Origin of the sequence: Rhizobium sp. GR12 (genome assembly GCF_036596185.1) — a bacterium.
Lineage (GTDB): Bacteria > Pseudomonadota > Alphaproteobacteria > Rhizobiales > Rhizobiaceae > Agrobacterium > Agrobacterium nepotum.
Genome location: NZ_JASXTH010000007.1, coordinates 286,339 through 343,091, shown reverse-complemented (window position 1 = coordinate 343,091; position 56,753 = coordinate 286,339). Strand labels below are relative to the sequence as shown.

The following is a 56,753-nucleotide window of genomic DNA, read 5'->3' as shown; positions in this document are numbered from 1 at the left end:
CGCCTTTTACGACAACAATGTCATCGGCTCGCTCAACCTTCTGTCCGCCGCCATCGATGCCGGGGTTACGGCATTCGTTTTTTCCTCCACCTGCGCCACCTATGGACTGCCGGAACAGGTGCCGATCGACGAGACGCATCGTCAGGCGCCGATCAACCCCTATGGCCGCACCAAATGGGTGGTCGAGCAGGCGCTGAAGGACTACAGCACCTATAAAGGGCTGCGCTCGGTGATGCTGCGTTATTTCAACGCTGCGGGCGCGGATTTCGAAGGCCGGATCGGCGAATGGCACAAGCCGGAAACCCACGCCATCCCGCTCGCCATCGAGGCGGCACTCGGGCGGCGTCAGGGCTTCAAGGTATTCGGCACGGATTACGACACCCGCGACGGCACCTGCGTGCGCGATTACATCCACATTCTCGATCTTGCCGACGCCCACGTGCGGGCGGTGGATTATCTGCTGGCGGGCGGTGAAACCGTTGAACTCAACCTCGGCACCGGCACCGGCACCACTGTGAAAGAATTGCTGGCAGCGATTTCGGAAGTATCAGGCCGCCCCTTCCCCGTCGAATATGCCGGACGCCGCGACGGCGATTCCACCACTCTTGTCGCCAATAACGACAAGGCACGGGAAGTTCTCGGCTGGGAGCCGCGTTATTCCCTGCCGGATATCATAAAATCTGCCTGGGCCTGGCATTCGTCGCGCAACGCCGGGGACTGAGCGAGCGCCGCTCGAAAAAAACACCGGCCGAAGGCCGGTGTCTCTCGCGGGGGTGACAGAGCCAGCCCCGCTCCTCTCTCCCGGTTAAGGGGATCAGGGCTTGGTGGCGGACGTGGTGGTATTGTCCGGAGCAGGCGGCATTGCCGCATTCCTTTCGTTGGTCTTCTGTTCCAGCGTCTTGAATTCGGGAGCTGCCTTCAGCGTTTCCGCCGTTTCCGTCGTCGTCAGCCGGATGGTTCCGTCCTGTGCGTTGCGGGTCATCGTCACCTTGTCCATCGGTACGGCAACATCCTTGGCACCGATGCCGAGGAAACCGCCGACACCAATCACGGCTGCGACCAGACCACCATCTTGTTCCATGATGAGGTTGGTGACATTACCGATGCTCTCGTCGGCTGCGGTATAGACCGACTTGCCGATATAGTCGTTGGCGCTGACCTGGGTTTCACCCTGCTCGGTCAGGTAAGCGCCGCCAGTCGTTGCGGCCGCGCTGTCATTGGCCGAAGGAGCTGCAGGCGTCATAGGGGTGGCCGGAGGCGTTGCAGGCTCGGTCTGCGCACCCGGATTTGCCGGCGCAGGCTGGGTCGTACCCTGGGCGATGGCAAGCGGCGCGAAAGCCGTCGCGCCCATCAGGGCGGTGGTGACGAGTATCGTAAGTTTCTTTGCCATTTCGTACCTTCCTTTCATCGTTTTCACCTGGCCGTGCGGGTGATGAACTTCGTTTCCGCGCTTCAGCCGGTTCGCGAGGAAAACGGGCTGATCGTTGAAATAGTTCCGATTTTTTCAGGTACGCGGACGCGATTGCCGCGGATTACGACAACCGAAGGTAAAAATCAGCATTGCCAAAGGGGGGCGGCGCGGTATTATCCGTGCTGTGCCAATGCCATCTGCCGGAGTTTTTATATGCCTCAATCCGGCGTCAGACTGAAAGACATGTTTTCGGCTTTGCGTCGGCGCAGCGCGAACTTTTTCCCAACGGCCTCTATCGGCACCTATCTCGTGGTAATGGCGACCGTCATCACCTTGCCGCTAATCCTTTTTGTCGGCTATCTGATGCTTCGCCTAGAAGCGGAAAAACGCGACGATCTGCAGCGGGAGACTGTCGAGGATGTTCGGCTCGTCAGCCGCAACGTCGACCGACGCCTGCAGGAAATCACGACGTCCCTCAATCTGCTGTCGCAATTTCCCGAACTGGAAAGCGGCAATCTCGCCGCGTTCCAGAGCCGTGTCGCCGAGAGCCTGAAACGGGAGGGTCTGTACGCCATTCTCGCCACCAAGGACGGCCAGCAACACCTCAATACCCGCGTGCCCTATGGCGAGCCTCTCACCAAGGTGCCTGACGAGGCGGATTTGGCCAAGGCGATAGAATCCCGCCGCATCACCGTCTCGAATATATTTTTCGGCGCCACCAGCAAGGAATGGGTATTCAACGTTACCCTACCGCTCGACCCCGAACTGGGTTCGGCCGGAGATGCTCTGATCCTGACGCAGAACGCCAGCAGCCTGAGCCGGCTCATTCCCACGGAAAACCTGCCGCGCAACTGGACGGTGGCCATCATCGACGGGACAAATCGAGTTGTCGTTTCCAGCGCGCAGGATGAGGCTGAGGCGGGCAAACCGTTTGCCACCCCAGCCATACTTTCGGAAATGCAGGCCTTCAGCGGCAATTTTTTCGATGGCGAGGGTAACCTCTATGCCTATGCCCAATTGCCGGGATGGCAATGGAGGACCGTAATGTGGGGACCGCTGGCGGCAAGCCAGGCGGCGTTGGTCGATACCTGGCGGCAAATGATGATCGGCAGCCTGATGCTGGTGCTGATCGCCATCGGCGGCGCCTACCTTGTCGGCCGGCAATTGCGCAGCTCCATTCGCGACCTCACCCATATGGCCGAGCGCATCGGTGACGGTGAGATCGTGGCGCCCGTAGACACCAAGATCAAGGAGGCCAATCAGGTGGCTATAGCGCTCTCCAACGCGTCCTTCGACCGAAGTCAGTCGGAAGAACGGCTGCAGCTGCTGCTGCACGAACTGGTTCACCGCTCCAAGAACATTCTGACGCTGGTTCAGGCGATGATCCGGCAATTGGGGCGGGAAAACAAGAGCATCCCGGAGTTCCAGAAGGAGGTGGACCACCGCCTGCGCGGTCTTGGAATGTCGATCCGGGCCTTGGCGGAGGTTCAATGGCAAGGCCTGCCGATCCGCAAGCTGATCGAGACCCACCTCGAGGTTTTCGGCACCGTGTCGGAGCGTTGCGTGCTGGCCGGAGACGATTTCATGCTTTCCCCGGAAGCCGCGCAGAATTTCGGACTGGTGGTGCATGAACTGACGACGAATTCCATCAAATATGGCGCGCTGTCGGTTCCCGTAGGAAAAATCGCCCTGAGCTGGAAGCCGCTCGAAAAAGATGGACGCCAGATGCTCTATCTCGTCTGGACCGAGACCGGCGGCCCGCCCGCGATGGAACCAAGCCGCAAGGGCTTCGGCACCACAGTCATCAAAAGGCACGCGGAAGGCGCATTTGGCGGCCAGGTGATAACGGAATATCGCGAAACCGGCTTCGAATGGTCGCTGGAAGCACCGATGCGCTATTTTACGCCCAAGCGGGTGGAGCAGACAGGCACGCACTGAAGGAGAACCCCTTGACCATTCCCCGCGTGAGGGCGAGCGTAAAACCGGCGAAAATGAACGGTAATCTCGCTCCCGCTAAAAAAATACGTTTTTGTGGAACCTAATGCGGGTCAATGCATTTTTACTGAAGGCCAAGCAATTCCCCCGTCCCCGCCTGAAGCTTGGCTGAAAACAAACAGGTTTCACCCCTGAAAACCTGTTATATAAATAGCACGGCTCTTTGATGGGCCGTGCTTTTTTATGGCGTTCTTCGCCCAATGGAAGGCAGGTCTGTTTTAGGCTAAGCCGAACAAAGAGCTTTACTCAAGAATCCACACTGTCGCCGGAGGGAAACCTCAGCCGGTAGACGATCCGCTCCGGCATAAGTTGATATTCGGCGCTTCCCCCCAATGCGGATGGAACCACCTTTTCCAGCACGACGCTTCCGAAACTGCCGCGCCGCGCCTCCGCCGGCTCTTTCGACGGCGTCATCGGCTCCACCCATTCGATGATGTAAAAATCATCATCCTGGCGACATTGCAGCGATATGGGCGGATGATAGGCGAGATTGCCGCTGTGGCTGACCGTGTTGACGACCAGTTCGTGGAACGCCAACCCGATATAAAGCGCCCCGTTCGGATTGAGCAGCAGGTTTTCGCCTTCCATGTGGATGAGGTTCGGATATTCCGGCAGATAGAGATCGAATTGCTGGCGAAGAAGTTCGAATATGCGTGCGCCCCTCCAGTCGGAATCGGTGATGAGATCCTGACTTTGCGCAAGAGCGTGCAACCGACCCCGGAATTTCCGCAGAAAATCATCCTTGGTGAGACTGAAACGGGCCGTCTGGCCGGCAAGGCTCTGGATGATCGCCAGGAGGTTCTTGGAACGATGACTGACTTCGCGCAGCAAGGAACGCAAAAGCTGCTCGCGCCGTCTTTCAGCCGTCACCTCCCGGATGGTGGTTTTCATCACCGTCTGGTTCCACTGGTTGAAGGTGGAATGGATCTGAAACTGGAAGACCCGGTCATTGCCGGCGTTGACTTCCAGCATTCCCCGGCTGCCTGCCGTCTTCATGTCCTTTTTGAGTTCGGCAAGCCGCCCGGAGAGATCGTTGCCGAACAGATTTTCATCGGTCGGGTGCGAATCCGCTGGCAGACGCCAGACATCCGGCAGGTTGGCCACGAATATATAGTCACGGTTCCAGTCCTGCAGCATGACTGTCTCACCGGAATCGAGCAAGGCGAGGACGAGCGAATCGTGAAGCTCGCTCTCGTTCCTCTCCGCGTTATGCCATGCCAGCCGATGCAAATTCGTCTCCTTGCAGAAAGTCGCGGGAGAACCCCACGACTGTAACCGCGAACGTCCGGGTACCGGACTTGTTCCCGGACCGCCTACGGTTTCGGCAAATTTCACGCCGCGACGCGAGAGCTTTCATTGAAAAACAGGGCCTGACTGATAAGCGCTTTCACCATGTCTGGATTGAACGGTTTCGTCACAAGGAACGTCGGCTCGGGCCGCTCGCCGGTCAAAAGACGTTCAGGGAAGGCCGTGATGAAAATCACCGGCAGAGACGTCATCTGAAGGATATCTTTCATGGCATCGAGCCCGGAGCTGCCGTCGGCCAGCTGGATGTCGGCCAGGATCATCTTCGGCTGTGTGCGGTGGAACAGATCGATCGCTTCCGTGTGCGTGCGGGCGATGCCCGTGACGCGGTGACCGAGATCGGTGACCATCTGCTCGATATCCATGGCGATCAGAGGCTCGTCCTCGATGATCATGATATCAGTTGCCACCTGCCGCGCGATTTCCGAGGCGGCCTCGTCGATCAGCCTGCTAACCTGATCTTCAGACACCTTCAGAACCTCTGCTGCTTCCGAAGGCGAGAACTCCTCGACCGTCGTCAGCAGAAAAGCCTGACGCGCGAGCGCCGGCACCGCGGAGAGGTTGGCGGAAGCGCGCTTTTCCCAACCCGAAAGATTCTCGTCGGTCTTTATATTGATCGTGACGGAACTAAAAATCGATACGAACAATTGATAGAGCGAAACCCGATCGCTGCTCGCCTGCGGGAAGATGCTGACATCGGCGATCAGAGCTTCGAGTGTTGCCGCAACATAGGCATCGCCCGTGGATTGTGAGCCGCAAACGGCACGCGCGAACCTGCGCAGATATGGCAGGTGCGGTGCGATGCGTGTAGAAACTGACATGGAATTCTCCCCTTTCATGCGGCCTGCAACGCAAACCCACGATAGCAACGTGCGCATCGCAAAAATAGTTCCGGATTGCCGGAACTATTTTTTTTACCGCGCATTCTTTGCCACGACACAAAAGGAATACCGGACGTTATGAACATATTTCAATCGGACCAAGACTCCCCGGACAATCCGGCCGCACCTCAGGTCCCGCACTCAGGGCGGGCGGTGATTTCCCGCAAGCTCAGGGAGCTTTACGATGCCGTTCAGGAAGAGGGCATCCCTGACAAATTCCTCGATCTTCTCGAGAAACTCGATGAAGCCGAAAACAAAGCCAACACCAAGGCTTCGGAGGAATGATGGCGAAAGAGCCAGAGCAGACAGAATACAATTTCAAACGGGAAATGCTGGCGGCGCTGCCAAACCTGCGGGCATTCGCGATCTCGCTCATCCGCTCGAGGGACCGCGCTGACGACCTTGTGCAGGACACGATCATGAAGGCCTGGGCGAAACAGGACAGTTTCCAGCCCGGCACCAATATGCGCGCCTGGCTGGTGACGATCCTGCGCAACGAGTTCTACAGCCAGATTCGCAAATCCGGCCGCGAGGTGCAGGATACGGACGGGGTTTACACCTCGCGCCTGTCGGTACCGCCCGAGCAACATGGATCGGTCGATCTCCAGGATTTTCGTGCAGCACTGGCGAAACTGCCCGACGACCAGCGCGAAGCAATCCTGCTGATCGGCGCCTCCGGCTTCGCCTACGAAGAAGCAGCCGAGATTTGCGGTTGCCCGGTCGGCACGATCAAGAGCCGCGTCAGCCGCGCAAGGCTACGCCTGCAGGAGCTTCTCGGCATCGAGAACGAAAACGAGTTTGGTCCGGACGCGCAGATGAGCGCCGTGACCGCCGCAGCCACGGCGCGCTGAAACAGCGGAATTCGCAAAGCGATAAACGGGCAGGCTCCTGCCTGCCCGTTTTCTTATCCCGGCTTCGTCAAATTCCGGTCTCCTTAACCGACTGCATCACCACGAATGTCGACGTGTTGGAAACCGATGGCAGGCTGGAGATTTTTTCACCGAGTACCCTTCGGTATTTGCGGATATCGCTGGTGCGCACCTTCAGGAGATAATCGAAGGCGCCGGCGATCATGTGGCATTCCTCCACTTCCTTGATCTTGCGCACCGCCGCGTTGAACTCCTCCAGCGCCTTTTCGCGTGTGTCGGAAAGCTTGACCTCGGCGAAGGCTATATGGTCGACGCCAAGTTTCTGCGGATTGAGCACCGCACGGAAGCCGAGAATATAGCCTTCATCCACCAGCCGCTTCAGCCGCGTCTGGCACGGCGTCTTGGAGAGGCCGACCCTTTTCGAAAGTTGCAGGACCGACATGCGTCCATCTTCACTCAATGCCTCGAGGATCTTGAGATCGAAGTGGTCCAGATCGTCTGTTCTATGACTACTAGCCATGTGATTTCACACCAAATCCGAATAATAAAAGTTCATATGGCCTGTTCTATCTTCAAAATAGGACCATAGCAATTTTTACGGCAATGATATTGTACGCAGCAGAATGACAAGCGGCGAGCGGAGGACGCGCTGCCGCTGACAGTCTGTCTTCAACAGCTTTTTCAGGATTTTCAGAATGGCCGATGGTGCAAGCAAAGCCGATGTAAACCCGCAGCAGGCCATGAACGGCATTTTCCAGAATTTTGCACCGCCCGTGCGCGAACAGAGCCCGCTGCGGAAGGCGATCACCGCCGCCTACCGCCGCCCCGAGGAAGAATGCCTGGCGCCCCTGATCGAGGCGGCGACCGTCACTCCCGAGCAGGCGAGCGCCATTCGCACCACGGCGACCAAGCTGATCGAGGCGTTGCGCGCCAAAACCAAGGGCACAGGCGTCGAAGGGCTGGTGCAGGAATATTCGCTCTCCAGTCACGAGGGCGTGGCTCTGATGTGCCTTGCCGAAGCGCTATTGCGCATTCCCGATACCGCGACCCGCGATGCGCTGATCCGTGACAAGATCGCACGCGGCGACTGGAGATCCCATATCGGCGGCGGGCGCTCGCTGTTCGTCAATGCCGCCACCTGGGGCCTCGTCATCACCGGCAAGCTCACCTCGACAGTCAATGACAGCGGTCTTTCGGCGGCGCTGAGCAAGCTGATCGCACGCGCGGGCGAACCCGTCATCCGTCGCGGCGTCGACATGGCCATGCGCATGATGGGCGAGCAATTCGTCACCGGCGAGACGATCGGCGAAGCGCTCAAGCGTTCGAAACCGCTGGAGGAGCTGGGCTTTCAATATTCCTACGATATGCTCGGCGAAGCCGCGACGACGGCAAAGGATGCGGAGCGCTATTACAGGGATTACGAAAACGCCATCCACGCCATCGGCAAGGCCTCCGCAGGGCGCGGCGTCTATGGCGGCCCGGGCATCTCCATCAAGCTTTCGGCGCTGCATCCGCGTTATGCCCGCGCCCAGGCCGAGCGGGTGATGGCGGAGCTTGTGCCACGCGTCAAATCTTTGATGCTGCTCAGCAAGAAATACGATATCGGCCTCAATATCGACGCCGAGGAAGCCGACCGGCTGGAGCTGTCGCTCGATCTTCTGGAGGAGCTGGCGCTCGACAAGGATCTCGCCGGCTGGGACGGCCTCGGTTTCGTCGTACAGGCCTACGGCCGCCGCTGCCCCTTCGTTCTCGATTACATCATCGATCTCGCCCGCCGCGCCGGCCGCCGCATCATGGTGCGCCTGGTCAAGGGCGCCTATTGGGATGCGGAAATCAAGCGCGCGCAGGTGGACGGGCTGGAAGACTTCCCGGTATTCACCCGGAAGGTGCATACCGACGTCTCCTATATCGCCTGCGCCAACAAGTTGCTCGCCGCGCGTGACGTCGTGTTTCCGCAATTTGCGACCCACAATGCGCAGTCCATGGCGACGATCTACCACCTCGCCGGCCCTGGCTTCAAACTCGGCGACTACGAGTTCCAGTGCCTGCACGGCATGGGCGAACCGCTTTACAGTGAAGTCGTCGGCAAAAAGAAACTCGACCGCCCCTGCCGCTTTTATGCGCCGGTCGGCACCCATGAAACGCTGCTCGCCTATCTCGTCCGCCGCCTGCTGGAAAACGGCGCCAACTCTTCCTTCGTCAACCGCATCGCCGATCCCGCCGTACCGGTGGCTTCCTTGCTGGAAGACCCGGTCGACGTGGTCAAGGCTTACCCTGTTCCCGGCGCCCGGCATGATCGCATTGCCGCGCCCGCAGATCTCTTCGGCCCCGAACGGATAAATTCCGCTGGTCTCGATCTTTCCAGCGAAACGACACTTGCCGTGCTGGACAACATCCTGACGGCGAGTACAGCGACAGAGTGGAAGGCCGCAGCACCACAGGCGGGCGGCAAGACACGCCCGGTTCTCAACCCCGGCGATCATAGTGACATTGTCGGCTACGTGAGCGAACCGACAGAGGCCGATGTTGAAGCGGCGATGCAGCGGGCCGCTGCCTCCAACTGGTCTTCCAAACCGGTAGACGAGCGCGCCGCCTGCCTGGAACGCGCTGCCGACCAGATGCAGGCTGAGATGCCGACCCTGCTCGGCCTTATCATGCGCGAGGCAGGAAAATCCATGCCGAACGGGATTGCCGAGGTGCGCGAAGCGATCGACTTCCTGCGTTATTACGCAGCGGAGGCCCGCAAGACCTTCAAAGACGGCCAGCCACCCCTCGGCCCGGTCGTCTGCATCAGTCCATGGAACTTCCCGCTCGCCATCTTCATCGGTCAGGTAACGGCAGCACTGGTTGCCGGCAATCCGGTGTTGGCAAAACCCGCCGAAGAAACCCCGCTGATCGCCGCTGAAGGCGTGCGCCTGCTGCATGAGGCTGGTATTCCGCAGGACGCCGTGCAGCTTCTTCCGGGCGATGGCAAAACCGGTGCCGCCCTCGTCGGCTCCGCCCTTACGGCGGGCGTGATGTTCACCGGCTCCACGGAAGTAGCGCGGCTCATTCAGGGCCAGCTTGCCGGTCGGGTTCTGGCCAATGGCCAGCCGGTTCCCCTGATTGCCGAGACCGGCGGCCAGAACGCCATGGTCGTCGATTCCTCCGCGCTCGCCGAGCAGGTCGTCGCCGACGTCATCGCCTCCGCCTTCGACAGTGCCGGCCAGCGTTGCTCGGCGCTGCGTATCCTCTGCCTGCAGGAAGATGTGGCGGATCGCACGCTAACGATGCTGAAAGGCGCGCTGCATGAATTGCGGATCGGCCGCACCGACCGTCTCTCCGTCGATGTCGGCCCGGTCATCACCGCCGAAGCCAAAGGCATCATCGAAAAACACGTCGACAGCATGCGCGCGCTCGGTCATCGGATCGAGCAGATTTCGCTTGCGGGCGAAACCGGCAAGGGCACCTTCGTGCCACCGACGATCATCGAGATGAAATCGCTTGCCGATCTGAAGAAAGAGGTCTTCGGGCCCGTCCTGCACGTCATCCGCTTCAAGCGCGACAATCTCGACCGGCTGATCGACGAGATCAACGCCACTGGCTACGGTCTGACCTTCGGCCTGCATACACGTCTTGACGATACGATCCAGCACGTCCTCTCCCGCGTGATGGCCGGCAATCTTTATGTGAACCGCAACATCATCGGCGCCGTGGTCGGCGTTCAGCCCTTCGGCGGGCGTGGACTTTCCGGCACCGGTCCCAAGGCGGGCGGACCGCTCTATCTCGGCCGCGTCACACAAACTGCACCGAAAATCGACCGTGTCGCCAGTCAACAGGATCAGGCGGCCGTCGATCTCGCCCGCTGGCTGGATGAAAACGGCGAGAGCGTCGCGGCTGAAGCAGCACGACAGGCCGCAGCGCTTTCCGGCCTCGGTTTCGAAACCGAACTGGCAGGCCCGGTCGGCGAACGCAACGTCTATGCGCTGCATCCGCGCGGCAAAATTCTGCTGATCCCGGCCACGGAGCAGGGGCTTTACCGGCAGCTTGCGGCAGCACTTGCCACCGGCAACTCGGTCGTCATCGACAATGCATCTGGACTGGAAAAATCGATCTACGGATTACCGGCAACCGTCACTTCGCGCATCGTCTGGGCAGACGATTGGGGAAAGTCTGCACCATTCGCCGGCGCGCTGATCGAGGGTGATGCGGAACGTGTCGTTGCGATCAACAAAAAGATCGCCGCCCTGCCCGGTCCGCTGGTTCTGGTTCAGGCCGCCACCACGGAAGTGCTTTCCCACGACAGCCAGCCCTATAATCTAGACTGGCTGGTGGAAGAGGTCTCCGTCAGTGTCAACACCACGGCTGCCGGCGGCAATGCCAGCCTGATGAGCATCGGCTGATAATAATCCGGCAGGGTCTCGGCCCTGTCGGCCAGCCCTTATCCGCTAATCTCGCTACGCCCGAAGAGCTGGTTCAGGACCTGTTCTTCCAGTCGCGCGAAGTCGGCGGTGCCGTGACGGCGCGGACGCGGCAGCCTCACATCGAGATCGAGCGCGATGCGTCCTTCATCGATGACGACGATGCGGTCGGCAAGCGCCACGGCTTCCGAGACATCATGCGTAACGAGGACGGCGGTGAATTTCTGCTTGCGCCAGATGCGCTCGAGCAGAAGCTGCATTTCGATGCGGGTGAGTGCATCGAGTGCGCCAAGCGGTTCGTCCAGCGCCAGGATTTGCGGATGGGCTACCAAAGCGCGTGCCAGCGCCACGCGCTGCTTCTGGCCGCCGGACAGGACATAGGGCCACTCGCCCGCCCGGTCCTTCAGCCCCACTTCTTCGAGGATGGCAAGCGCCTGCTCGTTCGCCGCTTCGCCTTTGGCGATGCCGGTCAGGCCCACGGACACATTGTTTACGATGCGCTCCCACGGCAGAAGGCGCGGCTCCTGAAACATCATGCGGGTACGGCTCGATGCGTCTTTCGAAACGGTGCCGCTTGTGGGCGCATCGAGACCGGCCAGAATACGCAGGAGCGTACTCTTGCCACAGCCGCTCTTGCCGATGACAGCCAGAAACTCGCCTTCCCGCACATCGAGATCGATCCCGCGCAGCACGGGCTTGTCGCCAAAGGTCTTCACCACATTGCGGAAGCTGAAGGCGACCTTTATGCCGTTCTGCTTCCCGCGCTGTTCAACCTTGGTCTCCGCCCCGGAAGGTGAGGATGACGGGTCATCGGGGCGTCTCAACGTCGTAACATTGCTGGTCGACATGGGTTACCTCAGACTTTCTTGAAGGCTGGATGCCACTGCAGGAAGATGCTTTCGAGAAAACGGGCGAAACTGTCCGCCAACTTGCCGAGAAGCGCATAGATGAGGATCGACAGAACGACGACATCAATCAGCAGGAACTCGCGCGCCTGCATGGCCATGTAGCCGAGGCCGGAAGACGAAGAGATCGTTTCCGCCACGATCAGCGTCAGCCACATGATGCCAAGCGCATAACGCAGGCCGGTGAAAATGGAAGGCAGCGCACCCGGCAGGATCACCCGCCGGAACAGGGTGAAGGGCGACATGCCATAGGTGCGGCCCATCTCTACCAGTTGCGGATCGACCCCCTGAATGCCGAGCAACGTGTTGATGTAGATCGGGAAAAACACCCCGAGCGCCACGAGGAAAAGCTTAGCCTCCTCATCAATGCCGAACCACAGGATGACGAGCGGGATGAGCGCCAGATGCGGAATGTTTCGGATCATCTGCAGCGTGGTGTCGGTGAAGCTACGAGAAAACCGCGACATGCCGTTGGCCAGCCCGAAGATGAAGCCGATCGCGCCGCCAACGGCGAAGCCGGCCAGAGCGCGGGCGGAGCTGACGCCGATATTGGCGATCAGTTCGCCCGAAAGCAAAAGCCGCCAGAAGGCTTCCGCGACAGCGGAGGGGGCAGGAAGCACGTTTCCTGAAATAAGTCCGATGCGGGAAGCTGCCTCCCAACCCGCCAGAATGATGGCAGGAAGCAGCCAGCCCGTGATGCTTCCGGCCTCTATACGCCTTCTGATACTCATGGCGAAGCCTCCGTATCCGGGGATCAGTTGGTAGCGCCCGACCAGACGGCATCCTTGATGCTGATCTGTTTCGGGATCAGGCCGAGGCGATAGAAGCGGTCGGCGGTTTCCTGCTGGCTGGCAATGATCTTGTCATCGATCTTCGAAATGCCGAATTCCGAACGGTTGGCCGCCAGCGTCTGCGCTTCCAGCGGCACACCTGTTACCTCATGCAGTGCTGCGGCAACCTTGTCGCGGTTGGCGGCGGACCATTTGGCCGCCTCACCCAGCGCATCGATCGTGATGTTGATGGTGTCCGCATGGGATTTGGCGTAATCGCGATTGGCGAGGAAATAGGTGCTCACATTAAGGACCTCGCTGGTGCGGGCGAGCGTGACGGGCTTGTAGCGGGTCTCGGCAATCGCGTAGAAGGGATCCCAAACGGCCCAGGCGTCGATCTTGTCGCTAGCAAAGGCTGCGGCGGCATCGGCGGGGCTAAGATACACAACGTCGATATCGCTGAATTTCAGACCGTTTTTCTCGATTGCCGCCACCAGCAGATTGTGGGCGCTGGTGCCCTTGCCGACGCCGACCTTCTTGCCCTTCAGATCGGCAACCGATTTGATGCCGCTTTCAGGTTTGGTGAAGATCGCCTCGCCCTTGCCGTTCGAGGGAAGGGCCGCGACATAAACGATGGCCGAACCGGCCGACTGACCGAAGATTGGCGGCGCATCCCCGGTCCAGCCGACATTGATGGAGCCGACATTCAAGGCCTCCACCAAAGGCGGGCCAGCGGTGAACTCGACCCACGAAACCTTCACGCCCTTGGCCTCAAGCGCCTTTTCGATGACGCCCTGTTGCCTCGCAATCACCGGCAGGCCGGTTTTCTGATAACCGATCTTCAACTCTTCCGCCGCCTGAGCCTGCAACGGCAGAACGGACAATGCGGCGGCAACAAGAATGCTGGCGGAAAGGGCGCGACGGGTGATGACGGGCATTTTATCTCCTTATCACCGGCGCTGTGCCGGTTTGCGATATGGAGCAATGCTAGGGTTTTCGATGAAAACCATAGAGAGAGGATAATTCAATGTGAGCGATATTGCAGGAATAAAATTCCGCGAAGAGACCTCTTTCCCGCAAATCATCGCAAGCGCCCCCTCGCCGGTCCCTTTTAACACGGAAATGCCGGCGCGGAACGGACTGCACCGGCATGATGTGGATCGGCGTCGCGATCAAATAAAACTTGCGAGCGATTTATTCGATATCGAAGGACACGCCCTGCGCCAAAGGCAACGCCTTGGAGTAGTTGATCGTGTTGGTGGCGCGGCGCATATAGGCCTTCCACGCATCCGAGCCGGATTCGCGGCCACCGCCGGTTTCCTTTTCGCCGCCGAAGGCACCGCCGATTTCAGCGCCCGAGGTGCCGATATTGACGTTGGCGATGCCGCAATCCGAGCCTTCCGAAGACAGGAAACGTTCCGATTCCTGAATGTCGCGGGTGAAGACCGATGACGACAGACCGGCAGCGACGGCATTGTGCGCCTCGATCGCCTCATCAAAATCGCTGTACTTCATGACATAGAGGATCGGCGCGAAGGTCTCTTCCAGAACCGGCCCCGCCTGTTTCGGCATTTCGACAAGCGCGGGTTTGACATAATAGGCATCCGGCGCACCGGTATCCACACGCCCGCCGCCGTTCACCACGCCGTCATGCGCTTTCGCCGCGTCGAGCGCCTTCTGCATGCCCTCGAAAGCCGCCTTGTCGACCAACGGCCCGACAAGTGCCGATGTTTCCAGAGGATTGCCGACGGAAACGGAGGCGTAGGCCTTTTTCAGACGCGGCACGAGCTGGTCGTAAACGCTGTCATGCACGAAGAGACGGCGAAGCGTGGTGCAGCGCTGGCCGGCAGTGCCCATGGCGCCGAAAGCGATGGCGCGAAGCGCCATGTCAAGATCGGCAGAGGGGCAGACGATGCCGGCATTGTTGCCGCCAAGCTCCAGAATGGCGCGGGCGAAGCGCTTCGCCAGACGCGGGCCGACATCGCGGCCCATTCGGGTGGAGCCGGTGGCGGAAACCAGAGGAACCTTGGGGTTATCCACCAATGCTTCACCGACGGCGCGGTCACCGATCAGAAGCTGCGACAGTCCTTCCGGCGCGTCGCCAAAACGGGCGACGGCACGTTCGAAGATGCCCTGAACCGCAAGTGCCGTCAGCGGGGTCTTTTCGGAAGGCTTCCAGACCACCGAGTTGCCGCAGACGAGCGCGAGCGCCGCGTTCCACGACCAGACGGCAACGGGGAAGTTGAAGGCAGAGATGACGCCGACAACGCCAAGCGGATGCCAGGTTTCCATCATGCGGTGGCCAAGGCGTTCGGTGGCGATGGTGAGGCCGTAAAGTTGGCGGGAGAGACCGACGGCGAAATCGCAGATATCGATCATCTCCTGCACTTCGCCAAGACCTTCGGACGGGACCTTGCCCGCTTCCAGCGAGACAAGGCGGCCGAGATCGGCCTTGAAGGCGCGCAACTCTTCACCCAAAAGCCGGATCAGTTCGCCACGACGCGGAGCCGGAACGTTGCGCCAGACCTTGAATGCGGCATCGGCCTTGTTGACCACGGCTGCAACACCCTCAACCGAAATAGTCTTGAGGCTCGCGACCTGTTCACCCGTCACCGGGCTGAACGACGCCATGTCACCGCCGGTATAGAGATCGCGGGCAACGCCCATCCTGTCGAGCAGGGCCGCGGCTTCCTTTTTCACGTCAAGCTTCGTGGTCGCATCCATGTCCAATTGTCCTTTTGGCTAAAAGGGGAGGAAAGCCGTTTTGATACGGCGCTTTCAACTCCCGTCGCTCTTCTTTCCCCGAATTTGTCATTCGTTCTACGAAATTGAGGTTTTGCCAACACCGGCAAAACAGCATTTCATTCTTTCCCGTAATCATATATGGGCATAACAACCCTTTTCCAATGAGGAAAGCGGGTAAGTTGATGCGAGAATGGAATGGATCCGCGCAGAAGACTGGTTCCCGATATCGTCACGCTGCAAGCGTTTGAATGCGCGGCACGGCATGGCAATTTTACCCGTGCGGCGGAAGAACTCAACCTCACGCAAAGCGCGATCAGCCGGCAGATCAGCGATCTCGAGGCACAGACCGGAATGCAGCTTTTCGAGCGCATCCGCAGGCGCGTGGTTTTATCGGAAGCAGGCCGCAAATTCCTGCCGGATGTGCGGCGCCTGCTGCAACAGTCCGAACAGTTGATGGTGCGTGCGGTCTCGGCCGGAACATCGCACGCATCGCTTTCCGTCGCCACCCTGCCGACTTTCGGCAGCCGCTGGCTGATGCCGCGCCTGCACCGGTTCATCGACGCCAATCCGGAGATAGCGATCACGATCGGCTCGCGCTCGCACCCCTTCGATTTCGACGAGGAAGGTTTCGACCTTGCCATTCACTATGGTCAGCCGGTCTGGGCGCATGGCACCTGCACCTTTTTATGCAACGAAGTGATCGTGCCGGTCGCCAGCCCCGCGCTGCTTCAGCGCGCGCGTATCGAGCGGCCCACCGATCTTGCCGGGCACCCTTTGCTGCATGTGACGACACGGCCGAAACTGTGGACGGAATGGCTGGAGATGAATGGGGTAACGGCGGAAAACGTCTATAAAGGCAGCCGGTTCGACCAGTTCTCGATGATCATCGAAGCCGCGGCAAGCGGCATCGGTTTTGCCCTGTTACCAAAATATCTGATCGAGGCGGAACTGATCTCCGGCCGCCTCGAAATCGTGTTCGAGATCCCGCTGCAAACCGACAAAAGCTATTACGTCGCCTTGCCGGAGGGACGGCAGGACAATGTGCTTGCCAGCGCCTTTCAGACATGGCTTCTCGATCAGGTCGGCAAACCGGTATAATCCGACGTCACAGACGATTGCGGAAAAACGGGTTCCAGCGCACCGTGCCGAGTCTTACCTTTTCGCGGATCATCGTCAGAATTCCCGATGCGGCAATGACCCCCAGCCCAAGCACCGCCACCGCGTCCGGATATTCGTGGAAGAAGGTCATGCCGATCGCTACTGCCCAGAGGATTTGCGAATAATGCGACGGCGCGATCTGGCTGGCCGGCGCAATCCGGGTTGCGACCAGCAAGGTTATCTGTCCCGTTGCCGTGCAAAGCCCGATGAAGGCGAAGGCGGCGAACTGATGCGGATTGGGCATGACGAAATCGGGGATGGAGGCAATGCCGTTGAAGGTGAGACCGTAGACCAGAAGCACGCCCATGATCGACGTGCGCTTTTCCTTGCCCGCGAGCGAACGGAGCAACACGATGGTCATCGCTGCCAGAAAGGCGACGCCGATGGCGGCGAAATGTCCAAGTTCCAGCGACTTGAAGCCCGGCCGCACGACAAGGAGAACGCCGACGATGCCGGCCAGAACAGCAGCCCAGCGCCATGGCCCGATATCTTCCTTCAAAACAACGGCAGACAGCACGGTCACGAACAGCGGCGACAGAAAGATCAACGCATAGGCTTCGGCGAGCGGAATGGTGGTGAAGGCGTAGATGCCGAGAATGCCGGCAAAGAGACCGGAAATCGCCCGCCCGTGCACGGCGAAGGGGCGGCTCATGCGCCAGAACTCCCGCCACCTTTCCTCGCGCGGTTTACTGAAGAAGATGAAGATGCCGGAAAACAATATGCTGAAGAAGCCGATCTCGAAAACACTGATCTGTGATCCGAGCGACTTGATCGTGGCATCGCCCAGGGAAAAGGTCGCATAGGCGAACAGACCGAGCAGAAAACCCTTTTGCATTGAACTTCCCCGAACATCGACCGCAACGCAAAGCGCACCCCGGCCGCGTAAAGCAACCCGGACGCCCCTTAAGGGACAGACAGTCTGGCAGATTTGATCGTCACCCCTATGGCTAGACCCGGCTACCTATGAGTGCAAGTCGCAAAAACGGTAAAAGTGGACGATCCGACCCCATCGATGCAAATGGCCACAAGGTGCGGCAAATTTGTCCCGCCGCCGCCATCACATCACCGTCATGGAAAGAGGTTAGCCCGTGTTGATCGTGACGCTTGGCGGCAAGCGTGAAGGCGGCTAAACATTGTGGTGTGATTGCACCCGCTGATTTCGCCTGAGCATTGCCGCGCGAACATCGCCTCACGGACCGAAGGGAAAAAAGAATGCGGATAGTGATGATCGGTGCCGGCTATGTCGGCCTTGTTTCCGGTGCGTGTTTTGCCGATTTCGGCCATGACGTGATCTGCGTCGACAAGATGCCGGAAAAGATCGAAGCGCTGAAAAGCGGCCATATTCCGATTTTCGAACCTGGCCTGGACGCCATCGTCGCCAGTAACGCTAGGGCCGGACGGTTGAACTTCACCACCGACCTTTCCTCTGCGGTCGCCAGTGCAGATGTCGTCTTCATTGCGGTCGGCACACCCTCGCGGCGCGGCGATGGCCACGCGGACCTCGGTTATGTTTATGCGGCGGCGAAAGAAATAGCCCATGCGCTTGACGGTTTCACCGTCATCGTCACCAAATCCACCGTTCCCGTCGGCACCGGCGACGAGGTGGAGCGCATCATCCGCGAGGAAAACCCTTCGGCCGATTTCGCCGTGGTCTCCAATCCGGAATTCCTGCGCGAAGGTGCTGCCATCGAGGATTTCAAGCGCCCGGACCGCATCGTCGTCGGCCTTTCGGACGAACGCGCACGGCCGGTGATGACAGAGGTTTACCGTCCGCTCTATCTCAACCAGTCGCCGTTGCTCTTCACCACGAGACGCTCTTCGGAACTCATAAAATATGCCGCCAACGCCTTTCTGGCGATGAAGATCACCTTCATCAACGAAATGGCGGATCTGTGCGAAAAGGTCGGCGCCAATGTTCAGGACATTTCGCGCGGCATCGGCCTCGATGGCCGCATCGGCTCGAAGTTCCTGCATGCCGGCCCCGGCTATGGCGGCTCCTGTTTTCCCAAGGATACGCTGGCGCTCGCCAAGACCGCGCAGGACTATGATGCCCCCGTGCGGCTGATCGAGACCACCATCGCCATCAACGACAACCGCAAGCGCGCCATGGGCCGCAAGGTCATCAACGCGGTGGGCGGCGATGTGCGCGGCAAGAAGATCGCCGTACTTGGCCTGACCTTCAAGCCCAACACCGACGACATGCGCGACAGCCCGGCGATCGCCATCATCCAGACCCTGCAGGATGGTGGTGCGAAGGTGGTCGGCTACGATCCGGAAGGCATGGCGAATGCCCGCCATGTCATGGAGGATGTCGACTATGCCAGCGGCCCCTACGAGGCGGCGGAGGATGCCGACGCCGTGGTGATCGTGACGGAATGGAACCAGTTCCGCGCGCTCGATCTGCCACGCCTGAAAGCCATCATGAAAAACCCCGTGCTGGTGGATCTGCGCAATATCTACCGCGTGGATGAAGTCACCGGGCATGGCTTCATCTATGCGGGGATCGGCCGTCCGCACGAGAGCGGTTCTGACAAAGGCCAGTAACGGTTTCGTCTTCGAAGTTTCATTAGAACGGTTTTCGCGCTTCGGTTCATCCGCAAACGCACCAACGGATTTGGGATATAGTCATCATGCGTTATCTGGTTACCGGCACGGCGGGCTTCATCGGTTTCTACGTCGCGAAGCGGCTGCTAGATGCCGGCCACTTCGTGACCGGTTTCGACGGCATGACGAAATATTACGATGTCAGCCTCAAGGAAAAACGCCACGCCATTCTTTCCCGCTCCAACGGATTCAGGGCCGAAATCGGCATGCTGGAAGATGCGGACGCCCTGAAGCGGGCGGCGGAGGCGGCCGAACCTGAGATCATCATTCACCTCGCAGCACAGGCGGGCGTCCGTTACAGCCTTGAGAACCCCCGCGCCTATATCGATTCCAATCTCATCGGATCGTGGAACATGCTGGAGCTTGCCAAGAACCTGCAGGTCAAACACCTGATGCTGGCATCGACCTCCTCCATCTACGGCGCCAACGAGAAAATACCTTTCGCAGAAAGCGACAAGGCCGACGAGCCGATGACGCTTTATGCGGCCACCAAAAAATCGATGGAACTGATGGCGCACAGCTATGCCCATCTCCATAAATTGCCGACCACGGCCTTCCGCTTCTTCACGGTTTACGGTCCCTGGGGACGGCCGGACATGGCGCCGATCAAATTCGTCGACGCCATCTCGAACGGCAGACCGATCGATATTTACGGCCAGGGCAATATGAGCCGCGACTTCACCTATATCGACGATCTTGTCGAAGGCATCGTCCGGTTGAGCCAGATCATCCCGTCCGAGGAAAACCGGGTGACGCAGGAAGGCGTGACCGATACGCTTTCACACCATGCACCCTTCCGCATCGTCAATATTGGCGGCGGCCAGCCGGTGGAATTGATGCACTTCGTCGAGACGGTCGAAAAGGCGGTCGGCAGGCAGGCGATCCGCAACATGCTGCCGATGCAGCAGGGAGACGTTCCCCGCACCTTCGCCTCACCCGATCTTCTCCGGGCCCTGACCGGCTATGTGCCGCAAACCCCGGTCGAAGAGGGCATCAAGGCCCTCGTCGCCTGGTATCGTGACATGCAGCCGACCGAGCCGCGAGAATAGGTCACAGCGTCGCCAGCAGGCGATTGGAAAGTACGCCGCCGGAGGCGCTCTGCATGGCGATCTTGGTCTCCACGGCCTCGATGATCGTTTCGCTGAAATCGATATCGGTGAAGTCGCGAATATTGGAAAGGCCGCCCGGCGAAAACACGTTGACCTCCAGTATCTTGTCGCCGACGATATCGAGCCCGACCAGAAACATGCCGTCCTCCACGAGCTTCGGCCGCATCATTTCGGCAAGCTCGACGATTTCGTCCGTCACCTTCACGGCCTCGGCGGTGCCATTGGCATGGATGTTGGAGCGCAGATCGCCTGTCGCCGGCCGGCGGCGAAGTGCAGCATATTGGCCGTCACGCATCAGCGGTCTGCCATTCATCATGAAAAAGCGGATGTCGCCATCCTTGGCCGCCGGCAGATAGGCCTGCGCGATCAGATAGCCTTCGAGACTGACCGCCTCGAAAATCTGATTGAGATTGGCCTCCTTGCTCGAACCGATCTTGAAGACGTTCTTGCCGCCTGAGCCCTGCAACGGCTTGACGATGACGCCCTTGGGATGTGCATCGGCAAAAGCGCGAATTTCATCGACATTGCGCGAAATGATCGTTGTCGGGCGGACGATCTCGGGAAAGCTCTGAAAATAGAGTTTGTTCTGCGCCAGCGCTAAGCCCTCGGGATCGTTCAGAACCACAACGCCACGCTGTTCGGCAAGCCGCCCGAACAAAATGCCGGCATGCACCGCCCACGGCCTCGTCGTCTGGTCGAGGGACGGATCGTTGCGCAGCATCAGCGCATCGATTTCCTCCACATCCATGGTTCGCCGCTCCAGCGTCTTGTCCTGGAGTATGGCGTGGAGAGTGTCGCCTTTCTTGATTTTCGTCTTCGGCAGCATGGTCGCATGTATGGTCAGGCTGTCGTCCGAGCGCAAAGTGAAATCGCCAGGCGTCAGATAAACCACCTCATGGCCACGATTGAGCGCCGCCCTGGCCAGCAGGCCGGTTGCGAAATTCGGCCCCTCGGTCTCGATCGAATTGACGAAAAATGCGATGCGCATAAAGCCCCTCCTATAATGTCGCCAGTTCCGCAATGGATAATCCCGCCCGTATTTTTTCCAGCCGCTCGTTGGCCTTGGCGGGCAACAGAAAAGCCGGCCGTACGCCGGGCGGGCGCAAAAGGCCGCGCAAGGCAAGCTCCTGCATGACCGGAAAATGGGCGGCGGCGATCTTGCCCATCCAGAATGGGTCGAGCGCGCCGCCCCGGCGCAGATGCTCCAGCACCTCCGCCAGCCCGCGCAGATAAATCGCGTCCTTCGAAAGACCGCCGCCCCGATAGATGCGTAGCACCATGTTGAAGGCTCCGGCCGCATCGAAACCGTGCTCGCGCGTCATGATGCGGAACGTCTCCACGAACGTCGCCCCGTCCAGCATCGCCGCACAACCAACGACGCGCCCGGCAATCAGGCGCAGGCGCTCGCGCGTCATGCCGCCGGCGAGATGTTCCGCCAGCACCGCCAGCCCCTCCTGCACGCCCTCATAACCTGAAAGGCCGGTACGGAAGAGCCTGAGGCCCTGAAACGAGCCGTTGAAATAGGTCAAAAGATGCACGCCGATTTCATGGGATAGAAGCGCTTCGACACGGCGCTGTTCCATGACGGTGTGGCGGGAAATCAGAAGCTTTTCGCCCGTCACCATCAGGCCGGGCGGCAAGTCGTCCCTGATTTCGACGCGGGCCTTGAAGCCAGGTTCTTCCCCCAGATAGGTATCGACCATCTCGCGCGATTTTTTGGCAACCGCATAACAATCGACCATGGCGATTTCGCCATCACCCTGCCTGCGCGGGCAATCGGCGAGCACACTGAGCGCCAGCGTCAAAAGAGCAGGTTCGACGGCGCCATAAAGGGCGCGTGAAAAATCGGTGAAGGTGCGATGGTGCAGGCTGGCGAGCATCGTCAGTTGCAGATCGATCTCCCGCTGTTTTTCCCGGTAGAGATGATAAAGCACCGGGTCTTCCAGGTGATCGAACACCACGGAATAGAGCTTGCGTTTCTGCTCCTCGACATCGACGCCAAGCGGCCGGTAAAGCAGGCGCGGCGCATATTGAAAGCTGCCGTCGCGAAACTCCACGAAGGCCCGGCGGGCATTGATCGGCGTAACCGACAGAAGAAAATCGAAAGAAGAAACAATGTCGTCGATCGAACGGTCCGCACGCCTGACGGCATCGACAAAGGCCTTGCGGCCGAGCGCCCGGTGACTGGTGACCTTAAGGGCGTCCTTGCCGGAAGCGTATGACGAGAAGGCCTGCAGGCCCGCATCGAAAATATCGGCGATCATCGTCTCGCGCAGGCCGGGATAGTCCGCGCCGGATTCCGGTTGGCGGTAGATCGGCGCAAATCGCACGCTGATGCAGGGAAAATCAAGCCCGGCATTTTGAAATCTGAGGATCGGATCGGCATCCGGTTCAGGCCTGGTAATGCGCGGCGTGCGAAACCGCACTTCGGCATCGCAAACCGCCTTGATGAAAACACGGCGGGCATTCTGCGTTTCGGGCTCACCCGTTGCCGAGACGGAAACCTCGTAGTGCGGCAGGAAAGGTGAATCGTCGGCAAGCAGAATGTCGTGCTCCAGTTCGCCGATATCGAGAACCATGAAGGCGCCGAAACGTTGCCGCATGGCAGCACCTACCGCCTCGATCAGCGGCGCGGCCTCCTGGATGGTCGACGCGATCAGATAGGAGGCATGGGCCGAGGCGATATCGCGGGCGGCAAGGTTCTTCGTGCCGCCGGTCAGATGCAGGCAGAGGAAAGGCAGCGGCCGATCAATATGCAGCCTGCCGTTTTTTCCGACATCGCGGCGGACCGCCTTGCCAGCCTCAAGGCAGGACACGACATCATCCACCAGATCGGCAATCGGCGAGGGCGTGGCGCGGACGGAGGAAAGGTTCATCGTCGCGACCTCAGGCATTCTTCGAGAACCGGCTGAAGTGCGGCGATCGTGGCGCGAATATCCGACACTACCCGGGCATCCGGTTTTCCGGTCCACTCGTCCATGAAGAACTTCTTGAACTCGACCGCGATGGCGCAACCGTTTTCCGCAAAACGCTCGTGAATGAAGCGGGTCTGCTCCCCCTTGCCCTGAAATGCCACATTCTCGCGAACATCGAGACGGCGTCCGCCGATGGTTGCCGACGCCAAATGGCGGCCGACCGCGCTGACGACATCGCTCCAGCGGCCGCGATCCATGGAAAAGGTACCGATATTGATATCGGGGGCTTCCGCCTGCACCGTCGGCGGCTCGGCGGCCCCTTGCCGGCGATGATTGTAGCTATGCACATCCAGCGCTACAAAAGCCCCGTGTCGCCGCTCGATGGTTGAGAGAACGGTTTCCAGCATCGCGTAGTAATCGGCATGAAAATCGAGCGATTGCCGGGTGGCCTCTTCCGGCGGCGTCTGTTTCCAGACCTCCAGCCCCCAGGATTGTTCCGGCTTCAAATAGATCGCCTGATCGGAGGCGCGGTTGAGATCGGCTTCAAAACGTGAATGATGAACGACGATGCGGTTCGTCAATCCGGCGATCATCTCGCCGGTGAAAGGATCTTCTTCTCGCAGCCGTTGTTCGGGTGAAAGAGCCATCCACGAGACGACGGCGGGACGAATGAAATGACCGTCATGGATGGCTGTGCCGATAACCGGCGAATTGCCGAAGTCGATCGACCAGAAACCCTTGTTTCCATTGTTGCCGTGGTATTCGCCGTCACTCTGTCTGGCTGCCATGCTGCCTCCCCTGCATCACGGGTAAAACAGCGCGACTTGCCCGTTTGTTCCGGCAAAAATCGCACACGATGCATTTGGGCCTCGGCAATGACGCGGTCCGAAAAAAGCGGAACCATACCGGAGAACTCACGTTGTTCCGGCAGGAGGGCCGCCGTGTCAAACGGACGCGATGGCGCTGAAGAACAGCGGGATTTTTCCGTTTTCTCCCGTTGGCCAACGAAATGGCAGCCGAGCTTCTTACCCATCCGGCACCCTCCGTCTCCGCTTTCCACGAATAAGGAGCCGCGAAATGGAAAAGACCGAAACGCGCAAACTTGCAGAAGAATATCTGCGGCTCGGCGGCACACGCGAGGTCATGATCGACGACAACAAGACCTTCGTGCGCCAATGGGAGCATGAACCGGCGGAAGCCGAAACATTCTGGCGAACGAACATCGAAACTCTCGACGCGGATCGTCGCAAGGATGTGGAATTTTTTCTGCCCTCCATGAACTCGGACAAGGAAAACTGACCCAGCTAAACAGGAAGGAAACAGATATGACTGCCATCAACGCCGCAAAAATCGTCATTCTTGCAACGGACGGCTATGAGCGTTCCGAATTGCGCGTGCCATACGACCAGCTGAAGGCCAAGGGCGCGAACGTAAAGATCGCCTCTATCAAGGACGGCGAGATAAGAAGTTGGGACAAGAAGGACTGGGGCGACAGCATCGCCGTCGACCTCTCCGCCAGGAACGTCAGGTCGGATGATTTCGACGCATTGGTCCTTCCGGGCGGCCAGATCAATCCGGATGTTCTGCGCCACGACGAGGATGCGATGCGCGTGGTCCGTGATTTCGTCAAATCCGGCAAGGTCGTGGCCGCTATTTGCCACGCCCCCTGGCTTCTGGTGGAAGCGGATGCTCTGCACGGTCGCGACGCCACCTCCTATTGGTCGATCAAGACCGACCTCAAAAATGCCGGCGCCAACTGGAAAGACGAAAAGGTCGTGACAGACCACGGCATCGTCACCTCCCGTAGCCCGGACGATCTCGACGCCTTCGTCGGTAAAATCGTCGAAGAGGTCGAGGAAGGCCGCCACGAACGCCGGGCCGCCTGAGGCTGCACCATTCCTGTGCCGCCGGCGCGCGGCGGCACTTTTCCAGGAGGACCCCATGAAAAGCAGATTGCTGGCAAGTGGCGCGGAACGCACCTTCATTCTCGTCATCGACCCGGAAGAAGAGGCGTTCGAAGCGATCCGTCGCTTTGCCAAGACCGAAAACATCAACGCCGCCTCGCTAACCGCAATCGGCGCCTTTGCGACAGCGACGCTCGCCTTCTTCGATCTCCAGACGCGGGAATACAAGGAAATACCGGTGGCGGAGCAAAGTGAGGTTCTAAGTCTGCTCGGCGATATTACCCTGGATGAGAACGACACGCCAAATCCGCACCTGCATGTTGTCCTCGGCTTTGCCGATGGGTCTACGAAAGGCGGCCATTTTCTGAACGGCGTGGTACGGCCCACGCTCGAAGTCGTCATCCGCGAAACACCTGCAGAATTGCGGCGCACCTATCGCCGCGAATTCGGCATCGCCCTCATCGACCCCGCTAAATAAAGGTAACGGAGCCGGAAAAACCCAACGTCGCCGACTATACCGAGCCGTGAGACCTTTCAGGACAATTTCATGCCGATATCGAAACTGACGGGGGAACGCGACCTCAGGCAGTCAAAATCCCTGTGGGCCGATACGCCGCGCATCGGCGTCCGTAGCGGGACGACCCCGGACGCCGACAGTTACGACACCATCGTCGCCGGCGCCGGCATCAGCGGCGCGCTGGTGGCCCATGCCTTGCACAGGCCGGAGCAATCCATGCTTGTCGTCGACCGGAGCGAACCGGTGATGGGCAGCAGCGTGGCCAGCACCGCGATGATACAGCATGAGATCGACACACCCCTGATCGAGCTTCGAAAGATGATCGGCAGGCACGCCGCGGACCGGGCGTGGCAGCGTTCCGCACGTGCCGTCCTGCGTCTGGAGGAAATCGTCTCCTCGCTCGGCATTTCCTGCGGTATGGCACGCAAACAGGCGCTTTATCTCGCCGGAGACGACATGGGTTCACGCGCGCTGAAGGCTGAAGCGGCAGCCCGTGAAGAAGCAGGGATCGCCGCTCGCTTCCTTGGTCCGACTGAGCTGAGGAACGACTACGCCATCGAGCGGACCGGAGCTATCCTCAGCGATATTTCGGCCTCCGCCAATCCCGCACAGCTGACGGCGGGTCTGTTGCGCCACACGTCAGGTGCCGGCGCCGAGATCGTGTCGCATCTTGAGATAACCGATCTCAGAAACCTCGGCGACGAGGTGGTCGTCGCCACCGCACAGGGCAGGATTCTTTCCGCCCGAAATGTCGTTTTCTGCACCGGATATGAGTTCCTGAAATCGCTTGAAAGCCCGAAACACAAGATCATTTCCACCTGGGCGCTGGCGAGTGCGAAGGGCATCGATCCACCTGACTGGTTGAAAAGCCACCTCGTCTGGGAGGCCTCCGATCCCTATCTTTACCTGCGCACCGACCGTGGCGGCCGCCTGATTGCAGGTGGCGAGGATGAAGACAATCCCATCTCCTACCAGTCGAAGCGCAAGCTCGCCGCGAAAACGGAGACAATCCGCAGCAAGGTCGAAAAGCTTCTTGGTATCGATATCGGCGAGCCGGAATACCGCTGGGCGGCAGCCTTCGGCACAACCGTCACCGGCCTGCCGCTGATCGGCGCGGTTCCCGGCATGAGGAACGTTTATGCTGTCATGGGTTTCGGCGGCAACGGCATCACCTTCAGCCAGATCGCCGCCGAAATAATCGCCGCCGCCGTCAATGGCGGCAAGGACCCGGACGCCGATCTCTTCCGGTTTGGCTAACGCCGGTCATTCCTCCTTGATGCCGGCTGCGACCTCCGCCCGGCGAAGCACCCACAGCACGACAATACCGACCCCAGCGGCAAGCACAGCAAGCGGCCACATGCCGAGACCGGCGGAAAGGCCGATCGCGGCGGACAGCCACATGCTTGCGCCCGTCGTCAGACCTTTGACGTCGCCTCTGGTATAAACGACCACACCTGCCGCCAGAAAGGCGATGCCCGCCGTCACGGCCTCCACCAGCCGGATAGGATCGAGCCGCGCGGCCTCATGACCTTCCGCCATCGTCTCCATCATGTGAATGGTGATGACGCTGAAGGTGACTGCGGCAAGGCCGATCAGCATATTGGTGCGCAAACCGGCGGTATTCTTGTGAAATTCCCGCTCCAGACCGATGAGGCCGCACAGGATGACCGCGCCGAACACCCGCACAATGAGCACCTCGAAGGGAATGGAAATATTCATGGAAAATTCTTCTGCAAGGCTTTGAGGCAAGGTCGCATCTCCTCCCGAAATTTCACCATAGTAAGTTCGGTGAGGGCATGTTGGTTCCGCGCGGCAATTATAAACGTTGCGCGCAACGGAGTCGGAACCATAAGGACGGCGAAGGGTTTGTCTCCCGTGCGCATGGGGCGCACGTCCCAGATTTTCACACCACGGGAGAAGGAACAATGGCCGAGAAGAAACTCGATGACCTGTTTTACGACACGCTGAAGGATATCTATTACGCCGAAAGGCAAATCCTGAAAGCCCTGCCCAAGATGGCCCGGGCAGCGACGGACCCGAAGCTGAAGCAGGCATTTGAAAAACACAAGGAAGAAACGCAAGGCCATGTGGAACGCCTGCAGGAGGTGTTCGAGATCATCGGCAAGCGGGCGCAGGGCAAGACCTGCGAAGCGATCCAGGGCATCATCGCCGAGGGCGAGGAGATCATGGACGATTTCAAGGGCACAGCAGCGCTCGATGCCGGCCTCATCTCGTCGGCCCAGGCGGTCGAGCACTACGAGATCGCCCGCTATGGCACCCTGAAGGCCTGGGCGGAAAAGCTCGGACACGGCAATGTCGTTTCCCTGCTGGATGCCACGCTTAAGGAAGAAGCCAAGACCGACGACGCATTGACCTCACTCGCCAAGACATCGGTCAATGCCGCCGCCCAGAAAAAAGCGGCATGATCCTGTCTGCATTCCGCGCAAGCAAAAACCGGAATGGGCGACCATTCCGGTTTTTTTATTTGCCTGAAGCCTGCGAAATCTATGGCAGGGTATAGGCAATGACATAGTCGCCCGGCTTGGTTCCAACGGAACCATGACCGCCCGCGACCATGACGACATATTGCTTGCCGCCATCCAGCGCATAGGTCATGGGCGTCGCTTGGCCGCCGGCCGGCAGACGTGCTTCCCATAGCTGTTTGCCGGTGGTGAGGTCGTAGGCGCGCAGATAGTTGTCGACGGCGGCACCGAGGAAGGCAACGCCACCCTTGGTGATCATCGGACCGCCGATGCCCGGCACACCCACCTTGAAGGGCAACGGCAGCGGCGTCATGTCATGAACGGTGCCATTCTTGTGCTTGTAGGCGATATCGCCGGTGCGCAGGTCGGCGCCTGCCACATAACCCCACGGCGGCGCCTGGCAAGGGATTTGCAGCGGACCGAGGAACGGACCCATGAATACGCCATAGGGCGCGCCGTCATTGCGGTTCAAACCCTGCTCACTACCCTTCTCGTCCTGACCCTTGGGCGGAATGTCGGCACGCGGCACAAGCTGCGAGGTGAAGGCAAGATATGTCGGCATGCCGAACATCACCTGGCGTTCTGGATCGACCGCGACGCTGCCCCAGTTGAATGTGCCGAAATTGCCCGGATAGATGATCGAGCCGGTCAGAGATGGCGGGGTGTAACGACCCTCGTAGTTCAGCTGGTGGAAGCGGATACGGCAGGCGAGCTGATCGAACATGGAGACGCCCCACATGTCCTTTTCCTGCAGCGGCTCCGGCTTGAACGACAGCGCCGTCGTCGGCTGCGTCGGCGAAGTGAAGTCTTCAGGGATCGCACCGCCCGGCGCCGGTTCCTCCGTGATCGGTAGAAGCGGTGCGCCGGTGCGCCGGTCGAGAACGTAGATGTCACCCTGCTTGGTGGGACCGACAAGTGCGGGAACGGTCTGGCCGTCCTTGGTGATGTCGAGCAGCACCGGCTGGGCAGGCACATCCATATCCCACAGATCGTGGTGAACCGTCTGGCGCACCCAGCGATCCCTGCCGGTATTGATATCGAGCGCCACGATGGAGGAGGAATATTTCTCCACATTCTCGCTGCGACCCATACCGAGCTGGTCCGGCACCTGATTGCCGAGCGGGATGTAGACGAGACCCAGCCCTTCGTCATAACTGAAGACGGACCAGCTGTTCGGCGAGTTGGTGGTGTAGGTTTCGCCCGCTACCAGCGGCTCGGTCCTTGCCGGATTGCCTGAATCCCAGTTCCAGACGAGAGCACCGGTGTTGACATCGAAAGCGCGGATGACGCCGGACTGTTCCTGCGTGGAATAATTGTCGTTCACCGCACCGCCGATGATGATCTTGCCCCCCGCAATCACGGGCGGCGAGGTCGAATAATAATAACCGGCGGGATTGTATTTCATGCCCTGTTCGAGATGCAACACACCCTGATCGGCAAAGGAGGTGCAGACCTGACCGGTTGCAGCATCCAGCGCAATCAGTCGCGCATCCGAGGTCGGCAGGTAAACGCGCTCGGCGCACACCGTGCCCTGTGCGACGTTTGGTTCGGCATAATAGGATACGCCGCGGCACGTCTGGTGCTGGCGGTCCGGATTGAGACCGACATTCGGGTCGTATTTCCACTTTTCCTTGCCGGTGGCGGCATCGATGGCGATCGCCCAATTGTGCGGCGTGCAGATATAAAGCGTATTGCCGACCTTAAGCGGCGTTACCTGATAGGTGGTTTCCCCCACGTCATCCGGCAGCTTCACATCACCGGTCTGGTAGCGCCAGGCTTCCTTCAACTGCGAGACGTTGTCGACATTGACCTGGGTGAGCGGCGAATAACGCTGGCCATAGGGCGTGCGGCCATATTGATGCCAGTCGCCATCCGGCACGTTGCCACCATAAACAGGGGCGGCGGATACCGTCTCCTGAGGCAGTGAGCCCGGCTTGTCATGCGGATCCTGCGTCATGGAATATCCCGCCACCACGATGGAGGCGAGAACCGACAGCGCAAGCGGCCAGGCATTCGGGCCGTAATTCAAGCCTGTCGGGCTGGAAAAACCGAGCGGTTTTCTGACCCACGGGACCAGAAGCCACAAACCGATGAGAATGATGATGCCGCCGCGCGGGCCAAGCTGCCACCAGTCGAAGCCGACTTCCCAGACCGCCCAGGCGAGCGTCGCGACGATGAAAAGAGCATAGACGTGCAGTGCCGCGCGGTTGCGCTTGAACAGCAGAATGGCCGTCAACAGGAAGGCCAGTCCGGAAAGGACGTAGTACAGGCTCCCGCCCAGCATGACGAGCTGAGAGCCGAAACCGAACAGCGCAAGGCCGATCAGCGAGAGAAGAACCGCAGTGACGGTGACTGCCATGAATGAAACCCCCGTTTCCTGTCACTTTGCGTGAAATGAAATTGGGTGCGATATGGTTCCATACAAACTATTCATTTAGCATAAAAAATTTCACGGTATGGTGGTCACGGGTTTTGCGGCGCGCCCGTCGAGTCCTGCGGAGACGGATTTCTATCGGTCGACGCGGGCGGCACGGGGCGTCCATTCGCCGGGTTGTTGTCGAAGCTTTCGGCCCCCGACGGCTGCTGCGGTACCGGCGCCGTCTGGGTCTGCGGGTTCTGCGGAAGGTTTTCGTCGGGTTCGAAAACCGAATATTCGACGACCGCCCAAACCACCAACGCCAGAAACACGCTGACAATCAGAATGACGAGAACGGGGCGACCTCTGGATCCTTGCCGCGCGCGTGTCGCCGTTTCACGTTTCGGAGCATCCCGACCGTGGAGATAGCTGGAATTTTCTCTGGCCATGTCTCTTACTCCCTGTAACCCTGTCGGTTTAATTCACAGGGTCCCAGTTTTGTTCCGAACATAGGGACGACACCTAACTGCACTGGATGACGGCGTTGAATTCGTCGAGATAGCTCCCTTGAGACGAGCGCAAAATTACTTCGCGGTCCAGCCGCCGTCGATTGAAATGGTCGTGCCGGTGATGGAACGCGCCATATCGCCGGTGAGGTAAAACGCCATCTCCGCCACTTCCTCCGGTTGCACGAAACGCCGCGTCGGCTGCGGCGCGAGCATCACCTTCTTCACCACATCCTCCTCGCTCATGCCATGCACCCGCGCCTGATCGGCGACCTGGGCCGCCACAAGCGGCGTCCAGACGTAACCCGGGCAGATGGCGTTGCAGGTAATGCCAAGCTCTGCCACTTCCAGCGCCACACTTTTGGTCAGGCCCACTACGGCATGTTTGGTCGCCACATACGGTCCCTTGAAGGGCGAGGCGCGCAATCCGTGTGCGGAAGCAATGTTGACGATGCGCCCCCAGCCGCGTTCCTTCATACCCGGCAAGGCTGCACGGATCGTATGAAAAGCGCTGTCGAGCGAGATCGCGACGATGCGGGAAAAATCGGCGAAATCAAACTCGTCGATCGGCGCGACCTTCTGGATGCCGGCATTGTTGACGAGCACGTCGATGTGACCGAACTCGGCAATGATGGTTTCCGGCAGACACGCACTCTCGTCATAATTGGCGAGGTTGGCGGAAAAATAGACCGGTCGGTGCCGCGCCACCTTAGCGACCATCTCCAGAGCCTGCGTCGCTTCCTCCGACGTCTCTATGCCATGAACGGCGACCAGAAACCCCGCCTCGGCGAAACGTCTGGCAATCGCCAGCCCAATGCCGCTGGTGGAACCTGTGACCAGAACGGTTTTCGGTTGATCCTCCATCGGCCTAATCCTTCAGTTGCGGCAGGTTACGGAAAAGATCGAGCGCATCTGGATTGGCGAGCGCGTCGGCGTTTTTCACTGGCCGGCCGTGGATGGTATCGCGAACCGCGATTTCCGAAATCTTGCCCGAGCGGGTGCGGGGAATGGTGCTGACGGCGATGATCCTTGCCGGGACGTGCCGTGGCGTCGCGCCTACACGGATGCGGCTACGAATGGTTTTTTCCAGCTCCTCCGTTAGGTCCGCCCCATCTTTCAGGCGCACGAAGAGAATGACCCGCTGGTCGCCATCGATATCCTGCCCGACGGCAATCGCTTCCTCAACCTCCGGCACGGTTTCCACCTGACGGTATATTTCCGCCGTACCGATGCGAACCCCACCGGGGTTGAGCGTCGTATCGGAGCGCCCATGGATGATATATCCACCGGACGGACGCATTTCGGCAAAATCGCCGTGCGCCCAGATGCCCGGAAAGCGGTCGAAATAGGCGGCCTGATACCGCGAGCCGTCGTCATCGCCCCAGAATTTAACCGGCATGGACAGATGAGCGTTGCGGCAGACGAGTTCGCCGGCAACGCCACGAACGGAACGTCCTTCATCATCCAGCGTATCGATATCCATACCCAGCATCGCGCCCTGCAATTCGCCGCGATGAACCGGTTGCAGCGGATTGCCGCCGAGGAAGCAGGCGCAGATATCCGTGCCGCCGGAAATGGAGGCAAGATGCACGTCGGCCTTCCAGTCGCGATAGATATAGTCGAAGGATTGCGGGATGAGCGGCGAGCCGGTGGAAAGGATTGTTCGTAGCGACGAAAGTCCGTGGCTTTCGCGCGGCTTCAACCCCGCCTTCAGGCAGGCGTCGATGAATTTGGCCGAGGTTCCGAAGGTCGCGATCTGTTCGGCGCCGATGAGATCGATCAGCCGCGCTGGCGATGGATAACCGGGATTGCCGTCATAGGTGACCAGCGTTGCACCGAGCGCCAGACCGGATACCTGCCAGTTCCACATCATCCAGCCGCAGGTGGTGAAGTAGAAGAAACGCTCGCCTTGCCCGATATCGCATTGCAGCTTCTGTTCCTTCATGTGCTGAAGCAGTAGCCCGCCGCCGGAATGGGTAATGCATTTCGGTTTGCCGGTCGTGCCAGAGGAATAAAGGATCGCCAGCGGTGCCATGACCGGCAACCGGTTGAACGCGATTTCTCCCGGCTCATAAGGTGCTACGAAATCATCCAAGGTCACGCAGCCGAGATCGGAAAGGCTGACGGGAACAACATCACCGATCAGCACGATCTTTTGAGGGGTCGCGCTTTCCGCAACGGCGCGGATGGTCGGACCAACATCGATCCGCTTGCCGGCATAACCATATTCCGGCACGGCGATGAGAATTTTCGGATCGATCTGCGACAGCCGGTCGGAGGCTCCAGCCGGGCCGAAATCCGGCGAGCAGGACGACCAGATGGCTCCGATGGCGCTCGTCGCCAGATAGCTGACGATCGCCTCGATATCATGGGTGACGATGGCGCCGACGCGGTCGCCTTCTTTCACGCCCACTTGGACGAGCGCCTGCACCAGACGGGAAACATCCGAATAGAGTTGCCTGCGGCTTATCTCGCGCCGTGTACCGTCGTCCCGATGGGCGATGATGGCCAGTCGTTCATCGGCATCGCGCAACAGGTTTTCGGCATAGTTGAGCCTCGCGCCCGGATAAAATTCGGCCTCGCGGATCGCCTCGCCGGGTTTGAACGCCGTTTCGCCGCGCGTGCCGATGATCTCGAGTTCATCCCACAACGCATTGTAAAATTCGCCCGGCTCGTTGATGGACCAGCGCAGCAGGCCGGGATAATCATCGGCAGCAAGTCCGTGCAGCGGCGCGGTCTTTGTGGCAAAAACGAATAGCGATGAGCGCTCCAGCCGTTCCTCTGGTGGCACCCACAGAATATCCGACGGCGTGGCTTCCATCATGCTTCGCCTCCGCGCATCATCTCGACGATGGCGGAAAAATCGCGCACGCCGCCGCCCTCATTGACGAAGTTCTCATAAAGCGCCGCCGCCGCTGCACCGAGCGGGGTGGAGATGCCGGTTCCATTCGCGGCCGCCTGCGAAAGCTTCAGATCCTTCAACATCAGTGCGGCGGCAAAACCCGGTTGGTAATCATTATTCGCGGGCGACGTCGGCACCGGCCCCGGCACCGGACAATAGGTGGTGAGCGACCAGCATTGGCCGGAGGAGGTGGAGGCGACATCGAACAGCGCCTGATGCGAAAGGCCAAGCTTTTCGCCAAGCACGAAGGCTTCGGAAACCGCGATCATAGAAATGCCGAGGATCATGTTGTTGCAGATCTTGGCCGCCTGCCCGTTGCCGCCCCTGCCGCAATGCACGATCTTCTTGCCCATCGCTTCCAGCACCGGCTTAGCCGCCGAGAAAGCATCGGCCTCGCCGCCGCACATGAAGGTTAAGGTGCCGGCGCTAGCACCACTCGTGCCGCCGGAAACCGGGGCATCGACAGACGGGCAACCGGCGGAAGCGGCAAGTTCATGCGCTTTCAGGGCGCTTTCCATATCCACCGTCGAGCAATCGACAAGAAGGGTGCCGGCAGAGACCTTCCGGACCAGATCGCCATAGACCGAAACAACGTGCTCACCCTTCGGCAACATGGTGATGATCACCTCCGCCGCTTCCATGGCCTCGGTCGCATCCGCCGCTACGGGGATTCCAACCTCGCGCGCCGCCACACGGCAGGCTTCGGAAAGGTCGAAACCCCTGACGGTAAAACCCGCCTTGACGAGATTGGCAGCCATTGGCAGGCCCATATGTCCAAGTCCGATAAAAGCGACGGTCTTCATGGGAGCGCTCCTCTCAACGATTGTCCGAAAGGATCATGTCGGAGGCCTTTTCGGCAATCATGATCGTCGGCGAATTGGTGTTCCCGGACGTGATCCTTGGCATGATGGATGCGTCCGCAACGCGCAGCCCGGCAAGCTTGCGGAATTTCAGCCGCGTATCGACGACACTTTCCGGATCCGATCCCATGCGAAGCGTGCCGACGGGATGGAATATGGTCGTGCCGATATCGCCCGCGGCACGGGCCAGATCGCCATCATTTTCAAAAGACGGACCGGGCCGGTATTCCTGCGGCTTGAACCGGGCAAAGGCGGGCTGAGCGACGATGCGACGCGTCAGCCGCATGGAATCTATGGCAACCTGACGATCGCCTTCAGTGGACAGATAGTTCGGGCGGATTTCCGGCTGCATGACGAAATCCGGTCCTTTCACATGCACGGAACCCCGGCTTTCCGGCCGCAGATTGCACACACTTGCCGTAATGGCGGGAAAAGTGTGAACCGGATCACCGAACTTGTCGAGTGAAACCGGCTGGACATGATATTCCAGATCGGCGGTTTCCTTTTGCGGCGAAGAGCGGGTGAAGACGCCAAGCTGGCTGGGCGCCATCGACATCGGCCCGGAGCGGGTCAGCGCATATTCAAGGCCGATCCTTGCCTTGCCGAACAGGGTCGAGGCCCTTTCATTCAGCGTCAGAACGCCAGAGACCTTATAGACCATGCGCAATTGCAGATGGTCCTGCAAGTTCTCGCCAACACCCTGAACTTCTGTTACAGTCTCAATCCCGGCAGCCTGCAACACGTCGCCGCGGCCGACGCCGGAAAGCTCCAGAACATGCGGCGAACCGACCGCACCGGCAGAAAGCACCGTCTCGCGCCGCGCAAGCACCTTTTTCAAAACGCCGTCGTGGTGGAACTCGACGCCCGTGACACGGCCTTCGTTGATGATGAGGCGCTTGACATGGGCCTTGGTCAAAACCGTCAGGTTCTTTCGGTCACGCGCCGGTTTCAGAAAGGCCTTGGCCGTGTTCCAGCGCCAGCCTGACCGCTGGTTTACATCGAAATAACCGGCACCCTCGTTGTCGCCCTGGTTGAAATCTTCGGTCGCGGGAATGCCGGCTTCGCCCGCCGCCTTCTGGAAGGCATCCAGCACATCCCAGCGCACGCGTGCTTTTTCCACCCGCCATTCGCCGCCGGTGGAATGCATGTCACTCCTGCCGCGATAAAAATCCTCCGACTTCATGAAATAGGGCAGGATATCGTTCCATCCCCAGCCCTCGCAGCCAAGCTGACGCCAGACATCGTAGTCTCGCGCCTGACCGCGCATATAGATCATGCCATTGATGGAAGAGCAGCCGCCCAGAACCTTGCCGCGCGGATAAATCAGCGCGCGACCGTTAAGCCCCGGCTCTTCCGCCGTCTTGAAACACCAGTCGGTGCGCGGATTGTTGATGCAATAGAGATAACCGACCGGAATATGGATCCAGTGGTAATTATCGTTGCCGCCCGCCTCCAGCAGCAGCACGCGGTGGTTCGGATCTTTCGAAAGGCGGTTGGCGAGAACGCATCCCGCACTTCCCGCTCCGATGACGATATAGTCGTATTCGCCCATTCTGTTCTCCATACGGCGCCCTTGCCGCGTCACCGGGACGCGGAGGAAGTCATTTGCCTGTTTTAAAAAAAATTAGCTGCGGTGCTGAAACCCTAGTTTTCGCCCCAGCCGCGAAGCGTAAAATTCACCGATCAAACCGCGCCGGAACACCAGAACGCAGGCCATGAAAACGAGGCCGGTGATGATGGTAACCGGGAAATCGGATGTCGCGAGATAGTTCTGCAGCGCGACGACAAGACCCGCACCGAAGATCGGGCCGATCATGGTGCCGATGCCACCGAGCAGGGTCATCAGGATAACCTCACCCGACATCTGCCAGGCCACATCGGTGAGCGTCGCGAACTGGAACACCAGCGCCTTCAGGCCGCCCGCAAGACCGGCAAGCGCCGCCGACATGACGAAGGCGCCGAGCTTGTAACGTTGCACGCTGTAGCCCAGAGAAATCGCACGCTGCTCGTTTTCACGGATGGATTTCAAAATCATGCCGAAGGGCGAGTTGACGAAACGCCAGATGACGAGAAGCACGAGCACGAAAAAGGCCAGCACCGTGTAATAGATGTTCAGCGGCCCATTGAGATCGAGAAGGCCGAAGAGGTGGCCGCGCGGCACGCCCTGCAAACCGTCCTCGCCATGGGTGAAAGGCGCTTGAAGGCAGAAGAAATAAAACATCTGCGACAGCGCCAGCGTGATCATGGCGAAATAGATGCCCTGACGACGAATGGCGAAAAAGCCGATGACGAGGCCAAGAAGGGCCGCCCCCGCCATGCCGATGATAAGGCCGATCTCGGGCGTGACGCCCCATTCCTTCACCGAATAGGCGGTGAAATAGGCCGCACCGCCGAAAAACGCCGCATGGCCGAAGGACAACAGCCCCGTATAACCGATCAACAGATTGAAGGCGCAGGCAAACAGCGCAAAGCAAAGCAGCTTCATCAGAAAGATCGGATAAACGAACATCGGCGCGGCGATCAACACGGCGAGACCCGCCAATATGAGCACGGTCTTGATGGTTGCGGCGGTTGTTGAAACCTCGGTATGCGGCATCGCACCGGCCGTCGGATTGTGAGTGGCTTTGGACATATCAGGCGTCCTTTCCGAAAAGTCCGGCGGGGCGGATGAGCAGCACAAAGGCCATGATGACGAAGATGACGATGTTGGACGCCTCCGGGTAGAAAACCTTGGTCAGGCCTTCGGCTATACCCAGCATGTAACCGGTGACGATCGCGCCCATGATCGATCCCATGCCGCCAACCACGACAACGGCGAAGACGACGATGATGAGGTTTGTGCCCATCAGCGGTGAGACCTGATAGATCGGCGCTGCCAAAACGCCGGTGAAACCGGCAAGGCCGGCCCCCAGCGCGTAGGTCAGTGTCAGAAGCACCGGCACATTGATGCCGAAAGCCTGCACCAGCGTCGGGTTTTCGGTCGCCGCACGCAGATAGGAGCCGAGCCTCGTCTTTTCGATCAGCGCCCAGGTGGCGATGCAGGCAAGGAGCGAAATGACGACGACGAAGGCCCGGTAATTCGGCAGGAACATGAAGCCGAGATTGGTGCCGCCGGCAAGCGCGCGCGGAACCGAATAGGGCTGGCCGGCAGCGCCATAAAGCCAGCGGAACGTACCCTCCACCACCAGTGCCAAGCCGAAGGTGAAGAGCAGCCCGTAGAGCGGATCGAGATCGTAAAGCCGCGACAGCATGAGACGTTCGACGATCGCGCCCAAGAGAGCCACGACGAGCGGCGTCACCACCAGCGCCAACCAGAAGCTGATGCCGAAATATTGCAGGCCGAGAAAAGCGATGAACGCGCCGAGCATATATTGCGCGCCATGGGCAAAATTGATGACGCGCAACAGGCCGAAAATGACGGCAAGGCCGAGCGACAGCAGCGCATAAAACGACCCGTTGATAAGGCCGATCAGCAATTGCCCGAGCAGAGCCTGTACCGGAACGCCGAAGAGCATCGTCATCGTTAAACCCCCAGCACTTTATTGAGTTCGCCCATGCGGTCGGAAAGCTCGCCCACCGGAAAATTGCTGACCATCTGGCCATGATCCATCAGGTAGAAACGGTCCGCGATGCGGCTGGCGAAACGGAAATTCTGCTCGACCAGAACCACGGTCATGCCACGGCTCTTCAAGGTCTTCAGCACCTCGCCGATGCGCTGCACAATAACCGGCGCAAGCCCCTCTGTCGGTTCGTCGAGCAGAAGAACCTTGACCCCGGTGCGCAGGATGCGCGCCATGGCAAGCATCTGCTGTTCGCCGCCGGACAGTTTCGTGCCGGGGCTTGCCCGGCGTTCGTAAAGGTTGGGAAACAGCTCGTAGATTTCATCGAGCGTCATGCCACCGGACGCGACGACGGGCGGCAGCTTCAGGTTTTCCTCGACGCTCAGCGTCGCGAAGATGCCGCGCTCCTCCGGCACGAAACCGAGGCCATGTTTTGCCGTGCGATGCAGCGGCACCGGCATCATATCCTTGCCACCCAGCTTGATCACACCCTTGCGGTTGCGAATGATGCCCATGATGGTGCGCAACGTCGTGGTTTTGCCCACGCCATTGCGCCCGAGAATGGTGATGGTTTCGCCCTCGCCGACCGTCAGATCGACACCGTGCAGCGCCTGGCTTTCGCCGTACCAGGATTTCAGGTTGGAGACTTCAAGCATTGCCGCCATATCAAGCCTCCTCCGTGCCCATATAGGCCGTGCGCACACGCGGATCGGCGGAAACGGCGGCATAATCGCCTTCCGCCAGAATTTCGCCCCGTTGCAATACCGTGACCTGATGACAGATATCGGCGACGACCTTCAGATTGTGTTCGACCATCAGCACTGCACGTGTCTTGGCCACCTCGCGGATGAGATCGGCGACATGCGCCACATCCTCGCCGCCCATGCCGGCCATCGGCTCGTCAAGCAGCAGAACCTTCGGATCGAGCGCAAGCGTGGTGGCGATTTCCAGTACACGCTTGCGGCCATAGGAAAGATCGGCCGCAAGTGCATATTTTTCCCGCGTCAGGCCAACCGTTGCGATCAGCTCCTCGGCGCGTGCATTGAGCCTGTCGAGCGACGACAGGGGCAACCAGAATTGCGTTGAAAGGTTGTTGGGCCTTTGCAACGCCACCCGCACGTTCTCCAGCACCGTCAGATGCGGAAACACCGCCGATATCTGGAATGACCGCACGAGGCCAAGCCGCGCCACCTTGTCCGGCGGCGTCCTTGTTATATCCGTTCCCATGAAGGTGATCGCCCCGCCCGTCGGCTGGAGAAACTTGGTCAACAGGTTGAAGACCGTAGTTTTGCCGGCGCCGTTCGGACCGATAAGCGCATGCACACGAGCATGGTGAACGTCGAGATCGACGTTCTTCACAGCCGCGAATGCGCCGAAGGTCTTGGAGAGACCGCGCGCCGAAAGCACGATGCGTGGTTCCGCCTGACCGGCAGGGGCGGGAGCGATCATCATGAAGCTTTCCCCTTTTTACTGTGTCACGAGCGGGCAACCGCTTTTTGCGGGGTCCATGAAGGCTTCCTTGCCGGGGATGGTGGCAAGCACCTTGTAGTAGTCCCACGGCTGCTTGCTCTCATCCGGCTTCTTCACTTCCATGAGATACATGTCGTGGATCATGCGGCCGTTGGCTGCCACATGTCCGTCCTTCGCAAAGACGTCATTGACGGGCATTTCCTTCATGGCCTTGGCAACAGCATCGGCATCGTCGGTGCCGGCCTTTTCAATGGCCTTCAGATAATGCAGAACGGCGGAGTAGGTGCCTGTATGCACCATGTTCGGCATGGCGCCGGTGCGTTCCTTGAAACGTTCGCCGAACTTGCGCGATTCATCGTCGCGATCCCAATAGAACCCTTCCGTCAGCGTTAGCCCCTGCGCCGCCTCAAGTCCGAGACCATGCACTTCGGCAAGCGTGAAGAGGAGGGCTGCGAGCCGCTGGCCACCCGCCACGATGCCGAATTCGGCCGCCTGCTTGATGGCGTTGGATGTGTCGAGACCGGCATTGGCAAGGCCGATGACCTTCGCGCCCGATGACTGCGCCTGCAGCAGGAAGGAGGAATAATCCGTCGTCGCCAGTGGATGGCGCACGGAACCCAACACCTTACCGCCATTGGCCTTGACGAAATTGGCGGTGTTTTCTTCGAGCGAATAACCGAAGGCGTAATCGGCGGTCAGGAAGAACCAGCTGTCGCCACCCTGCTTCACCAGCGCGCCGCCAGTGCCGACCGCCAGCGAATAGGTATCGTAGGCCCAGTGGAAGCCATAGGGGCTGCATTGTTTGCCGGTCAGTTCGGTGGTTGCCGCACCCGTATTGATGGTGATCTTCTTCTTGTCCTTGGAGAGTGCCTGCACGGCAAGTCCGACAGAAGACGAGGTCAATTCCATGATCGAATCGACCTGCTCTGTATCGTACCATTGCCGGGCGATGTTGGAGGCGACATCCGCCTTGTTCTGGTGGTCGGCGGTCACCACCTCAACCGGCGCATCCAGCACCTTGCCGCCAAAATCCTCGACCGCCATCTTCGCGGCCTCATAAGAGTATTTACCGCCAAAATTGGCGTAGACGCCCGACTGGTCGTTCAGAATGCCGATCTTGACCTTGCCGTCCGAAATATCGGCAGCATAGGCGGCGGTGCCCGCGGCCAGTGCCATGGCCGTGGATAAAACGATACTCTTGCGCATGACTTCTCCTCCCAGAGATGATTGCGAGCCTCAGATGGGTCTGTGCAACGGTGAACGAAGCCGCGTGGCGGACTTTTTCAGCATTGCACCTGAACGGTCACACCGCCCTCCTCAAAGCGGCGCATCCTCAGCCTAGAGTTCTCGAATTCGTCCGTTGACACAAGAGCGGAGCATCATCAAATTGCGAACAGGAACTGTTCATTTTTGAACAGAACTCGCAATGGAGACAAAATTGGCCACCCCTTTTACGTGGGACGACCTGCAATATTTTCTGGCGGTGGCCCGCACCGGGCAACTCTCGTCGGCGGCCAGAAGCCTGCGCACCAGCCACGCCACCGTCTCCCGCCACATCGACCGGCTGGAATTCTCGCTTAAAACCAAGCTGTTCGAGCGAAATCCGCGCGGTTACGAACTGACAACGGTCGGGCGGCGGCTGGTCGATACCGTCGAGCGCATCGAGGCGGAAGCGGAAAGACTGCAATCGGATATTTCCGAAAGCGGCAGCCTGCTGCGCGGCGTGGTAAGGCTCAGCGCTCCGGAAGGTTTTTCCAACTTTTTCTTCGTGGAAAGGCTGAAAGACTTCGCCATCACCCATCCGCACATCATGGTGGAGATGGTGACGATCCAGCAGATCATGGCATTGTCCAGGAAAGAGGCGGATGTGGCGGTCACGCTCGATCCACCGAAAGCCGGTCCCTACATCAACGAACAGATCATCGATTACACGTTGCATATCTATGCCTCGCGCTCCTATCTCGCCAGCCACCCGAAAATCACCCGGCGCGAGGATTTGCCCGATCATTTTTTCATCGGTTACGTGCAGGACCTGATCTTCTCGCCGGGCCTCGATTATATGCGCGACGTGATGCCTGGCCTCAGGCCCAATTTTCAGTCATCGAGCATCTTTGCGCAGCTGACTGCAACGCTCAGCGGCCGTGGCCTTTGCATATTGCCGAATTTCATCGCCGCGCGCTTTCCGGATTTGCAGATGGTGCTTGCCGGGGAAGTGGAACTGCGGCGGGGTTACTGGCTGACGAGCCATCAGGACCTTGCCAACGTGCCGCGCGTGCGCTCGCTGATGGATTTCATTCTGACGACAGCGCGCGCCCACGAAAATCTCTTCATCCTCGACCGCAAGACGATCGTCTGAAACGTTTGTCGTTCACATTTCGGCGACACCGTGTCTACGGGCGGCAGGATTGGAGAATGCGCGCCGTTGCCTATATGACTGACAACAACGATGCGGGCTGAAACAGCCGGCATTCTCCAACGTTTGGAAGGTCATCATGAAAAAGATCGGATTTTTATCCTTCGGCCACTGGACGCCATCGCCCCAGTCGCAGACCCGCTCGGCTGCGGACACGCTGCTGCAATCGATCGACCTTGCCGTCGCTGCGGAAGAACTCGGAGCCGACGGCGCCTATTTCCGTGTGCACCATTTCGCCCGCCAGCTGGCATCGCCCTTTCCGCTGCTGGCAGCCGTCGGCGCCAGAACGAAGAGCATCGAGATCGGCACCGGCGTCATCGACATGCGTTATGAAAACCCGTTCTACATGGTGGAGGATGCGAGTTCAGCCGATCTCATCGCCGGCGGGCGTCTGCAACTCGGCATCAGCCGCGGCTCTCCGGAACAGGTGACCGACGGCTGGCGTTATTTCGGTTTCCGCCCTGCCGAGGGTCAGACCGAAGAGGACATGGCGCGGCAACATACCGAGGTCTTTCTCGAGCTTCTGAAGGGTGATGGTTTCGCCGAACCGAACCCGCGACCGATGTTCCCAAACCCACCCGGCCTGCTGCGACTGGAGCCGCATTCCGAAGGACTGCGAGAGCGCATCTGGTGGGGTTCCAGTTCCAATGCGACGGCGGTGTGGGCGGCAAAGCTTGGCATGAACCTGCAAAGCTCAACCCTGAAGACGGATGAAACGGGTGAACCGTTCCACGTCCAGCAGGCCGAACAGATCCGCACCTTCCGCGCCGCCTGGAAAGAGGCCGGACACGCACGCGAACCGCGTGTGTCGGTCAGCCGCAGCATCTTCGCCCTCGTCAACGACCGCGACCGCTCCTATTTCGGTTACGGCAACGAGGGGGACGACAAGATCGGCTATATCGACGACAAGACGCGCGCGATCTTCGGGCGCAGCTATGCCGCCGAACCTGAGGCGCTGATCGAACAGCTGAAAGCTGACGAAGCCATCGCCGAGGCCGACACGCTGCTTTTGACTGTGCCGAACCAGCTGGGCGTCGACTACAACGCCCATGTGATCGAGACGATCCTCAAGCAGGTGGCGCCGGCACTCGGCTGGCGCTAGGTCGATAAAATAAAAAAAGGCGGCGCATTCTCATGCGCCGCCTCTGTTCACTTCACCGATTTGCCATAACGGGCAATGCTTTCGGCCAGAGGCGTAGTGCTGGCGCCCGACTGCTCCGGGCGTTTGTAAACGCCGTCGCGAACGTGGATCGGCTCTTCGAAATGATCCTTGATCCACGGAATATATTCGAGAATGGTCGAGGCCGGGTGCCAGTAGCTCAGATGCACATGCACCTGGCTCATCTCGCCGGCATGCGGCACGACCGGCAGGCGATGGGCAAGCGCGAGATCGGCGACCTGAATATATTCGGTTATGCCGCCGAGCCGGGTCACATCCGGCTGGACATAGGCGACCGCTCCCGCATCGATGAATGACCGGAAGGCATCCACCGTATAAAGCTGCTCGCCGAGCGCAATGGGAATGGATGTGTTACGCGCCAGCCGCGCATGGCTCGTCACATCGTCATACCAGAGCGGTTCCTCGAACCAGTAGATATCCAGATCCTTCGCTGATGCGCAGAAGCGCTGGCATGTCGGCAGGTCCCATTTACCGTTACCGTCAATGGCGATGCGGACGGAAGAACCGACACGTTTGCGGACGGCGGTGAGGCGCCCGATGTCGATATTCGGATCATCGTGTCCGACCTTGATCTTCAGGCGGGTAAAGCCATCCTCTTCCACTGCCCTGGCGCTACCCGCCAGCAGATTTTCGAGATTGATGGAAAGCCAGCCAATATCTGTATTGTAGGCTTCCACCCCCGCCGTGTGCGCGCCGCCCAGGTAATGCCAGAGCGGCACGTCGGCCTTTTTCGCCTTCAGATCCCAGAGCGCAACGTCGATCGCCGCCAGCGCCAGATGCGTGATGCCGGCCCGGCCGACCCATTGCAGCGAAGGGTAACGGGCAAGCTTCGTCCAGAGTCTAGAATGTTCGGACGCATCCTCACCCACCAGCAAGGGCGCATAACAATCGCTGATGCAGGACGTGATCAGCCTGTCGGACGGCAAATGCGCGTGGGTGCCAGTAAAACCATACCCTTCAAGGCCGTCATCCGTCGTGATTTTTGCACCGACGACGCCCCAATGGGTGATGCTGTGGGTGGAATCGGAAATGGACGCCGATGTCAGCGGCAGATGCAGGATGAAAGGTTCGATAGCGGTTATCTTCATGATCGGTCAATTCCTCGACGCTTGAGCGGCTTTTCGGGAGGAACAAACGGAAGGCCCTGCCTGATCGATGCTCTGCCGATGAACGGACAGTATCTCGCCACCACCCCTCGACCATTGGCGGCAAGAGATGAAAACTCAGAAGGCTTGCCCGACCGCCCTCCTCCAGCAGCCCGGCTTCCGATGTCAGATACAGCTAACGGAAAAACGGCCTTTGTAAAATAAAAAATTTTTTATTTTTAATATTCAAGCGTTGCCAGCCGTTCGGAGTTGCGCGATGATGACTCATGAACACGCTGGTCAAAATCACACTCGCCGAACAGGCGCATCGGGAACTGCGCGCGCGCATCGTCAGCGGCAGATTACGCGGCGGCGAACGCCTGCTGCCCAACGAGCTTGCCGCCGATCTCGGCATCAGCCCGACGCCGGTCAAGGAAGCCTGCGTGAAACTCGAGGCGGACGGGTTGGTGGTCAATTCCTCCCGGCGCGGCATGGTGGTGCGCGATTTTACCGTGGAGGACGTGGAAGAACTTTACGCCGCCAGAATGCTGCTGGAAAAAGGTGCTGTGGAAGTGGCTTTCGACGCCGGGCAACTGGACGAGGCGCTGCATACGCAGCTTCTGGAGAGCCTTGCGAAACACCGCGAATTTGCCAAAGGACCCACACTGGACGAACTGTCGAAGGCGCTTTTTCACGATCGCAGCTTTCACACCATCCTTGTGTCGGCCGCACACATTCCGGTCATCTCCGGCACGCACGAGCGCATTCTCGACCAGACCCACACGGTTTTCGTATCGATCCTGGGTGACTACGCCCGCTCTGTCGAGGAACACCAGAATATTGCCGATGCTATCGCCGCCCGCAGCAAGGGTCAGATTGTCGATGCCCTGGGGCGGCATCTGGAGCGCAGCCGGCAGAATACACTGCGGCAGGTTCGCCTGCTCAGAGACGCAGGAGCCTGATCCGTTCAAACGCTCGGCGGCAGTGATTTTTGAAGTCTTGAAAAAGAACAGGCCGGAAATCCGGCCTGTTTCACTTATTTGTGGGTCAATCCACTCTCAAGCCGTCGCAGCCTGTCGTGCCGCCTTGCGGCGCTCCACGCGGGCGCGGATGGCATCGACGTCCGTTATCGGTGTGGCGGCAAAAAGCTGGCGCGTATAGGCGTGTTTCGGATCGGCGAACAGTTCCTCGCGCGTTCCCTGCTCCACGGCCACGCCCTTCGAGATGACCATCACGTCGTCAGCGATATAACGCACCACGGAAAGATCGTGGCTGACGAACACATAGGTCAACTGGAACTCTTCCTGCAAATCCGCCAGCAGGTTCAGCACCTGTGCCTGCACCGAAAGATCGAGCGCGGAGACCGGCTCGTCCAGCACCAGAAGTGCCGGGTTGAGCATCAGCGCCCGCGCAATCGCGATGCGCTGCCGTTGGCCGCCTGAAAACATATGCGGATAACGGTTGAAGTGTTCCGGACCCAGCCCGACCTTCACCAGCATGGCTTCGGCCCGCTCGCGACGCTCGGAAGCCGGCATCTTGGTATTGATGACGAGCGGCTCCATCAGCACATCGCCAACCTTCTGCCGCGGATTGAGGCTGCCATAGGGGTTCTGGAACACCATCTGCACCTTGGAGCGCATATCAGGGCCGGGACGGCGCTTGGCGATATCGACGGGCTGACCGTCAATCTTCAACTCACCGCCGGATGCCGGGTCGATCAGCGCGATGATGCGCGCAAGTGTCGACTTGCCCGAACCGGATTCGCCGACGATGGCCAGCGTCTTGCCACGTTCGACCGCAAAATCGATGCCCTGCAGCGCCTGAACCGTCCTTGCGCCGCCGAACAGGCCGCCCGGAACGTGATAGTGGCGGGTGATACCCTTGCCTTCGACAACGATGCTCATTGAACGCCCTCCTTGCCGAGGAAATCGGAAACCGTGGGCAGACGGTCGCCGATCGCATTTTCCGGCAGGGCCGAAAGCAATGCCTTGGTGTAGGGATGCTGCGGCGCCTCGAACAGGCTCAGCACATCCGCCTCCTCGATCTTGCGGCCCTTATATTGCACCACGACACGGTCTGCGGTTTCAGCCACCACACCCATGTCATGCGTGATGAGGATCAGCGCCATGCCGTATTCTTCCTGAAGTTTCATCAGCAGATCGAGGATCTGCTTCTGGATCGTCACGTCGAGCGCAGTGGTCGGCTCGTCGGCGATCAGCAGGCGCGGCTTGGAGGCGATCGCGATGGCGATCATAACGCGCTGGCACTGGCCGCCGGACATCTGGTGCGGATAGGCGTTGAGTTTGGTTTCCGGGTCGGGAATACCGACGGAGCGGAACAGTTCCAGCGCACGCGCACGGGCGGCGGACCGTCCCATACCGAGATTGAGGCGCAGTACCTCCTCGATCTGGAAACCGACCGTAAACGACGGGTTGAGCGAGGCGACCGGTTCCTGAAAGATCATGGTGATCTCGCGGCCGATCAGCTTGCGGCGCTCCTGTGGCGACATGGCCAGCAGGTTTATGCCGTCAAAGATCATCTCGTCAGCGGTAATCGTCGCCGTATCGGGCAAAAGCCCCATCACGGCGAGCATGGATACCGACTTGCCGGAACCGGACTCGCCGACGATGGCCAGCACTTCATGCTTGTCCACGGAAACGTCGACGCCGTTGACGGCCGTGAAAGCGCCGGTAGCCGTGGCGAACTTGACGGTGAGGTTCTTGATTTTCAGCAGGCTCATCGCTCAGCTCCGCTTCAGTTTGGGATCGAGCGCATCGCGCAGCCCGTCACCCATTAGGTTGATGGCAAGCACCGAAACGAGGATCGTGAGGCCCGGAAGGGTAACAACCCACCAGGCGCGCAGAATGAACTCGCGGGCTTCGGCCAGCATCGTGCCCCATTCGGAGGCGGGCGGCTGTGCGCCCATGCCGAGGAAGCCGAGAGCCGCCGCATCGAGAACGGCAGACGAGAAGGAGAGCGTCGCCTGCACGATCAGCGGCGCGAGGCAGTTCGGCAGGATGGTCTTGAACATCAGCCGGAAATTGCCGGCACCGGCCACACGGGCGGCGGTGACATATTCGCGCCGGAGTTCGCTCATGACAGCCGCACGCGTTAGACGGGCGAAATGCGGCTGATAGACGATGGCAATGGCGATCATGGCGTTGGTAAGCCCAGGCCCCAGGATTGCCACCAGCACCAGTGCCAGAAGCAACGACGGAAACGCCAGGATCACATCCATCACGCGCATGACGACGGTATCGACCCAGCCGCCGAAGAAGCCCGCGACGAGACCGATGACGATACCGCCGACAAGGGCGATGGAGACGACGACAACGCCGATGAACAGCGAATATTGCGCGCCGTAGATCAGCCGGGACAGCATGTCGCGGCCGACAGCATCGGTGCCGAGCAGGAACGCGGCGCGGCCTCCATCCTGCCAGACCGGTGGGACGAGCAAAGCATCTCTATATTGCTGGGTCGGATCATGCGGCGCAATTACGGCTGCGAAGACAGCGATCAGAACCAGAAGAAGGAAAACGGCAAGGCCGATGACGGCGCCGCGATTCTGGCGGAAATAGAACCAGAAATCGGCGATCATCCGGCGGCGGATGGCGGCGTCAGAAAGCCTGACGACGGGAGCTGTGGTCACATCGCTCATTTGTGACGGATCCTTGGATTGATGAGGCCATAGGTCAGATCGACGAGCAGGTTGACGATCATCACAAGACCCGCAATCAGAAGCAGGCCGCTCTGCACGACCGGATAGTCGCGGCGCGAGATGGAATCGATCATCCACTTGCCGATGCCCGGCCAGGAAAAGATGGTTTCGGTCAGGATTGCGCCCGCCATCAGCACGCCGATCTGCAGGCCGATGGTGGTGATGACCGGGATCATGGCGTTGCGCAATGCGTGAACGCCGACGACGCGGGACCGCGACATGCCTTTCGCGCGCGCTGTCCGCACGTAGTCCTCACCCAGGACTTCCAGCATGGCCGAACGCGTCTGGCGCGCAATGACCGCAAGCGGAATGGTGGCAAGCACCACCGAGGGCAGGATGAGATGGGACAAAGCCGAGACGAAAGCGCCCTTCTGCCCCGAAATCAGGCTGTCGATCAGCATGAAACCGGTGACGGAAGGGAAGAAATACATCAGCGAGATGCGGCCCGACACCGGCGTCCATTGCAGGATGCCGGAGAACATGATGATAAGCAGCAGGCCCCACCAGAAGATCGGCATCGAAAAACCGATCAGCGCCGTCGTCATGGAAATCTGGTCGAACCACGAGCCACGGCGGATAGCGGCGATGACGCCGACCGGCACGCCGATCAGCGTTGCGATGATAATGGCGACAAGGCCAAGCTCGACTGTTGCTGGGAAGAGCGCGAGGAACTCGGTGAAGACCGGCTTCTTGGTGACGAGGGAATTGCCGAGATCGCCCTGAAGGAGCCGTCCGAGAAAATGGAGATATTGCTGCCAGATTGGCTGGCTGAAGCCGAGCTGTTCGGCAAGCTGTGCATGCCGTTCGGGCGAAATGCCACGCTCGCCGGCCATCAACAGCACGGGATCGCCCGGCAGGACGCGCACGAAGGCGAAGGCGACGATGGTAATCCCGAGGAAGGTCGGAACGAGATAGAGAAGTTTGCCGAGAATGAACCGAATCATGGTTTTTTCCTGAAAAGACGCGCGGAAGAACAGGGTTCTTCCGCGCGTCCTGTTGTTTGGGATTACTCCGCGATATCGACGGATTCGAAGGTGAAGTCGCCAAGCGGGCTCATGGTGAAGCCGGAAACCTTGGTGGACATCGGAACGAACTGCGTGGAATGCGCAAGCGTCGCCCACGGAGCCTGTTCCTTGAAGATCACCTGCGCCTGCTCATAAAGCTTGGTGCGCTCGGCGACGTCCGTGGCCTGCTTCGCCTTGGAAATCAGGTCGGAGAACTCCTTGTTGCACCATTGCGCACGGTTCGTGCCGCCTTCGCCTGCGGAAGCGCAGGAAAGCAGAACGCCCATGAAGTTATCAGGGTCACCGTTGTCGCCGGTCCAGCCGAGGATGACGGCGCCGTCGCGGTTCACTTCGGTCGACTTCTTGAGGTATTCACCCCACTCGAAGGAGACGATCTCGGCCTTGACGCCAACTTTCGCGAAATCCGACTGGATCAGCTCGGCGGTGCGGCGGGCATTCGGCATGTAAGGACGCTGAACCGGCATCGCCCAGATCTTCATCGACAGATCCTTGACGCCAGCGGCTTCGAGAGCCTTCTTGGCAGCTTCCGGATCATAAGCATCGTCCTTGATGCTGTCGTTGTAGGACCACATCGTCGGCGGAATCGGGTTCTTGGCAACAGTGCCGGCACCCTGGAACACGGCGTCGATGATTGCCTGCTTGTTCATCGCCATGTTCAGCGCCTTGCGGACTTCCGGCTTGTCGAAAGGCGCAACAGTGGTGTTGTAGGCGAAGTAGGCAACGTTCAAGCCCGGCTGTTCATCGAGCTTGAGGTTGGAATCGGCGCGGATGGTGGCAAGGTCTGCCGGTGCCGGGTAAGGCATCAGGTGGCATTCGCCCGCCTTCAGCTTCTGCAGGCGAACGGCAGCGTCCGGCGTGATCGCAAAGATCAGATCGTCGATCTTCGGCGCGTCGCCCCAGTAGTCGGCGTTCTTCTGGTAGCGGATGACCGCGTCCTTCTGATAAGCGACGAACTTGAACGGACCGGTGCCGATCGGCAGGTTGTTGAAGTCTTCCTTGGTGCCCGCCTTGTCCAGCGTATCGGCATATTCCTTCGACACGATTGAAGCGAAAGGCATGGCGATATTGGCGAGGAACGGCGCTTCCGGGCGCGTCAGCACGAACTTGACGGTATAATCGTCGACCTTGACGATTTCCTTGATCAGCGACGGCATTTCCATGGAGTTGTAATATTCGTAGGTGATGCCTGCGATATACTGGTTCCACGGGTTCTTCGCGTCACCCTGGCGGTTGTAGCTGAAGATCACGTCATCGGCGTTGAAATCGCGGCTCGGCGTGAACTTCTCGTTGGAGTGCCACTTCACGCCCTTGCGCAGGTGGAACGTGTATTCGAGGCCATCGCTCGAAACTTCCCATTTTTCGGCAAGGCCCGGCTCAACTTCGGTCGTGCCCTTCTTGAACTCGGTCAGACGGTTGTAGACCGGATGCGCGGAGGCATCGAAGGTGCCGCCAGCGGTGTAAGGCGAAGGATCGAAGCCTTCCGGAGATGCCTCGGAGCAATAAACGAAGGTCTTCGCCATGGCAGGCACGGCGGAAGCCATCGCAAGCGCAGAGGCTATAAGCAAACTGCGGGTCAGCATTTTCATCTGGTGGTCCTTTCCCTCTTTTTCTGAGTTTATGCGGCCCTAAGGGGCCTACCTGTTCTGGTCAGCAGCGACACAGAGACTGTGCCGCCGTTCGGTCCTTTGCCTCCCGACCAATTACCCGGCGACCGGCTGGAACAGCCGGTCGAGGTTCTTTTCCGGCGGGCAGAACCAGCGCGGCCCCGCCTCCGTCATATAAGCAATATCCTCCAGACGAACGCCGCATTCTCCATAGACGCACAGCATTGGCTCTATGGAAAAGCACATTCCCGGCTCAAGTGTCGTCGCATTTCCTGCAACGATATAGGGTTCTTCGTGAATATCCAGCCCGAGGCCATGACCGGTGCGATGCGGCAGGCCCGGAACCTGATAATCCGGCCCGAAACCGGCCGCCTTCAGGCTGTCGCGCGCGGCCTTGTCCACATCCGAGCAGGCAGCGCCGATCCGGGCTGCGGCAAAGGCCGCTGCCTGTGCGTCGCGCTCGGCGGTCCAGAGAAAACGCTGCCGTTCCGTCGGCTGGCCGAAGACATAGGTGCGGGTGATATCCGAACGATAGCCATGAAGGATGCCGCCGAGATCGACCAGCACCATATCGCCGTCATCAAGCGTCTGCGCATAGGGCACGCCATGCGGATAGGCCGTCGCCTCACCGAACTGCACCGCCACGAAAAGCGGTTTCAGACCGAGCGCGATATGTGCGGCGTTAACGAAGTCGGCAACTTCCGTGGTGGAAATGCCGGGACGCAGCCCCTCGAACACGGCCTTCTGTACGCCGTAGCTCGCATCCATCGCCGCTTGGATGATGGCAATTTCGGTCGCGGATTTGACCTGCCTTTGCGCGACGATCAAAGGTTGGGCGGAAATGATGCGACCTTCCAGACGTTGCATCAGGGCCGATGCAAAAACGAAAGGAGTGGCAGGATCGATCGCGACAAGGTGGCCGGGGCAGCCGAGCGCTTCGATGCGTTTTGCCATCAGGTCGAAAGGACTTTCATCCTCTTCCCAGACGGCAACGTCGCCCTCGATACGGATCATCGTCCGTAGCTTCGGTTCTTCAAATGCCGGGCTGACATAGACCAGCTTGCCTTCTGCCGGCACCAGAGCGCCATGAATACGCTCCGAAAGACCAAGCGAAAGGCCGGTATAATAGGTCAGCGACGATGATGCATCGAGCCAGACTGCCTTGATATTTTGCTGTATTAGTTGCGCTTGCAGGCCGCGCAACCGCAACCCGAACTCGTCTTCAGCGATCGATGAAACCGCGATCGGCTGAAACCGCTTCAGCGCCTCTTGAAAGTCTGCCATTCTCTCCCCGCCGCTTTCAGGCGCACAGACACAAGCGTGTCGGCAACTCCCAAGCGTTCTTTTGCCAATGCTTAAACACAGGCCGGGGCCTAAGCAATGGGCCAACACCATGCACCGCCACAAAACTGTGCATATTCATCTAGACATAACGAAATCGTGATCGGCACATGTCCGATTTCGATAATCGTCGCCTTGACGGGAAAATCCAAAATCCCCCGGAAACTTAAGGGGGAAAGGAAAGCGGGATATCGATCATCCTGGCGCAGATGGCGCGCAGGAGCCTGATCGCGAGGTGTATCCGAAAAAAGAAAGCCCAGAAAAGGAAAAAGCCTGCCGCGGGAGGAGGTGCGGCAGGCTTCAAACTTGATCGGCGATTGGGAGGAGGAGTACCACCGATCGACATCGAGCGACACTGGGAGGAGGAGTGCGTCGCTTCGATGATTTAAATATAACGGCATCCGCGATTTTTAACAGAGCCAGTCTCGCAATGCAGCATTGCATTTCTGCATAGCTCCAAAATTCCTGCTCTGTTTTTTAGCACTTCAGCAAAAACCGTTAAGAAATCAGCTTTCCCGATGTACCTGAAAACCGGCAAAGGACTGGTTGACCGGCATGAGCTCGAGGCTGTTGATGTTGATGTGTTTCGGCTGCGATGCGACCCAGTAGATCGTATTGGCGATATCGTCGGCCGTGATCGGATTGACGCCCTTATAGAGATTGTTGGAGGCATCCTGATTGCCGCCTGTGCGCACGAGCGTGAATTCCGTTTCGCACATGCCGGGTTCGATCGAGGTGACGCGCACGCCCTTGCCATGCAGGTCGGAACGCAGACCGAGGGAGAATTGCCGCAGGAAGGCTTTCGTTCCAGCATAGACGTTCCCGCCGGCATAGGGCCAGTGCGCAGCGACCGACGAGAGATTGATGACAATACCCTTCCGGTCGATCAGCGTCGGCAGAAGATGGTGGGTGATATTCAAAAGACCGGTGATATTGGTGTTCACCATGGTCTGCCAGTCTTTCAGCGGCACCTGCGGCGCCGGTGCCGTGCCGAGCGCGAGCCCGGCATTGTTGACGAGAATATCGATCTCCCGAAAACCTTCCGGCAAAGCTGCCAGCGCCTTTTGGGCGGCATCCTCGTCGGTAATATCGAAGGCGACGCCATGGAAGGAGGAGCCGAGTTCCTGCGCCAGCGCCTCCAGCCGTTCCGCCCGCCGACCGGTGCCGATGACCTTCCAGCCTTCCTTGATGAAGCGCCGCGCCGTGGCCTGTCCGAAACCGGACGTGGCGCCGGTGATGAGGATGGTACCGCTCATGATGGTGTCTCCAGTAAATTCGTTCGGTCAGGATCAGTCTTTGTCAATAATCTTTCAGCAGCCGCCGCCAGACAGCGCTTGTAGGCCTCGAGATCCGTATAAAGGGCGTCTTCCGTGGCGTTGCCAACGATGACGACACCACCGCGCCGCAAAATCCCGCCATGCAGCATCAGATTGTCGATCATGTCGAAATTCTCGATCGACAACCCGTCCGGTCCGCGATACCGGCCTGTTTCATCGATTGCGGCAACCCCGCCATATTGTGCCTTGATGCGGGTGAAATGATTGGCCGCGACGTTGGTGTAGGCGAAAACCGGCTTGCCCAGCGCGCACATGAACCCCAGCTCGTAGCTCGTTCCCGTATCCGCAGCGATGCCGCGAAACGGCGTGAGGTTGGCAATGACCGCATCCGCTTCCATCATCATCCGCTCATCTATGGCATTGATATTGCAACCGTGGCCGATCTTGGTGTCCGCCGGCGGAATCTCCAGATCCCCCGGAGAAAGCGGCGTAAAGCCGGCCGCCCGCGCAAGCGAGGCCTTCAGATCGAGCATTTCACCAGCGTTCGGGAGGAAAACTTCCGGCCCGGCGAGATAGATTTTCTTTGTCATCGGGAATTTCATACGATTTGGAGGAGCAGGATTTTCCTGAACCTAACCCGGGGACTTTCACAAAGGCAAGTGCCAAGCGCAAGCGCGAAGCAGCGTTGGAGAGACTATAAAACGGTATCGTCCAGTCTCTCTTTCCGTTATAGGCGGAGCAACGAACTGGAAATTCCTGGAGCAAGACATGGCAGCACCTATCCGTTACCACGAAGGCGATATTTCCGCCGAAGATGCCGCACGCTACACCGGCGCCATCGCAATCGATACGGAAACGCTGGGGCTGGTACCGCGCCGCGACCGCCTCTGCGTTGTCCAGCTTTCCCCCGGCGACGACACGGCGGATGTCATCCGCATCGCCGCCGGCCAGAAAGAGGCTCCAAACCTTGTACGCATGCTTGCCGACCCCGCCCGGCAGAAGATTTTTCACTATGGCCGTTTCGATATCGCCGTTCTGTTCCACACCTTCGGCGTGACAACCACTCCGGTTTTCTGCACCAAGATCGCCTCGCGCCTCACCCGCACCTATACCGACCGGCACGGATTGAAGGACAATCTGAAGGAAATGCTGGAAGTCGATATTTCCAAGGCGCAGCAATCCTCGGACTGGGCCGCAGAAACCCTGTCGCCCGCGCAGCTGGAATATGCCGCTTCCGACGTGCTCCATTTGCATGCGCTGCGCGACAAGCTGAACCACCGCCTCGTGCGCGATGGTCGCCTCGACCACGCCGATGCCTGTTTCGCGTTTCTACCGACCCGTGCGAAGCTCGATCTTCTCGGCTGGGAAGAAACGGATATTTTCGCCCATAGCTGAGTGTTTTTACGCTTTGTTTAAGCACTGATTTACCAGAACTGCCTATTCTCAGCCGCAACGCAGGGTGGCCGGGAATTTCCATATGATTACTCCGTTGCAGCAGACAGCAGGCATTGCAGTCAGCGACCTCATGCGCTCGATGGTCGAGAGCATGGAGGAACGCCAGCGCGAAGAGCAGGAAAAGGCGAACGGCACCAAGAAGGACGAAGCGGTCAAGACACAACCGCAGCCTGACCAAAGCCACCGCGCCGCCAATGAAAAGATAAGCGCCTATCTGTTCGGCGCCATGAAGCCGGACGCCGACGCCTTTGCCTCGCTTGTTTCCCGTTTCTCCTCCGCGCTTGGCATTACGCAGGAAAAGGACGAATCGAACTTTTCGTTCGCACAAAGGCTGCAGGACGTATTGACGTTGACGGGCGGCTTCGAGAAAGCCGGTGCTGAAGGAAAAGCCACAACGATTTCCCTGAAATCCTTCGGCGTTTCGGAAGCGCAGGTCTTAGAAGTCCTGAATGGCGGCGTCACCACCAAGACCGATCCCATGGCGGCACTCGCCGCACGCATTGCCAAAAGCGCCGACCTGACGGGATCGGAGGAGGATTTCGGCGAGAAATTGTCGGATGCTATCATGGCAGTGCGCGCCACTTTGCCGAAGAGCGTCAGCGATCTCGAAGAATCCACGGGTTTGAAGGAACTCGGTGTTTCGGCGCACCAGATGATCGCCGCAATCGCCAATCCATACGGCGACGCAGCGCGCGCCGTGAAGGATGCGCTGGACGAGCAGGCGCAGGGCACCCGGTTCATGACGCGGGAGACGATGAAGGTCATCCAGCGTCTGGAAGATGTCGCCGACCCGAAAACCAAGGAAGAATTGCAGGCCGAGCGCGGTGAAAACCGCATGGGCGAAATCAACGATGCCGAAGTAGAGGCCGAGCGGGAAGAGGATATCCAGACCCGTGAAGCGCAGGGCAAGCTGGAGGATGTGCAAAAACTTCAGGATGTCGTGAAGGAGCACATAGACGCTTCCGCCGATGAAAAAGCGCAAGGCGCCGAAGGACAGGGCCCGGTCGACATTTCGTCGGAAATCGCCCTGATCTCCGTGCTTGCGGCAGCGCCGACGCCTGAAGCGGCCCCGGCTGAAAACGACAATGAACCCGCCAAGACAGACGCCACCGCCACGACGGAAGCCGATGCGAAAGACGACGCCGAAAAACTGCTCGACGCGCTGGCGGTTGTCGACACCGCCCGTGACGCCATTCTGCCGATCTCGATCGACGATAATGGCCTTTATGCACTGCTGAAGAAAAAGGCGGCATGATCTCGCCGCTGCCGATAGTCACTTGAGCGAAACATGATGTGAGTTCAAACATGTCCGATATATCAGGCATATCCGGCAGCGCCGGTCACGATGCCGAACCGAATGCGGCGCAAGCGCTGCTCTCCATGGCCCTCCCGCCGCTGGTGCCGGATGACGCCGCCTTCATCGCGGCGAGCGAGGAAGATAACCTCATCGATCCCGTGGAAAACCGCCCCGAGAGAGGTTTTCCCAAGGCAAGCTGGCTCGACGCGATGCCGCCGGAAGCCTTTGAGGTGGCGGGCAGCGAGCCGGACCACATTTCATCGGTCAATTCCGACGATAACGGGCTTTACCGCATGTTCATCAGCGTTTCCCCCTGACTGCCCGCCCGACGCGGTTTTTATGGTTAGCAAATTCTTAATATCTACGTCCCAAACTTAGGGTTGATGATTCTGTGTGCGTCGCGAAGAACTGGCATCGCTGCCAGCGGCGCACACGGCGCTCCCGCATGAGCGGGCGACATGACACCTGTACATCACCGGCGCGGCAATCTTTCAACATGCGGGCCACATGCGGGTCAGAGGGCCAGGGATTGGCCCTTTCGCAGCCAGCGGCGGTAGTCGATAGGAACGGAGCGCACCATGTTACCGCCTGTACCGAAAATTACGGCAACCGATGCCACCTATGGAGCCGCAGCCGCGCAGACGCAGCGCGGGCAGCCCAAAGAGGCCGTGCAGCCGCAGGTGAGCAATATTGGTGCCGGCAATGGCAGTAATCTTTTCGCCAGAGCGGCGAT

53 protein-coding genes (2 of these 53 only partly in view) are annotated in these 56,753 nt (G+C 59.5%); 20 read left to right on the top strand and 33 right to left on the bottom strand.

The window, feature by feature from the left end; translation table 11 throughout:
• A protein-coding gene (gene galE / locus QSK43_RS14905) for a UDP-glucose 4-epimerase GalE (RefSeq protein ID WP_332304075.1) crosses the window boundary here: on the top strand, nt 1-721 show its 3' portion. Its footprint begins 263 nt before the window's first position; only the last 721 of its 984 coding nucleotides appear in the window; the start codon falls outside the window, past its left edge; it ends in the stop codon at nt 719-721.
• A gap of 93 nt (nt 722-814) precedes the next feature.
• Here galE and QSK43_RS14900 read toward each other — a convergent pair whose 3' ends face one another.
• The gene (locus tag QSK43_RS14900; protein WP_332304074.1) at nt 815-1,390 is read right to left on the bottom strand and encodes a PRC-barrel domain-containing protein; all 576 of its coding nucleotides are present in this window, start codon (nt 1,388-1,390) and stop codon (nt 815-817) included.
• Nucleotides 1,391-1,624: 234 nt separating this feature from the next.
• Between QSK43_RS14900 and QSK43_RS14895 the strand changes: the two genes are divergently transcribed.
• The gene (locus QSK43_RS14895; RefSeq protein WP_332304073.1) at nt 1,625-3,349 is read left to right on the top strand and encodes a sensor histidine kinase; all 1,725 of its coding nucleotides are present in this window, start codon (nt 1,625-1,627) and stop codon (nt 3,347-3,349) included.
• 303 nt (nt 3,350-3,652) lie between these two features.
• Here QSK43_RS14895 and QSK43_RS14890 read toward each other — a convergent pair whose 3' ends face one another.
• A complete protein-coding gene (locus QSK43_RS14890; RefSeq protein WP_332304072.1) occupies nt 3,653-4,636 on the bottom strand; it encodes a sensor histidine kinase in 984 nt (327 codons plus the stop codon).
• 101 nt (nt 4,637-4,737) lie between these two features.
• Nucleotides 4,738-5,532, bottom strand: coding sequence for a response regulator (locus QSK43_RS14885; RefSeq protein WP_045016627.1), 795 nt, complete (start codon nt 5,530-5,532; stop codon nt 4,738-4,740).
• A gap of 138 nt (nt 5,533-5,670) precedes the next feature.
• Here QSK43_RS14885 and QSK43_RS14880 point away from each other — a divergent pair, with 138 nt between their 5' ends.
• Nucleotides 5,671-5,877, top strand: a complete 207-nt coding sequence (locus tag QSK43_RS14880) for a NepR family anti-sigma factor (RefSeq protein ID WP_045016626.1) — start codon at nt 5,671-5,673, stop codon at nt 5,875-5,877.
• Entirely contained in the window at nt 5,877-6,443 is a 567-nt protein-coding gene (locus QSK43_RS14875; RefSeq protein ID WP_080828265.1) for an RNA polymerase sigma factor, read from the top strand. The genes QSK43_RS14880 and QSK43_RS14875 overlap by 1 nt, the downstream gene beginning before the upstream one ends.
• 67 nt (nt 6,444-6,510) lie before the next feature.
• Here the strand turns inward: QSK43_RS14875 and QSK43_RS14870 are convergent, their stop codons facing one another.
• Entirely contained in the window at nt 6,511-6,981 is a 471-nt protein-coding gene (locus QSK43_RS14870) for an Lrp/AsnC ligand binding domain-containing protein (RefSeq protein WP_332304071.1), read from the bottom strand.
• Nucleotides 6,982-7,156: 175 nt separating this feature from the next.
• Here QSK43_RS14870 and putA point away from each other — a divergent pair, with 175 nt between their 5' ends.
• A complete protein-coding gene (gene putA / locus QSK43_RS14865; RefSeq protein WP_332304070.1) occupies nt 7,157-10,843 on the top strand; it encodes a trifunctional transcriptional regulator/proline dehydrogenase/L-glutamate gamma-semialdehyde dehydrogenase in 3,687 nt (1,228 codons plus the stop codon).
• Between the two features lie 38 nt (nt 10,844-10,881).
• On the opposite strand, the gene QSK43_RS14860 is transcribed toward putA, so the two are convergent.
• From QSK43_RS14860 to amaB, 4 genes are all read right to left on the bottom strand, one after another.
• A complete protein-coding gene (locus QSK43_RS14860; protein WP_332304069.1) occupies nt 10,882-11,709 on the bottom strand; it encodes an ATP-binding cassette domain-containing protein in 828 nt (275 codons plus the stop codon).
• An 8-nt stretch (nt 11,710-11,717) separates the two neighbouring features.
• Nucleotides 11,718-12,497, bottom strand: coding sequence for an ABC transporter permease subunit (locus tag QSK43_RS14855; RefSeq protein ID WP_332304068.1), 780 nt, complete (start codon nt 12,495-12,497; stop codon nt 11,718-11,720).
• Nucleotides 12,498-12,520: 23 nt separating this feature from the next.
• Nucleotides 12,521-13,474 (bottom strand): aliphatic sulfonate ABC transporter substrate-binding protein, encoded by a 954-nt coding sequence (locus QSK43_RS14850; protein ID WP_332304067.1) that lies wholly within the window; start codon nt 13,472-13,474, stop codon nt 12,521-12,523.
• Nucleotides 13,475-13,730: 256 nt separating this feature from the next.
• Complete coding sequence (gene amaB / locus QSK43_RS14845) at nt 13,731-15,260, bottom strand: L-piperidine-6-carboxylate dehydrogenase (protein ID WP_332304066.1); 1,530 nt, start codon at nt 15,258-15,260, stop codon at nt 13,731-13,733.
• Between the two features lie 216 nt (nt 15,261-15,476).
• Between amaB and QSK43_RS14840 the strand changes: the two genes are divergently transcribed.
• Complete coding sequence (locus QSK43_RS14840) at nt 15,477-16,379, top strand: LysR substrate-binding domain-containing protein (protein ID WP_332304065.1); 903 nt, start codon at nt 15,477-15,479, stop codon at nt 16,377-16,379.
• Nucleotides 16,380-16,386: 7 nt separating this feature from the next.
• On the opposite strand, the gene QSK43_RS14835 is transcribed toward QSK43_RS14840, so the two are convergent.
• Entirely contained in the window at nt 16,387-17,274 is an 888-nt protein-coding gene (locus QSK43_RS14835; RefSeq protein WP_332304064.1) for a DMT family transporter, read from the bottom strand.
• 377 nt (nt 17,275-17,651) lie between these two features.
• On the opposite strand from QSK43_RS14835, the gene QSK43_RS14830 reads away from it, so the two are divergent.
• Both QSK43_RS14830 and QSK43_RS14825 read left to right on the top strand, forming a co-directional pair.
• The gene (locus tag QSK43_RS14830) at nt 17,652-18,983 is read left to right on the top strand and encodes a UDP-glucose dehydrogenase family protein (RefSeq protein ID WP_332304063.1); all 1,332 of its coding nucleotides are present in this window, start codon (nt 17,652-17,654) and stop codon (nt 18,981-18,983) included.
• A gap of 86 nt (nt 18,984-19,069) precedes the next feature.
• On the top strand, nt 19,070-20,092 hold the full coding sequence (locus QSK43_RS14825; RefSeq protein WP_332304062.1) for an NAD-dependent epimerase: 1,023 nt from the start codon (nt 19,070-19,072) through the stop codon (nt 20,090-20,092).
• A gap of 1 nt (nt 20,093) precedes the next feature.
• Here QSK43_RS14825 and QSK43_RS14820 read toward each other — a convergent pair whose 3' ends face one another.
• The 3 genes from QSK43_RS14820 to QSK43_RS14810 are packed head-to-tail and all read right to left on the bottom strand — an operon-like array spanning nt 20,094 to nt 23,855.
• Nucleotides 20,094-21,140, bottom strand: a complete 1,047-nt coding sequence (locus tag QSK43_RS14820; RefSeq protein WP_332304061.1) for a glutathione synthase — start codon at nt 21,138-21,140, stop codon at nt 20,094-20,096.
• Between the two features lie 10 nt (nt 21,141-21,150).
• Nucleotides 21,151-23,028 (bottom strand): flavohemoglobin expression-modulating QEGLA motif protein, encoded by a 1,878-nt coding sequence (locus QSK43_RS14815; RefSeq protein WP_332304060.1) that lies wholly within the window; start codon nt 23,026-23,028, stop codon nt 21,151-21,153.
• Nucleotides 23,025-23,855: an N-formylglutamate amidohydrolase gene (locus QSK43_RS14810; RefSeq protein ID WP_332304059.1), complete on the bottom strand. Its 831-nt coding sequence runs from the start codon at nt 23,853-23,855 to the stop codon at nt 23,025-23,027. Before QSK43_RS14810 ends, QSK43_RS14815 begins: the two co-directional genes overlap by 4 nt.
• A 289-nt stretch (nt 23,856-24,144) precedes the next feature.
• Between QSK43_RS14810 and QSK43_RS14805 the strand changes: the two genes are divergently transcribed.
• From QSK43_RS14805 to QSK43_RS14790, 4 genes are all read left to right on the top strand, one after another.
• The gene (locus QSK43_RS14805) at nt 24,145-24,366 is read left to right on the top strand and encodes a hypothetical protein (protein ID WP_045016604.1); all 222 of its coding nucleotides are present in this window, start codon (nt 24,145-24,147) and stop codon (nt 24,364-24,366) included.
• Between the two features lie 26 nt (nt 24,367-24,392).
• Nucleotides 24,393-24,953 carry a type 1 glutamine amidotransferase domain-containing protein gene (locus tag QSK43_RS14800; protein ID WP_332304058.1) on the top strand — a complete coding sequence of 187 codons (561 nt, stop codon included), beginning with the start codon at nt 24,393-24,395 and terminating at the stop codon, nt 24,951-24,953.
• Nucleotides 24,954-25,008: 55 nt separating this feature from the next.
• The gene (locus tag QSK43_RS14795) at nt 25,009-25,449 is read left to right on the top strand and encodes a PPC domain-containing DNA-binding protein (protein WP_332304057.1); all 441 of its coding nucleotides are present in this window, start codon (nt 25,009-25,011) and stop codon (nt 25,447-25,449) included.
• A gap of 69 nt (nt 25,450-25,518) precedes the next feature.
• Complete coding sequence (locus QSK43_RS14790; RefSeq protein ID WP_332304056.1) at nt 25,519-26,745, top strand: NAD(P)/FAD-dependent oxidoreductase; 1,227 nt, start codon at nt 25,519-25,521, stop codon at nt 26,743-26,745.
• A 6-nt stretch (nt 26,746-26,751) separates the two neighbouring features.
• Here the strand turns inward: QSK43_RS14790 and QSK43_RS14785 are convergent, their stop codons facing one another.
• A complete protein-coding gene (locus tag QSK43_RS14785; protein ID WP_425961130.1) occupies nt 26,752-27,237 on the bottom strand; it encodes an MgtC/SapB family protein in 486 nt (161 codons plus the stop codon).
• Between the two features lie 176 nt (nt 27,238-27,413).
• On the opposite strand from QSK43_RS14785, the gene QSK43_RS14780 reads away from it, so the two are divergent.
• Nucleotides 27,414-27,914 (top strand): YciE/YciF ferroxidase family protein, encoded by a 501-nt coding sequence (locus QSK43_RS14780; RefSeq protein ID WP_332304054.1) that lies wholly within the window; start codon nt 27,414-27,416, stop codon nt 27,912-27,914.
• A 79-nt stretch (nt 27,915-27,993) separates the two neighbouring features.
• Here QSK43_RS14780 and QSK43_RS14775 read toward each other — a convergent pair whose 3' ends face one another.
• The 11 genes from QSK43_RS14775 to QSK43_RS14725 form a co-directional block, all read right to left on the bottom strand.
• Nucleotides 27,994-30,330 (bottom strand): glucose/quinate/shikimate family membrane-bound PQQ-dependent dehydrogenase, encoded by a 2,337-nt coding sequence (locus QSK43_RS14775; RefSeq protein WP_332304053.1) that lies wholly within the window; start codon nt 30,328-30,330, stop codon nt 27,994-27,996.
• 104 nt (nt 30,331-30,434) lie between these two features.
• Nucleotides 30,435-30,776, bottom strand: coding sequence for a hypothetical protein (locus QSK43_RS14770; protein ID WP_332304052.1), 342 nt, complete (start codon nt 30,774-30,776; stop codon nt 30,435-30,437).
• A 135-nt stretch (nt 30,777-30,911) separates the two neighbouring features.
• Nucleotides 30,912-31,697: a 3-hydroxybutyrate dehydrogenase gene (locus tag QSK43_RS14765; RefSeq protein WP_332304051.1), complete on the bottom strand. Its 786-nt coding sequence runs from the start codon at nt 31,695-31,697 to the stop codon at nt 30,912-30,914.
• 4 nt (nt 31,698-31,701) lie between these two features.
• Nucleotides 31,702-33,657: an acetoacetate--CoA ligase gene (locus tag QSK43_RS14760; RefSeq protein WP_332304050.1), complete on the bottom strand. Its 1,956-nt coding sequence runs from the start codon at nt 33,655-33,657 to the stop codon at nt 31,702-31,704.
• A complete protein-coding gene (mmsB, locus tag QSK43_RS14755; protein WP_332304049.1) occupies nt 33,654-34,538 on the bottom strand; it encodes a 3-hydroxyisobutyrate dehydrogenase in 885 nt (294 codons plus the stop codon). The genes QSK43_RS14760 and mmsB overlap by 4 nt, the downstream gene beginning before the upstream one ends.
• A 13-nt stretch (nt 34,539-34,551) precedes the next feature.
• The gene (locus QSK43_RS14750) at nt 34,552-36,147 is read right to left on the bottom strand and encodes a GMC family oxidoreductase (protein WP_332304048.1); all 1,596 of its coding nucleotides are present in this window, start codon (nt 36,145-36,147) and stop codon (nt 34,552-34,554) included.
• Nucleotides 36,148-36,219: 72 nt separating this feature from the next.
• A complete protein-coding gene (locus QSK43_RS14745; RefSeq protein ID WP_332304047.1) occupies nt 36,220-37,227 on the bottom strand; it encodes a branched-chain amino acid ABC transporter permease in 1,008 nt (335 codons plus the stop codon).
• A gap of 1 nt (nt 37,228) precedes the next feature.
• Nucleotides 37,229-38,116, bottom strand: coding sequence for a branched-chain amino acid ABC transporter permease (locus tag QSK43_RS14740; RefSeq protein WP_332304046.1), 888 nt, complete (start codon nt 38,114-38,116; stop codon nt 37,229-37,231).
• 2 nt (nt 38,117-38,118) lie between these two features.
• Nucleotides 38,119-38,820, bottom strand: coding sequence for an ABC transporter ATP-binding protein (locus tag QSK43_RS14735; RefSeq protein ID WP_332304045.1), 702 nt, complete (start codon nt 38,818-38,820; stop codon nt 38,119-38,121).
• A gap of 1 nt (nt 38,821) precedes the next feature.
• The gene (locus tag QSK43_RS14730; RefSeq protein WP_332304044.1) at nt 38,822-39,607 is read right to left on the bottom strand and encodes an ABC transporter ATP-binding protein; all 786 of its coding nucleotides are present in this window, start codon (nt 39,605-39,607) and stop codon (nt 38,822-38,824) included.
• Between the two features lie 15 nt (nt 39,608-39,622).
• Nucleotides 39,623-40,831 carry an ABC transporter substrate-binding protein gene (locus tag QSK43_RS14725; RefSeq protein WP_045016583.1) on the bottom strand — a complete coding sequence of 403 codons (1,209 nt, stop codon included), beginning with the start codon at nt 40,829-40,831 and terminating at the stop codon, nt 39,623-39,625.
• A 232-nt stretch (nt 40,832-41,063) separates the two neighbouring features.
• Here QSK43_RS14725 and QSK43_RS14720 point away from each other — a divergent pair, with 232 nt between their 5' ends.
• Nucleotides 41,064-41,981, top strand: coding sequence for a LysR family transcriptional regulator (locus tag QSK43_RS14720; protein WP_332304043.1), 918 nt, complete (start codon nt 41,064-41,066; stop codon nt 41,979-41,981).
• A 136-nt stretch (nt 41,982-42,117) separates the two neighbouring features.
• Entirely contained in the window at nt 42,118-43,140 is a 1,023-nt protein-coding gene (locus QSK43_RS14715) for an LLM class flavin-dependent oxidoreductase (protein WP_332304042.1), read from the top strand.
• Between the two features lie 47 nt (nt 43,141-43,187).
• Here the strand turns inward: QSK43_RS14715 and QSK43_RS14710 are convergent, their stop codons facing one another.
• Nucleotides 43,188-44,306 carry a mandelate racemase/muconate lactonizing enzyme family protein gene (locus QSK43_RS14710; RefSeq protein ID WP_332304041.1) on the bottom strand — a complete coding sequence of 373 codons (1,119 nt, stop codon included), beginning with the start codon at nt 44,304-44,306 and terminating at the stop codon, nt 43,188-43,190.
• 284 nt (nt 44,307-44,590) lie between these two features.
• Between QSK43_RS14710 and QSK43_RS14705 the strand changes: the two genes are divergently transcribed.
• Nucleotides 44,591-45,265, top strand: coding sequence for a GntR family transcriptional regulator (locus QSK43_RS14705; protein WP_332304040.1), 675 nt, complete (start codon nt 44,591-44,593; stop codon nt 45,263-45,265).
• A 96-nt stretch (nt 45,266-45,361) separates the two neighbouring features.
• On the opposite strand, the gene QSK43_RS14700 is transcribed toward QSK43_RS14705, so the two are convergent.
• The 8 genes from QSK43_RS14700 to QSK43_RS14665 form a co-directional block, all read right to left on the bottom strand.
• The gene (locus tag QSK43_RS14700; RefSeq protein WP_332304039.1) at nt 45,362-46,207 is read right to left on the bottom strand and encodes an ATP-binding cassette domain-containing protein; all 846 of its coding nucleotides are present in this window, start codon (nt 46,205-46,207) and stop codon (nt 45,362-45,364) included.
• The gene (locus QSK43_RS14695) at nt 46,204-47,043 is read right to left on the bottom strand and encodes an ABC transporter ATP-binding protein (RefSeq protein ID WP_052679642.1); all 840 of its coding nucleotides are present in this window, start codon (nt 47,041-47,043) and stop codon (nt 46,204-46,206) included. Before QSK43_RS14695 ends, QSK43_RS14700 begins: the two co-directional genes overlap by 4 nt.
• 3 nt (nt 47,044-47,046) lie before the next feature.
• Entirely contained in the window at nt 47,047-47,961 is a 915-nt protein-coding gene (locus QSK43_RS14690; RefSeq protein WP_332304038.1) for an ABC transporter permease subunit, read from the bottom strand.
• On the bottom strand, nt 47,958-48,965 hold the full coding sequence (locus tag QSK43_RS14685) for an ABC transporter permease subunit (protein WP_332304037.1): 1,008 nt from the start codon (nt 48,963-48,965) through the stop codon (nt 47,958-47,960). Before QSK43_RS14685 ends, QSK43_RS14690 begins: the two co-directional genes overlap by 4 nt.
• Before the next feature lie 62 nt (nt 48,966-49,027).
• On the bottom strand, nt 49,028-50,632 hold the full coding sequence (locus QSK43_RS14680) for an ABC transporter substrate-binding protein (protein ID WP_045016575.1): 1,605 nt from the start codon (nt 50,630-50,632) through the stop codon (nt 49,028-49,030).
• Between the two features lie 114 nt (nt 50,633-50,746).
• The gene (locus QSK43_RS14675) at nt 50,747-51,934 is read right to left on the bottom strand and encodes a M24 family metallopeptidase (protein WP_332304036.1); all 1,188 of its coding nucleotides are present in this window, start codon (nt 51,932-51,934) and stop codon (nt 50,747-50,749) included.
• Nucleotides 51,935-52,497: 563 nt separating this feature from the next.
• Nucleotides 52,498-53,247 (bottom strand): SDR family oxidoreductase, encoded by a 750-nt coding sequence (locus QSK43_RS14670; RefSeq protein WP_045016572.1) that lies wholly within the window; start codon nt 53,245-53,247, stop codon nt 52,498-52,500.
• Nucleotides 53,244-53,858: a nucleoside 2-deoxyribosyltransferase gene (locus QSK43_RS14665; RefSeq protein WP_332304035.1), complete on the bottom strand. Its 615-nt coding sequence runs from the start codon at nt 53,856-53,858 to the stop codon at nt 53,244-53,246. Before QSK43_RS14665 ends, QSK43_RS14670 begins: the two co-directional genes overlap by 4 nt.
• Nucleotides 53,859-54,036: 178 nt before the next feature.
• Here QSK43_RS14665 and QSK43_RS14660 point away from each other — a divergent pair, with 178 nt between their 5' ends.
• From QSK43_RS14660 to QSK43_RS14645, 4 genes are all read left to right on the top strand, one after another.
• Nucleotides 54,037-54,663: a ribonuclease D gene (locus QSK43_RS14660; RefSeq protein ID WP_332304034.1), complete on the top strand. Its 627-nt coding sequence runs from the start codon at nt 54,037-54,039 to the stop codon at nt 54,661-54,663.
• Nucleotides 54,664-54,745: 82 nt separating this feature from the next.
• On the top strand, nt 54,746-55,978 hold the full coding sequence (locus QSK43_RS14655) for a hypothetical protein (RefSeq protein ID WP_332304033.1): 1,233 nt from the start codon (nt 54,746-54,748) through the stop codon (nt 55,976-55,978).
• A gap of 50 nt (nt 55,979-56,028) precedes the next feature.
• A complete protein-coding gene (locus tag QSK43_RS14650; protein WP_332304032.1) occupies nt 56,029-56,337 on the top strand; it encodes a hypothetical protein in 309 nt (102 codons plus the stop codon).
• A gap of 261 nt (nt 56,338-56,598) precedes the next feature.
• Nucleotides 56,599-56,753, top strand: the 5' portion of a protein-coding gene (locus QSK43_RS14645) for a hypothetical protein (RefSeq protein WP_332304031.1). Its footprint extends 1,396 nt past the window's final position; the window shows 155 of its 1,551 coding nt (coding positions 1-155); it begins with the start codon at nt 56,599-56,601; its stop codon lies off the right edge, out of view.

Excerpts from the sequence above, each read along its gene's own strand:
- QSK43_RS14665 (WP_332304035.1), bottom strand. The coding sequence starts at position 53,858 with ATGACAAAGAAAATCTATCTCGCCGGGCCGGAAGTTTTCCTCCCGAAC.
- QSK43_RS14715 (WP_332304042.1), top strand. The coding sequence starts at position 42,118 with ATGAAAAAGATCGGATTTTTATCCTTCGGCCACTGGACGCCATCGCCC.
- QSK43_RS14770 (WP_332304052.1), bottom strand. The coding sequence starts at position 30,776 with ATGGCCAGAGAAAATTCCAGCTATCTCCACGGTCGGGATGCTCCGAAA.
- QSK43_RS14660 (WP_332304034.1), top strand. The coding sequence starts at position 54,037 with ATGGCAGCACCTATCCGTTACCACGAAGGCGATATTTCCGCCGAAGAT.
- QSK43_RS14760 (WP_332304050.1), bottom strand. The coding sequence starts at position 33,657 with ATGATGGAAGCCACGCCGTCGGATATTCTGTGGGTGCCACCAGAGGAA.
- QSK43_RS14830 (WP_332304063.1), top strand. The coding sequence starts at position 17,652 with ATGCGGATAGTGATGATCGGTGCCGGCTATGTCGGCCTTGTTTCCGGT.
- QSK43_RS14655 (WP_332304033.1), top strand. The coding sequence starts at position 54,746 with ATGATTACTCCGTTGCAGCAGACAGCAGGCATTGCAGTCAGCGACCTC.
- QSK43_RS14800 (WP_332304058.1), top strand. The coding sequence starts at position 24,393 with ATGACTGCCATCAACGCCGCAAAAATCGTCATTCTTGCAACGGACGGC.
- QSK43_RS14870 (WP_332304071.1), bottom strand. The coding sequence starts at position 6,981 with ATGGCTAGTAGTCATAGAACAGACGATCTGGACCACTTCGATCTCAAG.
- QSK43_RS14680 (WP_045016575.1), bottom strand. The coding sequence starts at position 50,632 with ATGAAAATGCTGACCCGCAGTTTGCTTATAGCCTCTGCGCTTGCGATG.
- QSK43_RS14740 (WP_332304046.1), bottom strand. The coding sequence starts at position 38,116 with ATGACGATGCTCTTCGGCGTTCCGGTACAGGCTCTGCTCGGGCAATTG.
- QSK43_RS14805 (WP_045016604.1), top strand. The coding sequence starts at position 24,145 with ATGGAAAAGACCGAAACGCGCAAACTTGCAGAAGAATATCTGCGGCTC.
- QSK43_RS14835 (WP_332304064.1), bottom strand. The coding sequence starts at position 17,274 with ATGCAAAAGGGTTTTCTGCTCGGTCTGTTCGCCTATGCGACCTTTTCC.
- QSK43_RS14860 (WP_332304069.1), bottom strand. The coding sequence starts at position 11,709 with ATGTCGACCAGCAATGTTACGACGTTGAGACGCCCCGATGACCCGTCA.
- QSK43_RS14725 (WP_045016583.1), bottom strand. The coding sequence starts at position 40,831 with ATGCGCAAGAGTATCGTTTTATCCACGGCCATGGCACTGGCCGCGGGC.
- QSK43_RS14895 (WP_332304073.1), top strand. The coding sequence starts at position 1,625 with ATGCCTCAATCCGGCGTCAGACTGAAAGACATGTTTTCGGCTTTGCGT.
- QSK43_RS14900 (WP_332304074.1), bottom strand. The coding sequence starts at position 1,390 with ATGGCAAAGAAACTTACGATACTCGTCACCACCGCCCTGATGGGCGCG.
- QSK43_RS14700 (WP_332304039.1), bottom strand. The coding sequence starts at position 46,207 with ATGAGCATCGTTGTCGAAGGCAAGGGTATCACCCGCCACTATCACGTT.
- QSK43_RS14765 (WP_332304051.1), bottom strand. The coding sequence starts at position 31,697 with ATGGAGGATCAACCGAAAACCGTTCTGGTCACAGGTTCCACCAGCGGC.
- QSK43_RS14820 (WP_332304061.1), bottom strand. The coding sequence starts at position 21,140 with ATGCGCATCGCATTTTTCGTCAATTCGATCGAGACCGAGGGGCCGAAT.
- QSK43_RS14840 (WP_332304065.1), top strand. The coding sequence starts at position 15,477 with ATGGATCCGCGCAGAAGACTGGTTCCCGATATCGTCACGCTGCAAGCG.
- amaB (WP_332304066.1), bottom strand. The coding sequence starts at position 15,260 with ATGGATGCGACCACGAAGCTTGACGTGAAAAAGGAAGCCGCGGCCCTG.
- QSK43_RS14730 (WP_332304044.1), bottom strand. The coding sequence starts at position 39,607 with ATGATGATCGCTCCCGCCCCTGCCGGTCAGGCGGAACCACGCATCGTG.
- QSK43_RS14705 (WP_332304040.1), top strand. The coding sequence starts at position 44,591 with ATGAACACGCTGGTCAAAATCACACTCGCCGAACAGGCGCATCGGGAA.
- QSK43_RS14695 (WP_052679642.1), bottom strand. The coding sequence starts at position 47,043 with ATGAGCCTGCTGAAAATCAAGAACCTCACCGTCAAGTTCGCCACGGCT.
- QSK43_RS14735 (WP_332304045.1), bottom strand. The coding sequence starts at position 38,820 with ATGGCGGCAATGCTTGAAGTCTCCAACCTGAAATCCTGGTACGGCGAA.
- QSK43_RS14855 (WP_332304068.1), bottom strand. The coding sequence starts at position 12,497 with ATGAGTATCAGAAGGCGTATAGAGGCCGGAAGCATCACGGGCTGGCTG.
- QSK43_RS14710 (WP_332304041.1), bottom strand. The coding sequence starts at position 44,306 with ATGAAGATAACCGCTATCGAACCTTTCATCCTGCATCTGCCGCTGACA.
- QSK43_RS14790 (WP_332304056.1), top strand. The coding sequence starts at position 25,519 with ATGCCGATATCGAAACTGACGGGGGAACGCGACCTCAGGCAGTCAAAA.
- QSK43_RS14875 (WP_080828265.1), top strand. The coding sequence starts at position 5,877 with ATGGCGAAAGAGCCAGAGCAGACAGAATACAATTTCAAACGGGAAATG.
- putA (WP_332304070.1), top strand. The coding sequence starts at position 7,157 with ATGGCCGATGGTGCAAGCAAAGCCGATGTAAACCCGCAGCAGGCCATG.
- QSK43_RS14775 (WP_332304053.1), bottom strand. The coding sequence starts at position 30,330 with ATGGCAGTCACCGTCACTGCGGTTCTTCTCTCGCTGATCGGCCTTGCG.
- QSK43_RS14675 (WP_332304036.1), bottom strand. The coding sequence starts at position 51,934 with ATGGCAGACTTTCAAGAGGCGCTGAAGCGGTTTCAGCCGATCGCGGTT.
- QSK43_RS14825 (WP_332304062.1), top strand. The coding sequence starts at position 19,070 with ATGCGTTATCTGGTTACCGGCACGGCGGGCTTCATCGGTTTCTACGTC.
- QSK43_RS14780 (WP_332304054.1), top strand. The coding sequence starts at position 27,414 with ATGGCCGAGAAGAAACTCGATGACCTGTTTTACGACACGCTGAAGGAT.
- QSK43_RS14745 (WP_332304047.1), bottom strand. The coding sequence starts at position 37,227 with ATGTCCAAAGCCACTCACAATCCGACGGCCGGTGCGATGCCGCATACC.
- QSK43_RS14815 (WP_332304060.1), bottom strand. The coding sequence starts at position 23,028 with ATGAACCTTTCCTCCGTCCGCGCCACGCCCTCGCCGATTGCCGATCTG.
- QSK43_RS14850 (WP_332304067.1), bottom strand. The coding sequence starts at position 13,474 with ATGCCCGTCATCACCCGTCGCGCCCTTTCCGCCAGCATTCTTGTTGCC.
- QSK43_RS14685 (WP_332304037.1), bottom strand. The coding sequence starts at position 48,965 with ATGATTCGGTTCATTCTCGGCAAACTTCTCTATCTCGTTCCGACCTTC.
- QSK43_RS14810 (WP_332304059.1), bottom strand. The coding sequence starts at position 23,855 with ATGGCAGCCAGACAGAGTGACGGCGAATACCACGGCAACAATGGAAAC.
- QSK43_RS14880 (WP_045016626.1), top strand. The coding sequence starts at position 5,671 with ATGAACATATTTCAATCGGACCAAGACTCCCCGGACAATCCGGCCGCA.
- mmsB (WP_332304049.1), bottom strand. The coding sequence starts at position 34,538 with ATGAAGACCGTCGCTTTTATCGGACTTGGACATATGGGCCTGCCAATG.
- QSK43_RS14650 (WP_332304032.1), top strand. The coding sequence starts at position 56,029 with ATGTCCGATATATCAGGCATATCCGGCAGCGCCGGTCACGATGCCGAA.
- QSK43_RS14750 (WP_332304048.1), bottom strand. The coding sequence starts at position 36,147 with ATGGGCGAATACGACTATATCGTCATCGGAGCGGGAAGTGCGGGATGC.
- QSK43_RS14885 (WP_045016627.1), bottom strand. The coding sequence starts at position 5,532 with ATGTCAGTTTCTACACGCATCGCACCGCACCTGCCATATCTGCGCAGG.
- QSK43_RS14690 (WP_332304038.1), bottom strand. The coding sequence starts at position 47,961 with ATGAGCGATGTGACCACAGCTCCCGTCGTCAGGCTTTCTGACGCCGCC.
- QSK43_RS14670 (WP_045016572.1), bottom strand. The coding sequence starts at position 53,247 with ATGAGCGGTACCATCCTCATCACCGGCGCCACGTCCGGTTTCGGACAG.
- QSK43_RS14795 (WP_332304057.1), top strand. The coding sequence starts at position 25,009 with ATGAAAAGCAGATTGCTGGCAAGTGGCGCGGAACGCACCTTCATTCTC.